Origin of the sequence: Duganella sp. LjRoot269 (assembly GCF_964254095.1) — a bacterium.
GTDB lineage: Bacteria > Pseudomonadota > Gammaproteobacteria > Burkholderiales > Burkholderiaceae_D > Rugamonas > Rugamonas hordei.
The window spans coordinates 5,008,205-5,065,875 of sequence record NZ_CAXUSL020000001.1 but is presented as its reverse complement, the minus strand read 5'-3'; the positions used below and the strand labels follow the sequence as shown (position 1 = coordinate 5,065,875).

Below are 57,671 nucleotides of genomic sequence, written 5' to 3'. Positions count from 1 at the left end.
TGTGCAGGTCGGCCTCGCGGTGGGCCTGGCCGATGGCGGGTGGGTAGACGTGGCTGAGCCAGTAGTTGGCGATCACCTTGCCCGAGACGTTGAGGATCAGCCCACCCAGCGAATAGCCCTGGTTGGCGTTGGCGTTGACGCGCCAGTCCTGGCGCTCCAGGTACTCGTTGATGGAGGCGGCGACGTCGACCAGTGCGTGGCGGTCCTGGCGCAGCTTGGCGTGCTGTTCGCGGTAGACCACGTAGCTGCGCAGGGTTTTGCGGTAGCCGGCGTCGTACAGCACGCGTTCGGCGGTGTCCTGTATCAGTTCGACCGTCAGCTGGTCTTGCGGGCGCAGCGACGACAAATGCAGCAGCGCGCACTCGGCCAGGTGGCGCGCTTCGGGCAGGTCGAACTCGCTGCTGGTGCGCCCGGCTTTCAACAGTGCGGCCTCGATCTTGGCCAGCGTGAAGGCTTGCTCGCTGCCGTCGCGCTTGATGATCCTGGTGTGAATTAATCCTTGCATGCTTGCTCCTTGATCCCATATCTAGTTGGTTTGTCCTAGGTTAGGCACTAGATATGGTGTCGTCAACGAAAGTCGGCGCGGTTTTGCAATTCCTTGATATGGATTGTCTTTGAGCTGTACTCAAAGGCCGGCGTCTGGCCGGCACGGAGGCTTTACGCGCAGTGTAAGAAAATTAAATAAAATAGCTGGATGACCTACACATTCTCTCCAGCGACACCAGACGCGACTGCGTTCAAAGCCCTCTATGACACCACAGGTTGGGGACCGCTTGACCGGCGCGACGACTTTTACGAAGCGACGTTGCGCGGCTCCTGGGCATCCTTTGCCGCATATGACGCAGACCAATTGGTAGGCTTCGCCCGCGTCATTTCGGATGGCAAGCTGCATGGCTTCATTACGGAGATGATTGTTCATCCTGACTATCAGCGCCGTGGTCTTGGCGAGGAATTGATTAATGCATTGGTTGCGCGGTGTCGGGCTGCGGGGATAAATGACATCCAGCTGTTCTGTGCCAAGGGCAAAGTCGATTTTTATGTACATTGTGGGTTTGCCAAACGCCCAGACGACGCGCCAGGCATGCAGCATCGGAACGATGATTTGAATGGAGGATCAAAATGACACGAGTTCGAGTTGAAAGCTTCACGATTTCTATCGATGGCTATGGGGCGGGGCCGAATCAGGATCTCAATGAACCGCTCGGCGTGGGTGGCAAGGAGCTGCACCAGTGGTTCATTCCAACCCGCACGTTCCAGCATGCCCACGGTGCAGGCGATGGTACGACCGGTGTCGACGACGAATTTGCCGCGCGGGGATTTAAAAACGTCGGCGCCTGGATTCTTGGGCGGAACATGTTCGGGCCGGTTCGTGGGCCTTGGCCCGACTTGAACTGGAACGGCTGGTGGGGTGATAACCCACCGTACCACGTTCCGGTTTTTGTCTTGACTCATCATGCACGGCCATCGATCCAGATGGAAGGCGGCACGATATTCCACTTCGTCACGGGCGGTATCCATGAAGCGCTGGACCGTGCCCGCGAAGCAGCAAACGGCAAAGAGGTGCGCATTGGCGGCGGCGCCGACGTGATCAGGCAGTATCTTCAAGAAGGGCTTATCGACGAGCTGCATATCGCGATCTCGCCGATTCTGCTGGGCAGCGGCGAGCGCCTGTTCGAAGGAGTCGACCTGCGGGCTTTGGGATATGAATGCGTCGAGTTCGTGGGAACGGATAAGGCGACCCATGTTGTAATCCGGCGCACCTGAAGCCCCGGTTGGGGCACGCCTGCGCAGTCGTTGTGGCGAACCTCCTATTTTCTCCTCTATTTTTTTGGCTTTCCCCAATTTCGGTCGGCAGATCCGGAAATAGCCTGATGCTTAAAAAATAGGGGAAACTCGAAGTTTTGCCACAAGGAGCGCGGCGGCGCACCCCATGTGCATACTCTTTTGGTTGGCTGAGGGGCACTAATCCTGAAGGCCTGCACTTCGCAGGCGAAAGCCAAACTGATCGGCGCTGAACACCGCTATCGTGGGTCAGTTCCTGAAGCTCTCTGCTGAAGCGCAATTTTCTCGGATACCACCAATGATTGATCATGAAAAATTGACCACGCGTCGCGCCAGAATCGGTGATTTGTCTCGATTATTGGAACTATTGGCCGATGACAACTTAGGGAAAAATCGAGAAGCTATCGGCAGTAGCGAAGCCTGTTATGTTCTGGCTTTCAACGCAATAGATAGCGATATCAATCAGTACTTGCTGGTCGGCGAGCTAGAGGGAAGTGTTATCGCGATGTTGCAATTGACATTCATCCCCGGACTTAGCCGGCGTGGCGCGCTGCGAGCCAATATCGAAGCCGTGCGCGTTGACAATGGCTTGCGCGGGCAGGGAATCGGTAGTTGGCTTATATGCAGCAAGCTATCCTGCTGGCTGGTGAACGCAATTGTGGTTTGGTTCAGCTGACTAGCGATAAAACCAGGACGGAGGCGCATCGTTTTTACACCCGCCTCGGCTTTGTTGGAAGTCACGAGGGGTTTAAGCTCAAGCCATAGTTTCATCCGGCCTACTTGATCAACGCGGCCACTCGCTTGACGAACACCGGATCCGGTTCGGCGTCGAGCCGGGTGCTCTCCACCTGCACCGTGCCTTTGTCGTCGAGCAGCGCGATGCGGGTGGTGTGGTTAATCTCGCCGTTCTCCAGCCTGCGGTACTTGATGTTCAACGTGGCCGCCAGCGCGCGCGTTTGGCTGTCGCCGTCCGCCGTCACCAGCCGGAACTGCGCCGGATCGAGCTGATGCATCTTCAATAAACCGGACAGCGAGGCCGGCGTGTCATGGCGCGGATCGAGGCTGACCATCAGCACCCGCAGGCGCTTGCCATCCGGCCCCAGCGCGGCCACCGTGCGCTTGAGCGTTTCGATGATCACCGGGCAGGCCGCATGGCAGTCGCCGTAGAACATGGTGATCAGCACCGGCGTGCCCGCCATGTCGTGCAGGGCGAAGTGCTGGCCGGTGGCGTCGGTCAGCGTGGCGTCGAGGCGGTAGATCGAGTTGCCGGGCAGCGCGGCGGCCAGCGCCGTCCAGGCGCACAGCGGGAGCAGCAGCGCGGCGGCCAGGACGGCGCGGCGCAGGGAGGCGAGATTGTTCATGGCTTGTTTCCTTGAGTGGGAGTGACGGGATCGCGCGCGCAGCGGAATCCCAGGTTGGCGCCGTCCTGCCGCGCTTCCATCGCGGACAGCAGGGCCAGGCGCATCAGCACGGCGTAGTTGCGGCGGTCGGCCAGCGACACCGCGGCGCCGCCGCAATAATCGAGCAGTTTTTGATCGCCGCTGGCGCGGCTGTCGGCATTGACGAACAGGCCGCTGTAATCCTCGACCCATTCCCACACCAGTCCATGCAGGTCATGGATGCCGTAGAAGTTGGCCGATCCGGTCGCCACGCTGCGCGGCGGCTGCTTGCCGGCGTCGGCGTACCAGCCGAGGATGTGGGCCAGCCAAGCCGGGTCGTCGCGGGCGTCGGGACGATGGTCGTCGGCGGCGGCCGCGAACTCCCATTCGTACCAGCGCGGCAGGCGGCCGCCCTCGGAGGCGCAATACGCCTGCGCGGCGAACCAGCCCACGCGCACCACCGGCGCGTCGGCGGCCAGCGGCGCGTAGTCGGTAGCGCCGCTCCAGCCGGACAGATAGGTCGGCGCCGCCAGCAGCGCCGGCGCCAGCCCGCGTTGCCAGGCCGGCGTGCGCCGCACGAAGTCCGCGTACTCGGCGTTGGTGACCAGCCGGCTGCGCAGCAAATAGGGCGCCACCACCGCCGGCGCATCCACGCCGTCGGCCGGCAGCACGCTGCGCAGCGTGCCGCCGGCGATGGCGATGTAGACCACGTCGGCGGCGCCGGCGCGGTCAGCCAGCGCCGCCAGCATCAGCAGCAGCGGCAGCAAGCCGCCGGACGCGGCGCGGGGCTTCATGGCTGGCGCGACTTGCGCATGTCGCGCACCTGGGCCGGCGTCACCGCTGGCGTCACTTTGTTCATCTCCACGCCGACATAGTTGATGACGGCGGCGATGTCGTCGTCGCTCAGGTCCTGCGGCGGCATGACGCCGTTGTAGTGCTCGCCATTGACGACGATCTCGCCGTTGCGCCCGTTGAGCACGATGTGCGCCATCTCATACGGCCGCTGCTGGAAGAAGTCGGAATTGGCCAGCGGCGGGAACACGCCGGCGACACCCTTGCCGTCCGCCTGATGGCAGGCCGAGCAGTTGCTGTCGTAGACCGCCTTGCCGCGCAGTTGCTGGGCGCGGTCGACGCCGGCCACGGCGGGCTTGGCGGCCGGCGGCGCGGCCTTGGCTGCGGCTGCGGTCGCGCCGCCCACCAGCGGCTTCTTGATGCCCTTGCCGTAGATCTCAGGCCGCTCCGGGCCGCTGACCGCCATCAGGCCGATGGCGCCCTTGTTGAAGGCGCGCGTCAGCGAATGGTCGACCAGCGTCAGGTTGCCCGGCACGCGCGGGACGAATTCGACGATGGTCGAGCCACCGGCCGGCACCATCGTGGTCTGCACGTTTTCCTGGTAGTGGCTGCCGCCCTCGGTGTACACGCGGTCGAAGATGGTGCCGATGATGTGGAAGCTGGACGTGATGTTGGGGCCGCCCACGCCGAAGTACATCCGCACCTTTTCGTTGGCCTTGGCGGTCAGCGCGTTGTTGCCGGTCAGCGCGCCGTCGGCGCCGTTGAACAGCACATAGGTCGGCTTCTCGTCGATGGCCTTCTGCATGTCGAAGCCCTGCACGCCGGGCGCGCGGTAGGCGCCGCTGGTGTAGAAGTCGCCCTGCATCACATAGTATTCGCGGTCGACCGGCGCCATGCCTTCCTTGGGCTCGACCAGGATCATGCCGTACATGCCGTTGGCCACGTGCATGCCGACCGGCGCGGTGGCGCAGTGGTACACGTACAGGCCGGGCGACAGCGCCTTGAAGGTGAAGCTCGCTTCGTTGCCGGGCGCGATCAGGGTCTGCGCGGCGCCGCCGCCGGGGCCGGTCACGGCGTGCAGGTCGATATTGTGGGGCAGCTTGTTGTCCGGCAGGTTCAGCAGATGCAGCTCGACGGTGTCGCCTTCGCGCACCCGTATCATCTTGCCCGGCACGGTGCCGCCGAAGGTCCAGAAGGTGTAGCGGCTGCCGGGCGCGATCTCGCGCTCGACTTCTTCCACCGTCAGGTTGACCACCACCTTGGCGGGGGTCTTGCGGGTGATCGGCGGCGGCAGCAGCGGCGGCGCCAGCAGTTCCTGGGTGATGGTGGGCAGGGCCGTCTCGGCCGGGGTGGCCGCCGCGGCGGGGAGCATGGCGAGTACGGCGCTGGTAATGCCGGCTGCGACCAGTTTCAATTGCGTTTTCATTTTTTTATTCGCCTTTGTAGTTTGGATGTGCACCCATGGATGAGTGCGAACCCATGCTATGGAAAGGAATCGGCAAAGTCCTTGATCCAGGTTGTAGATTTCAAAAAAGCTACAGCGGCTCAGTGGCGCGTGATCAGGAAGTCGATGACGATCTGGCCGGGCACGCGCGACACGTAGGCCGCCTCCACGCGCAGCCCGTAGCGGTGCTGGATCTGGGCCAGCAGCGGCAGCGGGTCGTGGTCGTTACAGAAGCGCATGATCTCGCCGGGGTTGAGCGCGTCGAGCGCGCCGAAGATGGCGGCGTGGCGCATGCGGCGGGCCACGCCGCGGGCGTCGAATGGATAGATGCCGTCCGGGATGGCCGGCTGGGAACAATCGTGGGACATGGTGAACTCCTTGAACAAGAAAGCAGGGCGGCGCACCGCCCCGCAGAGAGAACTATCAGGCGCGGTCGGCGGCGACGGCCGCCAGGCGGGCCTTGCCGCGCACCGTCAGCAGGCGCCAGGCGAACAGCGCCAGGAACAGCGTGCCGATGGCGAACACCACGTCACCGGGCACGCGCATCCAGACCAGGGTTTCCATCACCTTCGAATGGATCACCTCCGGCGAACGGGCGAACCACATGCCGGTGCTGACGCTAGCCCAGGCCTGGTAGATGCCGGCCGGCACCAGCGAGATGAAGACCATCATCGCCAGGCCGATGTTCAGGCACCAGAACATCGGTTTCAGCAGCGCGTCGGACCAGGCCAGGCGGTCGCTCAGGCCGCGCAGGCAGAACAGCAGCAAGCCGATGCCCAGCATGCCGTACACGCCGAACAGCGCGGCATGGCCGTGGGCCGCCGTCATGTTCAGGCCCTGCATGTAGTACAGCGCGATCGGGGTGTTGATCGAGAAGCCCAGCAGGCCGGCGCCGATGGTGTTCCAGAAGCCCACCGCGATGAAGCACAGGATCGACCACTTGTAGGTCTGCACCCAGGGCGCGGCCTTGGAGCGCTGGTAGTTGCGCCATGCTTCGACGCCGATCATCGACAGCGGCACCACCTCCAGCGCCGAGAACATGGCGCCGATGGCGATCACGAAGGTCGGCGTGCCGGTGAAGTACAGGTGGTGCAGCGTGCCGAGGATGCCGCCGAACAGGAACACGATGGTTTCCAGCACGATGGCGCTGTTGGCGGTGGACGCGCGGATCAGGCCCAGGCGGGTGAACAGCAGCGCGATCACGGCGGTGGCGAACACTTCAAAGAAGCCCTCGACCCACAGGTGCACCAGCCACCAGCGCCAGTACTCGATCATCGAATAGTGGGTGTGACGGCCCCAGGTCAGCGAGGTGGCGTAGAAGCCGCCGATGCACAGCGCGGCCAGGAACACCATCATGATCAGGCCGCGGCTTTCCGATTTCTTGACCAGCGCCGGCCACAGCGCGCGGCCCAGCAGCATGACCCAGAACAGCAGGCCGACGAACAGCAGGATCTGCCAGATGCGGCCCATGCTGGTGAATTCCAGGCCCTGGTTGCCGATCCAGAAGGCGAAGGCCGTGCCCTTGTGTTGCAGCGAACCGATCCAGCCCATCGCGGTCGAGCCGACCACGATGAACAGCAGCGCGTAGAACAGCAGGTTCACGCCCAGCTTCTGGAACTTGGGCTCGTGGCCGGAGATGGCCGGCGCGATGTACAGGCCGGTGGCCAGCCAGGCGGTGGCGATCCACAGCACGGCGAACTGGGTGTGGATGGTGCGGCTGACCACGAACGGCAGGATCTGCGCCAGCGGATAGCCGAAGAAGCTCTGGCCCTCGACCGCGTAGTGGGCGGTGATGACGCCCATGCCCACCTGCGCCAGGATCAGGCCGATGACGACGAAGAAGTATTTTTTGGTCGCCAGCATCGACGGCGTCGGCTTCAGGTTGAACAGCGGATCGGTCTTCGGCGGCACCGGATCGGCTTCCTCCTTGGCGGACGAATGCACCATCACCATGGCGGCGATGGCGCCTATCATCAGGATGATGCTGGCGATCGACCAGACGCCGGCGCCGGTGCTGGGACGGTTGTCGATCAGCGGCTCGTGCGGCCAGTTGCTGGTGTAGCTCAGGTCGACGGAACCGGGACGGTCGGTGGCGGCCGCCCAGGCCGACCAGAACACGAAGGCCGGCAGGGCCTTCAGGTCGTCCTGGTCGGTCAGCGAATTGGCGTTCATCGCATATTGTTCGCGCAGGTGGTCGAGCGCGCGGTCGTCGCCGAACAAGCCGGTGTAGTGGCGCGCCACTTCGCGCACGGCGGCGGCGCGGTCGGCCGACAGCGTGATGCTGCCCTTGGCCGCGTCATAGGTGTTGTGGCGCATTTCTTCCTTCAGGCGGGCGTTCAACGCCGCCTGGTTGGCCTTGCTCAGGTCGTCGAAGCGGGCGCCGAATTCGCGCTGGGCCCAGATCTGGCGCAGCGCCAGCGCTTCGCGGTGCAGCCAGTCGGCCGACCAGTCGGGCGCGACATAGCTGCCGTGTCCCCAGACGGTGCCGAGCTGCTGGCCGCCGGCCGACAGCCAGGCTTGCTGGCCGCGATCAACCTGGCCTTCGTCGAACAGCACGGCGCCGTCGACGCTGAGGATTTGTTTGGGGATGGGCGGCGCGGTCAGGTAGATCTCCGCACCCACCCAGCCGAGGACGGCGAAGGAGAGGGCGCAGATGACGGCGAGCCAGGTCCAGAGCTTGCGTGTGGCTTGCATGGCATGGTTCCTTAAGTTAGTGGATGGGTCAGTTTGAATACTGCGCGAGGCGGCCAAGACCGGATCGACGGAGCCGATTCTAGGCCTGGGGTTTAAACATGTATATTCGATTCCAGTTTTTCTTGATGCAGGTTATGAACAAATATTTACGATGCATGAATAATGGCGCTGCCGACTTCACTGGAGCCCTTCATGCGCCTGACCGCCTTCACCGACTACACGCTGCGCACCCTGATCTACCTGGCGGGCCAGCAGGGCCGCCTGGCGACGATCGCCGAAATCGCCGAGCTGCACGGCATGTCCAAACACCATCTGACCAAGGTGGTGTACCAGCTCGGCCTGACCGGCGTGATCCGCACCGTGCGCGGCCGCCACGGCGGCATCGCGCTGGCGCGGGCGCCGGCGGCGATCCGCATCGGCGCCGTGGTGCGCGCCAGCGAGCCGGACTTTTACATGGCCGATTGTTTCGACGCCCGCCAGGCCCCCTGCGTGCACGCAGGCCGCTGCTGCGTGCAGGGCATGCTGGGGCAGGCGGTGCACGCCTACCTGGCGGCATTGGATGCGGTCACTTTGGCCGATCTGGCCTGTCCTGTCTACGCGCCTGATGCCGTGGCGGCCTAGTTCTTTCGGCCTAGGCCGCTAGCCTGATTGCCTTGCCGATCTGGCCGTCCTGCCGATAGTCGGGCTGGGCCGCAGCGCTTAACCTGATGCCATCCCCATGTCCGTCAGGAGATTGAAAGTGTCTAACAATAACAAGGCCGTCCAGGTGCTCGTCAGCAGCACCCTGTCGTTCACGATCTGCTTCGCGATCTGGATGATGTTCGCCGTGCTGGGCATCCCCATCAAGAAGATGCTCGGCCTGAATGAAACCGAATTCGGCCTGCTGGCCGCCATGCCCGTGCTGAGCGGCTCGCTGGTGCGCGTGCCGCTCGGCATCTGGTGCGACAAATACGGCGGCCGCATCGTGTTCTTCCTGCTGATGCTGTCGACCGTGCCGGCCATCTACCTGGTCGGCCTGGCCACCGCCTACTGGCAGTTCCTGGTGCTGGGCCTGTTCATCGGCCTGGCCGGCGGCTCGTTCTCGGTCGGAACGCCCTACGTGGCGCGCTGGTTCTCGCGCGAGCGGCGCGGCCTGGCGATGGGCATCTTCGGCGCCGGCAATTCCGGCTCGGCGCTGACCAAGTTCGTCGCGCCGGCCATCATCGCGGGCTGGGGCTGGCAAATGCTGCCCACCGTGTACGCCGTCGCCATGCTGGTCACGGCGCTGCTGTTCTGGGTGTTCTCGGCCACCGACCCGTCGCACCAGAGCGGCGCCAGCGTGCCGTTCTCCGAGCAGCTCAAGGTGCTCAAGGACCGCCGCGTGTGGCGCTACTGCCAGTACTACTCGGTGGTGTTCGGCGGCTACGTCGGCCTGGCACTGTGGATGACCAAATACTACGTCGGCGAATACGGCTTCGACCTGCGCCTGGCGGCCCTGCTGGCGGCCTGCTTCTCGCTGCCGGGCGGCGTGCTGCGCGCGCTGGGCGGCTGGATCGCCGACCGCTACGGCGCCCACAAGGTCACCTGGTGGGTGATGTGGGTTTGCTGGGTCTGCTTCTTCCTGCTGTCCTATCCGCCCACCGCGATGATCGTCAAGACCACCCACGGCGACCTGCAGATCCAGCTGGCGCTGTCGCCGTGGATGTTCACCGGCCTGCTGTTCGTGGTCGGCACTGCGATGGCCATCGGTAAGGCATCGGTCTTCAAATTCATCGGCGACGACTTCAGCGACAACATCGGCGCCGTGTCCGGCGTGGTCGGCCTGGCCGGCGGCCTGGGCGGCTTCGTGCTGCCGATCATGTTCGGCGCGCTGCTGGACCTGACCGGCGTGCGCTCCAGCGCTTTCATGCTGTTATACGGCACGGTCTGCGTGTCGCTGGTCTGGATGCATTACTCGTTCCGCCCCACGGCGACGCCGCAGCCGGTCGCCGGTGCGGTCGCCGCCTGAGCCCAAACTTCAAGGAGAAAATGATGAGCAAGTACATGATTAACACGTGGGAGCCGGAGAGCTCCGCGTTCTGGGGCAGCGGCGGCAGCAACACCGCCAACCGCAACCTGTGGATCTCCATCCCCGCGCTGGCGCTGGCGTTTGCCGTGTGGATGGTGTGGAGCGTGGTGGTGGTCAACCTGCCGGCCATCGGCTTCCAGTACAGCACCAACCAGCTGTTCTGGCTGACAGCTTTGCCCGGCCTGTCCGGCGCGACACTGCGGATTTTTTACTCGTTCATGGTGCCGATCTTCGGCGGCCGCAAGTGGACCACCATCTCCACCGCCTCGTTGCTGATCCCGGCGATCGGCATCGGCTTCGCGGTGCAGGACGTCACCACCGGCTATCCGACCATGCTGGTGCTGGCGCTGCTGTGCGGCTTCGGCGGCGGCAACTTCGCCTCGTCGATGGCCAACATCAGCTTCTTCTTCCCGAAGGCGCAGAAGGGCTACGCGCTGGGCATGAACGCCGGCCTGGGCAACCTGGGCGTGTCGGCGGTGCAGTTCGTGGTGCCGCTGGTGATCACCGCCGGCGTGTTCGGCAGCCTGGGCGGCGATCCGCAAAGCGCCACCAAGGCCGGCCACACCACCACGCTGTGGCTGCAGAACGCCGGCTTCATCTGGGTGCCCTTCATCGCCGTCAGCAGCGTGCTGGCGTGGTTCGGCATGAACGACCTGGCCTCGGCCAAGGCTTCGTTCGCCGACCAGGCGGTGATTTTCAAGCGCAAGCATAACTGGCTGATGTGCTGGCTCTACACCGGCACCTTCGGTTCCTTCATCGGTTATTCGGCTGGCTTCCCGCTGCTGATCAAGACCCAGTTCCCGGACCTCAATCCGCTGCAATACGCCTTCCTCGGCCCCCTGGTCGGCGCGCTGGCGCGCGTCGTCGGCGGCATCATCTCCGACAAGCTGGGGGGCGCCCGCGTCACCGTCTGGACCTTCGCCGTCATGATCGCGGCCGTGTTCGGCGTCATCGCCTTCCTGCCGCATGGCGGCACGGGCGGCAACTTCAACGGCTTCTTCTGGATGTTCATGCTGCTGTTCGCCGGCACCGGCGTCGGCAACGCCTCGACCTTCCGCATGATCCCGGTGATCTTCCTGACCGAGCGCCAGCGCGCCACCGCCGGCAAGCCGGCCGCCGTGCAGCAGCAAGCCATCGTCGAAGCCAACAAGGAGGGCGCCGCCGTGCTGGGCTTCACCTCGGCGGTCGCGGCCTACGGCGCCTTCTTCATCCCCAAGAGCTACGGCACCTCGATCGCCATGACCGGCGGCCCGGACGCCGCGCTCTGGTGCTTCATCACGTTCTACGTCAGCTGCATCGCCATCACCTGGTGGTGCTACGCCCGCAAGAACGCGGCCATGCCTTGCTGAACGGAGCCACGACCATGCCATCCGCCCGCGTGATCACGCTGACCCCGTCGGTCGAATTCGACGCCGCGCTGGTGCGCAAGCTGAACCAGATGGGACCGCGCTACACCTCCTATCCGACCGCCGACCGCTTCGACGGCGGCTTCGGCGCCGCCCAGTACCGGGCCGCCGTCGCCGCCGTCGATCCGGCGGCGCCGCTGTCGCTGTATGTGCACATCCCGTTCTGCGCGTCGCTGTGCTACTACTGCGGCTGCAACAAGATCATCACCCAGGACCGCAGCAAGGCGGCCGAATACCTGGGCTACCTGTACCGCGAGATCGGCTTGCAGGGCGAGGTGCTGGGCAGCCGGCGCCGGGTCGACCAGCTGCACTTCGGCGGCGGCACGCCGACCTACCTGAGCGACAGGCAGATGGACGAGCTGCTTGCCACGCTGCGCGGCCAGTTCGCCTTCGCGCCGGACGATGAGGGCGAGTTCTCGATCGAGGTCGATCCGCGCACGGTCACGCCGGTGCGCATCGCCACCTTGCGCCAGCAGGGCTTCAACCGCATCAGCCTGGGCATCCAGGACTTCGATCCGGCGGTGCAGCAGGCGGTCAACCGCATCCAGTCCTACGAGGACACGATGGAGGTGCTGCAGGCCGCGCGCGACTGCGGCTTCCGCTCCATCAGCGTCGACCTGATCTACGGCCTGCCGCTGCAAAGCGTGGCCAGCTTCGGGCCGACGCTGGACAAGATCGTCGCCGCCCGGCCGGACCGCATCGCCATCTACAACTACGCCCACATGCCGCAGCTGTTCAAATCGCAGCGGCTGATCAACAGCGTCGACCTGCCGGACGCGGAGACCAAGCTGGCCATGCTGGGCCTGTGCATCGAGCGCCTGACGGCGGCCGGCTACGTCTACATCGGCATGGACCACTTCGCGCTGCCGGAGGACGACCTGGCACGCAGCCAGCGCGAGGGCAAGTTGCAGCGCAACTTCCAGGGCTACTCCACCCATGCCGACGCGCCGATGGTGGCGCTGGGCGTATCGGCCATCAGCGCGGTCGGTGCCAGCTACAGCCAGAACGAGAAGATTCTGTCGGCCTACTACCAGCGGCTGGACCGGGGCGAGCTGCCGATCGCACGCGGCATCGTGCTCAGCGCGGACGACCTGCTGCGGCGCGCCGTGATCGGCCAGCTGATGTGCGACTTCGAGCTGGACTACGCCAGCCTGCCGCTGCCGGACGGCGTCGCCGCCGCCGACTATTTCGCCGACGCGCTGGAACGCCTGCAGCCGCTGGAGGAACAGGGCTTGCTGTGCATCGGCAGCAAGGGCTTGCGGGTGAAGATGCGCGGACGCCTGCTGATACGCAATATCTGCATGGCCTTCGACAGCTACCTGCACGCGCCGCCGGTCGAGGGGCCGCAGCCGGCCCGCTATTCGCGCACCATCTGAGGACTGGCCATGGAAAAAAACAAAATCAAGGTGCAGACCTTTCTGTCCCGCGTGCCGCTGTTCAATTCCATGGGACCGGAAGAACTGTCGCGCATCGCGCTCGGCACCACCGAGGTGCGGGTCGAGCGGGGCGGCATGATCTTCCAGCGCGGCGACCCGTGCGTGGGCTTCCACCAGGTGCTGTACGGCCAGGTCAAGCTGGCGTTCACCTCGCTGGCGGGCGGCGAGAAGGTCATCGAGCTGATCGGGCCGGGCCAGAGTTTCGGCGAGGCGCTGATGTTCATGGGCAGCGCCTACATCGTCTCGGCCCAGGCCACCGAGGACACGCTGCTGCTGCACGTGGCCAAGCCGGCGATCTACCGCGAGATCCACAACGATCCCGAATTCGCCTGCAAGATGCTGGCCGGGCTGAGCCAGCGCATGCACGGCCTGATGTGCGACATGGAGTCGTACTCGCTACGCTCGGGCACTCAGCGCGTGGCCGGCTACCTGCTCAAGGAATTGCACGAGGACGAAGGAGGGTTGCTGACGCTGCCGGTCACCAAGGCGGTGCTGGCGTCGCGCCTGAACCTGACGCCCGAGCATTTCTCGCGCATCCTGGCCGAGTTGTGCACGCAGCAGCTGATCGCCTTCAAGGGCCGCAAGGTCACCGTACTCGACGTGCCGGCGCTGCGGCGCTGCGCCGCCTAAGAGGCATCCATGCACGACATCGAAAAATTCGTCAGCGGCTTCAGCCGCTTTCAACAACAGTACTTCACCAACGACGAGAGTCCCTACGGCAGCCTGCGCGCCGGCCAGCGCCCGCGCACCTTGCTGATCGGTTGTTGCGATTCGCGGGTCGATCCGGTTCTGCTGACCGGCAGCGATCCGGGCGACATCTTCGTGGTGCGCAATATCGCCAACCTGGTGCCGCCGTGCATGCCGACGGCCTCGGCCGGCGTCAGCTCGGCGATCGAGTTTGCCGTCTGCGAGCTGGAGGTCGAGCGCGTGATCGTGCTGGGCCACGCCGGCTGCGGCGGCATCCGCGCGCTGCTGGCGCCCCGTCCGGCGCAGCGCGAGACCGACTTCGTCGGCCAGTGGATGCGCATCGCCGAGCCGGTGGCGCAGCGCGTGCGGCGCGACCTGGCCCATCGCGGCAGCGCCGAGCAGCACCACGCCTGCGAGCTGGCCAGCATCCTGCTGTCGCTGGACAACCTGTTGACCTACCCGTGGCTCAAGCGCCGCGTCGACGAGGGCAAGCTGAAGCTGCACGGCTGGTACTTCGATTTACAGAGCGGGGCGCTGATGGCGTACTCGCCGCGCCGTCAGCAATTCCTGCCGCTGGTATGCCCGCTGACCGCGCGCGAAGCGATGACGGCCTAGGACGGCCTGGGGTCAAGTCTGACATTCGGACACAACTTCTACCGTATCGGACGCTACGGAAGAGGTTGTGTCCGAATGTCAGACTTGACCCCATCTTGAGCGTCGGTATCGTCCGCGGCGGGCGCGGGGGCCGCCGGCGGCTGGTCCTGCGCGTTGAGCCCGAAACTCTCCCAACCCTCGCCGAACAGTTCGTAGGGATGCTGGCTGCGGTCTGAACCGTTCCCGCAGATCATCGAATTGGCCGGGCAATAACGGTCGCAGCCCCAGCAGATCAGCTCGGGCTTGGCCGGGCGCAGCGGAAAGATCTTGGCCATGTCAGGCGTAGCTCATCAGTTCGCCCTGGCGGTCGAACGCCAGGAAGCGTTCCATCTGCCCCTGCTGGATCGCGCCCAGCATCTTGTTCAGCGCGGCGTCGGTCTGCTGCGGGTCGGGCAGGCGTCCCTCGCTGCCGGACAGGGTGGTGATCAGCAGCACATCCCAGGCCTGGCCCATGCCTTGCGCCTCTTCGGCCAGGTTCTTGAACGTGTCGAGTTCGCCCACCTGCTTGTCCACGCACATGACCGGCACCAGCGTGCTGCGCGCCGCTGCACCGGACTGCGCGTCCGGGTCCGCTTCGGCCACCGCGAAGGCCAGCAGCAGGCGTTGCGGCTGCGGCTGCAGGGCGGCGGCGATCAGTAATTCTTCAAATGTGGCGATATTCATATGATTCCTCGGTAGTCGGTGATCCAGGCTGTATGTATAACCCGTTGCGGCACGGCTGCCCATTGCCATGAATGACTAGTCCGGCTAGTCACTTTGCCGTAGACGGGCCCGGAATGCCATGACCCAGGTCATGGACCGGCGCGCCGGCCGCGAAGAATAATGGTCGCGCGACCCAAGCCGGTGCCGCGTTGAAAGGAAGTCTTATGCGTATCAATCTGAACTACCGTCCTGCCAGCCGCGTGGCGCTGGCGCTGATCACCGCCATCGCCACCAGCGTCCTGTGGCACAACTACGGCCCGGCGGATGCGAGCTCGTGGGCGCCGCCGCCCGGTGGGCGCTGCGATGCGCCGCCTCCGCTCGCCGGCTACCCTGGCCGCGAGATTTCCGGGCAAATCCGCTACGACAGCGGGCTGGTGCTGCGCTTCTGCCGCCTGGACGCCATGTTTGCCCAACTGGGCGCGATGGAGCAGCCGGGCCTGGTGCGCAATGTGTACGTGCGCGACGGCGATGGCCGCTGGCTGGCGGCCAGCGAAGCCCGCTACGTCCGCCACACGGGCGCGGACCGCCGCGCGGCAGCGACGCTGCAAGCCTACGCCGGCGGCAGGGCCTCGCCGGCGCCCGGCGCCCGGGTGCTCGACTACCAACAATTGCTGACCGTCTGCGCCAGCCGCGAATGCTACCGCGCGCAGTGAACTAGTCACTTCGGCATAGTCCCCCTAGTCCTTCTCGCGCCGCGCGGCCACCATCTTGCCGATTCCCACCAGGCTCTACGCTGCTTAGACTGCAATCATCGTCGAGTCCATGCATGTTGCATGCGACCGCATGCCCGGCAACCGCCGGGTGCAAGTTAGGAGGCAGCATGAGTCACTTTCTGGATCGCCTGAAGTTCTTCAATAAAACGGTATCGACCTTTTCCGACGGCCACGGCGCCGTCGTGCACGAGGACCGCACCTGGGAAAACGCCTACCGCCAGCGCTGGCAGCATGACAAGATCGTGCGCTCCACGCACGGCGTCAACTGCACCGGCTCCTGCAGCTGGAAGGTGTATGTGAAGAACGGGCTGATTACCTGGGAAACCCAACAGACCGATTATCCGCGCACCCGTCCCGACCTGCCCAACCACGAGCCGCGCGGCTGCCCGCGCGGCGCCAGCTATTCGTGGTACGTGTATTCGGCACAGCGCGTCAAGTACCCGATGGTGCGCGGCCGCCTGATGGAAATGTGGCGCGAGGCGCGCAAGACCATGGAGCCGGTCACGGCCTGGGACTACATCAGCCAGAACCCGGAACGCGCCGCGCTGTACAAGTCGGTGCGCGGCCTGGGCGGCTTCGTGCGCGCCACCTGGGACGAGAGCAACGAGATGATCGCCGCCGCCAACGCGCTGACGATCAAGAAATACGGCCCGGACCGCATCGTCGGCTTCTCGCCGATTCCCGCCATGTCGATGGTCAGCTACGCCGCCGGCACGCGCTACCTGTCGCTGATCGGCGGCGTGGCCTTGAGTTTCTACGACTGGTACTGCGACTTGCCGCCGGCCAGCCCGCAGGTGTGGGGCGAGCAGACCGACGTGCCGGAATCGGCCGACTGGTACAACTCGACCTACCTGATGGTGTGGGGCTCGAACGTGCCGATGACGCGCACGCCGGACGCCCACTTCTACACCGAAGTGCGCTACAAGGGCACCAAGACGGTGGCGGTGTCGTCCGACTTCGGCGAGATGGCCAAGTTCGGCGACATCTGGCTGGCGCCCAAGCAGGGCACCGACGCCGCGCTGGCGATGGCCATGGGCCACGTAATCCTGAAGGAGTACCACGCGCAGCACCAGTCCAAGTATTTCAAAGAGTACGCCAAGCAGTACACCGACTTCCCGATGCTGGTGCTGCTGAAAGAGCAGAACGGCATCCTGGCGCCGGAATACTTCCTGCGCGCCTCGCAGCTGGACAACAACCTCGACGAAACCAACAACCCGGACTGGAAAACCCTGGTCATCGACGAAACCAGCGGCCGCATCGTCGCGCCGGCCGGTTCGATCGGTTTCCGCTGGGGCGAGGCCGGCAAGTGGAACCTGGAAATGAAGGAGGGCGGCAACAACGCCCCGCTCGATCCGCAGTTGTCGCTGATCGGTTCCAGCGACGAGGTGGTCGCTGTCGGCTTCCCTTACTTCGGCGGCAAGGACGCCAGCGACCTGCTGATGCGCAACGTGCCGGTCAAGCGCCTGGCACTGGCCGACGGCAGCACTGTGCTGGTCGCCACCGTGTTCGACCTGAGCTTGGCCAACTACGGCATCGACCGCGGCCTGGGCGGCGGCAACGTCGCCACCAGCTATGAGGACGACGTGCCTTACACGCCGGCCTGGCAGGTCAAGCACACCGGCGTCAAGGCCGCCGACGTCATCACCGTGGCCCGCCAGTTCGCCGAGAACGCCGACCAGACCCGTGGCAAGAGCATGGTCATCGTTGGCGCCGCGCTGAACCATTGGTACCACATGGACATGACTTATCGCGGCATCATCAACATGCTGATGATGTGCGGCTGCGTCGGCCAATCGGGCGGAGGCTGGGCGCACTACGTGGGCCAGGAAAAGCTGCGTCCGCAAACCGGCTGGACGCCGCTGGCGTTCGCCCAGGACTGGAACCGTCCGATGCGCCAGATGAACGGCACCTCGTTCTTCTATGCCCATACCAGCCAGTGGCGCCACGAAAAACTGCACACCGAGGAAATCTCGTCGCCAACCGCCGGCCCCGACGTCGCGCCGATGACGCTGTTGGACTACAACGCCAAGGCCGAGCGCATGGGCTGGCTGCCGTCGGCGCCGCAGCTGCAGACCAATCCGCTGGAGGTGACGCGCGCCGCCGCCGCAGCCGGCATGAGCGCGGTCGACTACGCGGTCGACCAGATCAAGGACAAGAAACTCGAATTCTCGTGCGACGACCCGGACAATCCGGCCAACTTCCCGCGCAATATGTTCGTCTGGCGCTCCAACATCCTGGGCAGCTCGGGCAAGGGCCACGAGTACTTCCTGAAGTATTTGCTAGGCACGCAGAACGCGCTGATGAGCAACGAGGACGATTGCATCAAGCCGCGCGACGTCAAGGTGCGCCCGGCCGCAGAAGGCAAGCTGGACCTGCTGGTGGTGCTGGACTTCCGCATGTCGACCACCTGCCTGTACGGCGACATCGTGCTGCCGACCGCCACCTGGTACGAGAAGGACGACCTGAACACGTCCGACATGCACCCCTTCATCCACCCCTTGTCGGAAGCGGTGCAGCCGCTGTGGCAATCGCGTTCGGACTGGGAGATCTACAAGGGCATCGCCAAGAAATTCGAGGAAATCGGTGGCGCCTACCTGGGCACGCAGCAGGATTTGGTGCTGACGCCGCTGATGCACGACACCCCCGGCGAACTCGGCCAGCCGTTCGACCCGAAAGACTGGCGCGCCGGCGAATGCGAGCCGATCCCGGGCAAGACCATGCCGAACTTCACCGTGGTCGAGCGCGACTACACCCAGATCTATCAGAAGTTCACCTCGATCGGCCCGTTGCTGGAAAAACTGGGCAACGGCGGCAAGGGCATAGGCTGGAAGACCGGCCACGAGGTCGAGGTACTGCGCGGCATCAACCGCACGGTGACCGCGCCCGGCATCGCCCACGGCCAGCCACGGCTGGACACCGCCATCGACGCGGCCGAGATGATCCTGTCGCTGGCGCCGGAAACCAACGGACACGTGGCGGTCAAGGCCTGGGAGGCGCTGTCGGTGATCACCGGCCGCGACCACACCCACCTGGCGCTGCCGCGCGAGCACGACAGCATCCGCTTCCGCGACGTGCAGGCGCAGCCGCGCAAGATCATTTCCTCGCCGACCTGGTCGGGCCTGGAATCGGAAGAGGTCAGCTACAACGCCTGCTACACCAATGTGCACGAACTGATCCCTTGGCGCACGCTGACCGGCCGCCAGCAGTTCTACCAGGATCACCGCTGGATGCGCGATTTCGGTGAAGGCCTGTGCGTGTATAAGCCGGCAATCAACACCAAGACCACGGCGGCGATGCTGGGCGCCCAGCCGAACGGCAACAAGGAGCTGGCGCTGAACTTCATCACGCCGCACCAGAAATGGGGCATCCACTCGACCTACTCGGACAACTTGCGCATGTTGACCCTGTCGCGTGGCGGCCCGCACGTGTGGTTGTCGGAGACCGACGCCCAGGCGGCCGGCATCGTCGACAACGACTGGATCGAGGTGTTCAACGTCAACGGCACGCTGACCGCGCGCGCCGTCGTCAGCCAGCGGGTGCCGGAGGGCATGACCATGATGTACCACGCCCAGGAAAAGATCATCAACGTGCCCGGCGCCGAGATGTCCGGCAAGCGCGGCGGCATCCACAACTCGGTAACGCGCGCCGTCACCAAGCCGACCCACATGATAGGCGGCTACGCGCAGCTGTCGTGGGGCTTCAACTACTACGGCACGGTCGGCTCCAACCGCGATGAATTCGTGTTGGTGCGCAAGATGAACAAGGTCGACTGGCTGGAAGGTCCGTTGAAAGAAAAAACTGGGAGCATGGCATGAAAATTCGCGCACAAATCGGCATGGTGCTGAACCTGGACAAATGCATCGGCTGCCACACCTGCTCGGTCACCTGCAAGAACGTGTGGACCAGCCGCGACGGTGTCGAGTACGCCTGGTTCAACAATGTCGAAACCAAGCCCGGCATCGGCTATCCGAAACACTGGGAAAACCAGGACAAGTGGAACGGCGGCTGGCGCCGCACCGACGCCGGCAAGATCGAGCCGCGCCAGGGCAGCCGGCTGAAGATCCTGGCGCAGATTTTCGCCAATCCCAACCTGCCGCAGATCGACGAGTACTACGAGCCCTTCACCTACGACTACGAGCGCCTGCAGAACGCGCCGCTGTCGGAAACGCCGCCGACCGCGCGGCCGATCTCGGTCTTGACCGGCAAGAAGATGGAGAAGATCGAGTGGGGACCGAATTGGGAGGACGACCTGGGCGGCGAGTTCGCCCAGCGCAGCCAGGACACGCTGTTCAACAACATGCAGAAGGAAATGTACGGCACCTTCGAGAACACCTTCATGATGTACCTGCCGCGCCTGTGCGAGCATTGCCTGAATCCGACCTGCGTCGCCTCCTGCCCGTCGGGCTCGGTGTACAAGCGCGAGGACGACGGCATCGTACTGATCGACCAGGACAAGTGCCGCGGCTGGCGCATGTGCATCTCCGGCTGCCCGTACAAGAAGATCTACTACAACTGGTCGTCCGGCAAGGCCGAGAAATGCACCTTCTGCTACCCGCGCATCGAAGCGGGCCAGCCCACCGTGTGCTCGGAAACCTGCGTCGGCCGCATCCGCTACCTCGGCGTGCTGCTGTACGACGCCGACAAGATCGAATCGGCGGCCTCGGTGGCCGATCCGCGCGACCTGTATCCGTCGCAGCTGGACCTGTTCCTCGATCCGCACGACCCGGCCATCATCGAGGAAGCGCGGCGCCAGGGCATCCCGGATTCGTGGCTGGAATCGGCCAAGCGTTCGCCGGTGTACAAGATGGCGGTCGACTGGAAGGTGGCGTTCCCGCTGCATCCCGAGTACCGCACCTTGCCGATGGTGTGGTACATCCCGCCGTTGTCGCCGATCCAGGCCGCCGCCGAGTCGGGCCGCATGGGGAAGAACGGCATCTTGCCGGATACCGCCAGCCTGCGCATTCCGGTGCAATACCTGGCCAACCTGCTGACGGCGGGCGACCAGCAGCCGGTGATCCGCGCGCTGGACCGCATGCTGGCCATGCGCGCCTACATGCGCAGCAAGCACGTGGCCGGCACGCCGGACTACGACGTGCTGCAACAGGTCGGGCTGGAGCCGGAGATGGTGGAGGACATGTACCACATCATGGCCATCGCCAACTACGAGGACCGCTTCGTGATCCCGAGCAGCCACAAGGAAATGGCGGAGGACAGCTTCAACGAGAAGGGTAGCTGCGGCTTCAGCTTCGGCAACGGTTGCTCGGACGGTGTCAGCGATACCAGCCTGTTCGGCAAACGCAAGCACGGTTCGGAGATCTTCATGTCGATGCCCAAATCCCGCAAGAAAAAGGAGAACCTCGATGTCTGAGCTCGATACTGCAGGCCACGGCTATTGTTTGCTGTCGGCCCTGTTGCAATACCCCGAGCCCGAGCTGCTGGCCGAACTGCCGCAGTTGGAACGCTACTTGCAGAACACGCTGCCGCGCTGGCACGGCGCGCTGGCCGAGCTGCTGACGCATCTGCGCCGCAGCGCGCTGATCGACCTGCAGCTGCAGTATGTGATGACGTTCGACCGCAATCCGTCGCATTCGCTGCACCTGTTCGAGCATATCCACGGCGAGTCGCGCGACCGCGGCCAGGCCATGGTTGACCTGCTGGCCGAGTACAGCAAGCACGGCCTGCAAATGGTCGGCAACGACCTGCCGGACTACGTGCCGCTGTTCCTGGAGTTCCTGTCGCAGCTGGAAGCGGACGAGGCCGAGCGCATGCTGGGCGACGCCATCCACGTGCTGGCCTTCGTCGGTCGCAAGCTGCGCGCCAACGGCAGCCCGTATGCCTGCGTGTTCGACCTGTTGCAGACCCTGACGCCGGTGCAGGCCGAGGAGCTGAGCGAACCGCCGGTGCGCGACATGGACGAGGCGCTGGAAACCTTCGGCCCCGGCGCCGACGGCATCGAACCGCTGCTGGCGCCGGTCATGGGCGGCGTCCATCCGGTGAATTTCTATCCCAAGGCGGCGGCGCCGCAGCGTCATTGAGGAGTATCACATGAACTATTTACATCAATTTGTGTTCGGCATCTATCCGTACATCGCGCTGGCGATCTTCCTGGTGGGCAGCCTGATCCGCTTCGACCGCGAGCAATACAGCTGGAAGTCGGAATCGAGCCAGACGCTGCACAACGGCATGCTGCGCCTGGGCAGCCCGCTGTTCCACATCGGCGTGCTTGGCCTGTTCTTCGGCCACCTGGCTGGCCTGCTGACCCCGGTGTGGGTGTGGGACACGCTGGGCGTGTCCCACGGCGCCAAGCAGCTGGTGGCGATGGTGGCCGGCGGCGTGATGGGCTCGCTGTGCCTGGTCGGCCTGCTGATGCTGCTGGCGCGCCGCCTGGGCAACGAACGGGTGCGCGCCCGCAGCACCTTCCGCGACAAGCTGGTGTTGGTGTGGCTGCTGGCCACTCTGCTGCTGGGCCTGACCTCGATCTTCGCCTCGGCCTCGCACATGGACGGCCACATGATGGTCCAGCTGATGACCTGGGCGCAGCACGTGGTCACGCTGCGCGGCGACGCCGCCGGCTTCATCGTCGACGCGCCGCTGGTGTTCCAGCTGCACCTGTTCATGGGCATGTCGCTGTTCGCGATCTTCCCGTTCACCCGCCTGGTGCATGTATGGAGCGGCTTCGGCGCCGTCACCTACCTGAGCCGCGCTTATCAACTGGTGCGTTCGCGCTAAGGAGACCATCATGGGTATCGCAGTCAACGGCGTCGACATCGACGACAGCGCCATCGCGGCGGAACTGCCGCATCAGGCGCAGGCGGCCAACCCGCTGCGCCAGGCGGTGCACGAGGTGGTGCTGCGCACGGTATTGCTGCAGGAAGCGGAGCGGTTGGGCATTGCCGGCACCGACGACGACCAGCGCATCGAAGCCCTGTTCGCGCAGGAAGTCACGGTGCCGGACACTGACGAGGCCAGCTGCCTGCGCTACTATCAGAGCCAGCAGCAGCGCTTCCGCAGCGGCGACCTGGTCGAGGCGCGCCACATACTGTTCCAGGTGACGCCGGCGGCGCCGCTGGAGCTGCTGCGCCAGACGGCCGAGCTGATCCTGGCCGAGCTGCAGGCGCGGCCGCAGCGTTTCGAGGAGCTGGCGCGCCAGTATTCGAACTGCCCGTCGGGCGCGGTCGGGGGCAGCCTGGGGCAGGTGGCGCGCGGTCAATGCGTGCCGGAGTTCGACGAGCTGCTGTTCCGCCTGCAGGCGGGCGAACTGGCGGGGCGCTTGCTGGAAACCCGCTTCGGTCTGCACATCGTGCAAGCCCAGCGGCGCGTGAACGGCGCCGTGGTGCCGTTCGCCGCAGTGCAGGCGCAGATCGCCGACGAGCTGCGCCGCCAGTCCTGGCAGCGCGCCTTGCACCAATACCTGCACATCCTGGTTGGCCGCGCCGACATCGCCGGGGTGGAGCTGGACGGCGCGCAGTCGCCGCTGGTGCAGTAGCCGACTAGTCCTTTCGAACTAGGCCGGCTAAGCCGTCATGCGCAGTGGCAGGACGCTTCCCGGCCGCTACAATGGACCCACACCAACCATGACAGGAGAGCGACGATGTTAAGCGACCGGTTTGGTCGATCGATCGACTATCTGCGGGTGTCGGTCACGGATCGCTGCGATCTGCGCTGTACCTACTGCATGCCCAAGGATTTCAAGGGCTATGAAGACCCGCCCGACTGGCTCAGTTTTGACGAGATCGAACGGGTGGTGGCGGCCTTCGCCCGCCTGGGCACCACGCGTGTGCGCCTGACCGGCGGCGAGCCGTTGACCCGCCGCAACCTGCCGCAACTGGCGACCCGCCTGTCCAGCCTGGAAGGCGTGCGCGACCTGTCGCTGTCGACCAACGGCACCCGGCTGGCGCGCCACGCCGAGGCGCTGGCCGCCTCCGGCATCACCCGGGTCAACGTCAGCCTCGATACGCTGGACCGCGACTGCATGGCCGGCATCACCGGCCGCGACTGCCTGCCGGCGGTGCTGGACGGCCTGCAGGCGGCCAAGGCGGCCGGCCTGGTGCCGATCAAGATCAATATGGTGGCCATGCGCGGCGTCAACGACGCCGAGATCGACACCATGGCGGCCTTTTGTATCGAGCAACATTTCGTGCTGCGTCTGATTGAAGTCATGCCGATGGGCGAGACCGGCCGCAACACCGCCTACCTGAACCTGGGGCCGGTGCAGCAGCGGCTGGCCGAGAAGTTCCAGCTGGTGCCGCAGGCGCTGGAGCTGGGCGGCGGGCCGGCGCGCTATTGGTCCACGGCCGACGGCAGCGCCAGCATCGGCTACATCACGCCGCTGTCGCAGCATTTCTGCGCCACCTGCAACCGGGTGCGGTTGGCGGTGGACGGCACCCTGTACCTGTGCCTGGGCCAGGAGCAGCAATATCCGCTGGCGCCGCTGCTGCGCGGCGGCGCCAGCGATGCCGAACTGGAACAGGCGATCCGGCACGCCATCGAACTCAAGCCCCAACAGCATGATTTTGGGCGGGAACCGACCAAGATCGTGCGCTTCATGTCGCAAACGGGCGGCTAGGTGGACGCGCCGGGCGTGTATACTCAGACGCTTACTCATCCGTTCCAACAGATACCAGGAGTCGCCATGTTGAAGCCAGGACTATTCGCCGGCTGGCAGAAGCTGTCGACCCGTATTGTCGGCTTGCTGCTGAGCTTTCTCGCGATCGCGCTGATCGTGATCGGCTCGACCTTGCTGCTGTCCTGGCAGCTGGAGGGTAGCGCCGCCGCCATCAACGTGGCCGGCAGCCTGCGCATGGATAGCTACCGCCTCGCGCTGCTGGCCACGCAAGCCGATGGTGCACATCAGGTCGGCGAGCAGCTGCGCCGCATGGAGCGCACACTGGAGCTGTTGCGGCGCGGCGATCCGCAGCGGCCGCTGTTCCTGCCGCCCACCGCGGCCATCCACGGCGCCTACGCCGACGTGCTGCAGCAATGGCAGGCTGAACTGGCGCCGCCGGTGCGCGGCCTGCTGGCGGCCGGCGCGCGCGATGGCGCGCAAATCCAACTGATCCAGCAACGCAGCGAGCAGTTCGTGCTGCGCGTCGACCAGCTGGTGCACCGCATCGAACGCGACAGTGAAAGCCGCACTTTCTGGCTGCGCGCCTCGCAGCTATTGTTGCTGGCGCTCGCCCTGCTGGGCACGATCAGTATCATCTACCTGCTGTTCGACATGATCGTGGCGCCGGTGACGCGGCTGCAGGGCGGCATCGAACGTATGCGCGAGCAGGATTTCAGCGTGCGGCTGGAGGTCGACAGCAATGACGAATTTGGCCAGTTGGCGAACGGCTTCAACCAGATGGCCGACAAGCTGCAGGATTCCTACAGCAACCTGGAACAACGGGTGCAGCTCAAGACCGGCGAACTGGAACTGCAAAACCGCGAACTGGCGCTGCTGTACGACATCGCCTCCTTCCTGCAGCAGCCGCAGGCAGCCGAGCCCCTGTGTCAGGGCTTCCTGCAGCGGATCAGCGAATATTTCCGCGCCGACGGCGGCTCGGTGCGCATCCTGGATCCGCTGCGTGGCAACCTGCACATGCTGGTGCACCAGGGGATCTCGGAAGCGCTGGTCGAGACCGAGCGCTGCCTGAAGGTGGGCGAGTGCCTGTGCGGCGAGGCGGTGGTCAGTAAGCTGGCGGTGATTCACGACCTGCGGCGCCGCGACGGCGGCCATACGCTGCAATGCCACCGCGAAGGCTTCGCGACGATTTCGATCTTCCACATTTTCGCGCAGCGCCAGCACATGGGCTTTTTCAACCTGCACTTCCGCGCGGCCACCACGTTCACGGCGGCCCAGACGGCGCTGCTGGAAACGCTGGGCCAACTGCTGGGCACGGCGATCGAAAACCAGCGCCTGCAGGGGCGCGATCGCGAGCTGGCCATTTCGGAAGAGCGCAACCTGGTGGCGCAGGGCCTACACGACAGCATCGCCCAGGGCTTGAACTTCCTGAATTTGCAGGTGCAGATGCTGGAGCAGTCGCTGCAGCGGCAACGCATCGACGAGGTGGAGAGCATCGTGCCGGCCCTGCGCGCAGGCGTCGAGGAGAGCTACCAGGACGTGCGCGAACTGCTGCACAACTTCCGCACCCGGCTGCAGGAAGGCAACCTGGTGACGTCGCTGGAAACGGTGGTCGACAAGTTCCGCCGCCAAAGCGGCATAGCGGTCGATTTCAGCGCCGATTCCGACGGCGCGCCGTTCCCGCGCGAGCACCAGCTGCAATTGCTGTTCATCGTGCAGGAGGCCCTGTCCAACGTGCGCAAGCACGCGTCGGCCAGCCAGGTGTGGGTGCGGCTGATGGACGATCAGGACTTCACGCTCAGCGTCAAGGACAACGGCCACGGCTTCGATCAGGCCGCGCTGGAGACGCAGGGCGAGGCCCATGTCGGCGTCAACATCATGCGCGAGCGCGCTCAGCGCATCGCCGCGCAGCTGCAATTGCGGTCGGCGCCGGGCGCCGGCACGGAAGTGCTGCTGCGCCTGCCGCGCGCCCAGCGCCGCGCGGCTTAACCCTATCAAGAAAGGCTGGAGTCGATGGACAAGCAAGCAAATACGATCAGCGTGTTGCTGGTGGACGACCACACGCTGTTTCGCAGCGGCATACGCTCGCTGCTGCAACGCCACCCGGAGTTTGTGGTGGTGGGCGAGGCTGCCGACGGCTTCGAGGGCGTCAAACGAGCACAGCAGTTTAAGCCGCAGGTGGTCTTGCTGGACCTGAACATGCCAGGCATGTCGGGCTTGGAAACGCTGGAACTGCTGCGCCAGGATTGTCCCGACAGCGCGGTGGTGATGTTGACCGTGTCGGAAGACGCGGAAGACCTGAGCGTGGCGCTGAAGGCCGGCGCCAGCGGGTATCTGCTGAAGAATATCGACACCGAGTTCCTGGTGCGGGCGTTGCGCCGCGCGGCGGCCGGCGAGACCGTGCTGGCCGAGGCGATGACGGCCAAGCTGGTGGCGCAATTGCAGTTGGGTGCAGTGCCGCCGGTAGCATCGGAGCTCGACAAGCTGACCTCGCGCGAGCGGGAGATCCTCGACTGTCTTGCGCGCGGTGAAAGCAACAAGGGCATCGCGCGCACGCTGGACCTGGCCGAAAGCACGGTCAAGATTCATGTTCAGAATGTGCTGAAAAAGCTCAAGCTGAGCAGCCGGGTACAGGCAGCCGTGTACGCGGTCGAGCACCGCATGCACAACGGCGCCTGAGGCGCCATACAGTTCAGCCGCCGCAGCAACCACCGGGCGCCTCGACCGGACGCGCGCTGGCGGGGTAGCCGGCCAGCGCCAGGGTGCGCATCAGCAGGTGCGGCGAGGTCCGCGTTTCGTCGACGCGTGCCAAGGCCACGCGGTCGCGCAGCGAGACGCGCACGTCGCTGACGCCGTCAATCTCGACCAGAAGTTTGGCGATGGTGTCGGCGCATACTTCGCCTTCCATGCCGTCGATAAGAAGTTCTGTTTGCATAGCATTCCTTTTGATGTTGAGCCCGAATGAAACCCACAGCGACAGCCTAAGCCAAAGCACTTCTATTGGCTAAGGTGTTTTGGATTTCCTTGATCCAGCTTATGCAATGTGGGCGCAGGGCTTCACGCGGTGCCATGCCGCGCCGACAATGGTACGTACTCTTATAGGATGTAGATCATGAGCTTGCTTCACATTGAAGAACCCGCCAGTACGACGTCTGCGTGGGACAGCAGCCACCCCCTGTGGGCACTGGGCTTTCGGCCTTTCTATCTGGTGGCTGCGGTGTTTGCCGCGCTGGCGATACCGCTGTGGATCCTGCGTTACCTGGGTTGGTGGAGCGCAGGCGCCGTCCCCTGGCTGCACGTGGGATTCAACTGGCATATGCACGAGATGGTGTTCGGCATGGCGGCGGCGGTGGTGGTCGGTTTTCTCTACACCGCCGCGTTCAACTGGACTGGTTTGTGGACGCCGGTGCGCGGCCGGCTGGCGGCGCTGGTGGCCTTGTGGCTGGTGGGCCGGCTGGCAATGCTGGCGGCGCCGCCCCTGGTCGGAGCGGTGATCGACTGGCTGTTCCTGCCGGCCGCAGCCTGGCCGCTGTGGCAGGTACTGAAAAGATCCGGCAACAAACGCAACTACTTTCTGGTGGGCCTGCTCGCGCTGATGGCGACTGCCAACGGCGTATTCCATGCCATCATGCTGGGCTGGATGACGGCCTCGTCGATCGCGCCGGTGCAGGCGGCAATCCTGGTCATCGTGCTGATGGAGGCGGCTATTGGCACCCGCATCATTCCCATGTTCACGCGCAATGGTGCACCCGGTAGCAACCCGGTGGTCGAGCCCAAGCTCGACCGCTTGTCTTTAGGCTTGATCGTCAGCTTCGCGTTGGGCTGGATCACCTCCGTTCCCGTCTGGCTGATCACGCCCTTGGGTGTGGCCGCAGCGGCGCTGGTGTTGCTGCGCCTGTGGCACTGGCAGGCACTGCGCACCGCAGGCTATCCATTGCTGTGGATTATGCACCTGTCCTATGCGTGGATCGCCGCTGGCCTGCTGTTGTTGGTGCTGTCGCGCTGGCAAATGGTCAGCGCCAGCGCCGGCTTCCATGCGTTGACGGTGGGGTCGATGGCCGGCCTGATCCTGGGTATGATGACGCGTACCACCCTTGGCCATACCGGACGGCCGCTGCGCGCCGGTCCGATGGAAACGGCGATGTTCGGATTGATACAACTGAGCGCTCTGAGCCGCGTGCTTTCGGCGCTGGGTTGGGACAAGGGCCCAGACTTGTTGGCGTTTAGCGCGCTGTGCTGGGTCGGGGCTTTTTTCCTGTACGTCTGGGCGTATGCGCCTTACCTGGTCCGTTCGCGGGTAGATGGGAAATCGGGTTAGCCTGCGAATCCGCGTTTTTGCGCCAGGCCAATGCGTTGCAGCTCGCCTGTCGCGGCCATGGGCGCATCAAACAAGGTGAATTGACCGAAGTGTGGCATGAAGTGTGGTTTTCGACTAAGTCATTGATTTTAAAGGATATATACGGCCTGCAAAGCCGTCTAGGTCGGTTCGACTCCGATCCTCGCCTCCAGACAATTTGAACTCCACGCGGGAGTAGCTCAGTTGGTAGAGCGCAACCTTGCCAAGGTTGAGGTCGAGAGTTCGAGACTCTTCTCCCGCTCCAGTATGTAGAAGGGCAGCCGATGTGGCTGCCCTTTTTGCATTCGACGGCATGCGCGGCTACGTGGTTGCTACCGTTTCGAATCGGTCAGTCTGTTGGATAGGGCTGCTGACTCGTTACGCTGAAAGGCGCAAAAGCACGGAGCCATGTGGCTTGATGGTCTGACGGATGACGCCGCGCGCTGCCGGCAGATCGCGGCGTGCCCACAGGTCACGCAGCGCCACGGTTTTATCGCCGAGGTTCAGGCGCGACAGGTCGAACGCGATGTCCACCGGCTTGTCTTCCGTGTTGAACAGCGCAAGGTAGTAGGCCGATTTTGTGCCGTTCGCGCGTGCGCTCCAGATGCGCGTGCCCTGGTCGGCGTGCAGCGGCCGGTTCTGGTGACTCTTCTGATTCACCGCGAGCACTTCCGGATTGGTCAGCAGGGCGAGCGTGGCGTCGTCCATGCGCCGCAAGTCGCCGCCCATGATCAGCGGCGAACGCGCGATGCTCCATAGGGACATCAGTGTCTGCTGCTCATCCGGCGTGAATTTGGTGTCGCGTTCACCCAGTGCAAGGCGGCCAAGGGGCAGCATGTCGGCGTCCGGCCAGGCGTTCTCGCCCATGTAGGGATTCCAGTTTTCCAGACGGCGGAACTGATCCTTCAGCAATTTCCAATCGTCCCAGAAATCGTCCGAGATGCGCCACAGCTGCGCATAATGCGGCACGTGGTTGGCCCATTTGAGGTCGGTCTCGCCGGGCGACAGGCTCAGCGTGATGGCGCGGCCGCTCGCCTTGATGGCTTTGTGCGCGGCTTCGATCTCGCGCCAGTTCTTGTCATACGGGCGCGACATGTCATCCATCTTGACATAGTCGACGCCCCACGATGCATACATTTTGAAGATCGAGTTGTAGTACTCCTGCGCGCCCGGCTTGGTCATGTCGATGCCATACATGTCGCCGTTCCATATGCAGGTGGACGAGGTATCGGCAATATCCTTCGCGCGCAGCGTGGTGCCCAGGATCGGCGTATTCATCCGCACCGCCTGGCGCGGAATGCCGCGCATGACGTGGATGCCGAACTTCATGCCCATCCGATGAATTTGATCGGCAAGGCTCTTGAACCCCTTGTCCTGCGCAACCGATGGGAAGCGGTTGGGCGCAGGCAGCAAGCGGCCATATTCATCCATCGTCAACTCGGCGTCCTTGCGGTAGTCGTAGCCGGTGGCATTCGGCTCGTACCACTGTATGTCCACTGTCAATATGTCATAGCCCGATGGCAGCAGCTTCTGCGCCATGATGCGAGCGGTCTCGAGGGCCTGGGCTTCGTTGATCGTGGTGGCGAACGAATTCCAGCTGTTCCAACCCATCGGCGGCGTGGGCGCTAGCGCCGCGCGGCTGGCCGCCGTTTTTTTCTGCGCTGCGGCAGCAACCGCGGAGACAGGAAGCGCCGCGGCGGCGACGGTGGCCATGGATGCGGTGAAAATACGACGTCGGCGGGCGTTGATCATAATAGTGATGATAGATATGTTAAAAGTGAAGGTGAGCAATTTTGGGCGCCTCCGCCGCAAGCGGCCAAGGCCAGTGTCAGTGCCAGTAAGAGCGCGTCTGGGAGGGGGGATATTGCAAGACTGGTCTCCAGAGGGTGGGTTGCATTCTGCGCGCTCCTCGTGTGCGCCGCAATTTTCAAAATCACCAATGCGCGGAGTCATTTTTCTTTCGGCCGACGAGGCGGCCAATTCTTGTTTTGTCGGATTGCTTGTTTTCGAATTTGCGACGCGGCTGCGGCCGCGCGTGCGTCATCTACCCTCAGTCCTTGGGAGGGGCGATATCGATTCGCATATCGATCGCCGCCAAAATATGATTGGTCGTGGCAGGGGGCCGGCCATAATATTTGCCACCGCGTTCGCGCTGTAGACGCCGCGAACATCCAAATAAAAAAGCGCCCCGTAAGCGCAGCACCACGAGAAGACCCATCCCGCCCATGAACCTGAACATCCCGCCACGCGGTGCCGTCCTGCCGAGCCCCCAACGCCGCCTCCGTGTCTCCCGCCTGCTGTCGCTGGCTGCCCTGATCGCGCCACTGGCGATGGCTCAGACCGCCGTCACGATCGACCTCTCCAAGCCCGGCATCCCCGTCAGCCCGACCCTGTATGGCCTGATGACCGAGGAAATCAACTACTCCTACGATGGCGGCTTGTACGCGGAACTGGTGCGCAACCGCGTCTTCAAGGACGACGACAAGACGCCCGCGCACTGGTCGGTGGTGCAGGACGCCGGCGGCAGCGCCGCGATCGCGCTCGACCAGCGCTTTCCCGTCGCCGCCACCGCCCTGACCACCAGCCTGCGGCTCGATGCCGCGCGCGCCGCGCGGGGCCACCGGGTCGGCATCGCCAACGCCGGCTACTGGGGCATTCCGGTCAAGCCGAACACCCGCTACCGCGCCAGCTTCTACGCCAGGACCGCCGGCGCCGGCGGGGTGCCGCTGACCGTCAGCATCGAAGGCACGGACGGCAACACCGTGTACGCGCAGGCCGAGGGCGGCCGCATCAACGGCGATTGGAAGCGCTACAGCGTCACCCTGACGACTGCCGCCAACGTCAAGCCGACCGCCGCCGCGCGCCTGGTGATCGCCACCGAAAGCCCGGGCACCGTATGGTTCAACCAGGTTTCGCTGTTCCCGCCGACCTACAAGGACCGGCCGAACGGCAACCGGGTCGACCTGATGCAAAAACTGATCGACATGAAGCCGGCCTTCCTGCGCTTCCCGGGCGGGAACTACCTCGAAGGCGAGACCGTGGCGACCCGCTTCAAGTGGAAGGAAACGCTCGGTCCGATCGAACAGCGTCCCGGCCATCGCGGCACCTGGGGCTACCGCTCATCCGACGGCATGGGCCTGCTCGAATTCCTCGAGTGGTGCGAGGATATGGGGGCCGAGCCGGTGCTGGCGGTATTCGCCGGCTATGCGCTCCACGGCGAGACCATTCCGGGCGGCCGGGACCTGCAGCCCTTCGTCCAGGAAGCGCTCGACGAGATCGAATACGTCACCGGCGACGTCGGCACGAAATGGGGCGCGCAGCGCGCCAAGGATGGCCATCCGGCGCCGTTCAAACTGCGCTACGTCGAGATCGGCAACGAGGACGGCTTCGACAAGCAGAAGACCTACGACGGCCGTTACACCCAGTTTCACGACGCCATCAAGGCGAAGCACCCGCAGCTCAAGCTGATCTCCACCGTGAACGGCAAGGACTGGCTGAGCCAGCTCCAGGCGCTGACCAGCCGGGTGCCCGACCTGGTCGACGAGCACTACTACTACAGCCCGATGGAGATGATGAGCGACGCCGCGCGCTACGACAGTTATGAGCGCAGCGGGCCGAAGGTGTTTATCGGCGAGTGGGCCGCGCGCGAAGGCGAACCGACCACCAACCTGCACTCCGCGCTGGCCGACGCCGCCTTCATGGCCGGCATGGAGCGCAATGCCGACGTCGTCGAAATGTCCTGCTACGCGCCGCTGCTGGTGAACGTGAACCCGGGTGGGATGCAGTGGCAATCGAACCTGGTCGGTTACGACGTCCAAGCGAGCTACGGCTCGCCGTCCTACCATGCGCAGAAGATGTTCAGCAATTATCTGGGCAACGTGTCGCTGCCGGTGACAGCGCAGAAGGTCGGTACGCAGACCTGGCAGCAGCCGGCCAGCAAGGAGGCGCCGCAGGTGCTGCCGCCGGCCAGGCAAGTGCCGACCATGTTCTTCTCGGCGACCAAATCGGACCAGCTCGGCGAGATCTACCTGAAGGTCGTCAACGCGATCGGCACGCCGCAGACGGTGCGGGTCGAGCTTGCCGGCGCCGGCAAGGTGGCGTCGGAAGGCAAGGCGATCGTGCTCGCCTCGGCGAAAAAGGAAGACACCAACACCATCGTCGAGCCGACCAAGGTGGTGCCGGTGACCAGCAGGGCGAGCGGGCTGGGTAAGCAGTTCAGCTATAGCTTCGCGCCGTATTCGGTGACCGTGCTGGTGCTGTCGACCAAATAGGCCGCTACTACTGCGATTCCGCCATGGCCCTCATTGGGCGTCATGGCGGGAAGCCCGCGTCGGTGAGCACGCGGCCATCGGTGGAACCCTGGCGCGAGTCGGGTCCTCGCGATCGCCGAATTCGGCGCGGCGCGGCTTGCCTACATCGAGCGTGGCTCCTTGCCGGCTAGATTGGCGGGCGATGGTTCGCCTATGCCGAGCGCGCTATCCCGGTACGTGGCCGGCGTACAACCCAGTTCGCGCTTGAACACCTGGTGCATGTACTGGGAGGAGCTGAAGCCGCAGGCCTGCGCCACCTCGGCGATGTTGTGATTCCCGCTTTCCAGGCGGGTTTTGGCGGCATCGAGCCTGATGCGCAACAGCACGTCGTGCACCGTGCACCCCAGCTCCTGCCGGAAATACGATTCGAGCGAAGAGCGTGAGATGCCCACATAATCGGCTACCTGCCTGGTTTTGATGCCTAGACAGGCGTACTGGCGCATGAAGTGCCGAGCCCGCATCACGTACGGATGCTTGATCAGCTGGTACTGGCTGGACGCGTGCACATTGATGCCGGCAGGCGGCACCAGGATGCGCGTGTCGGCCAGGTTCGCACCGAGCAGCATCCGGTTCAGCATATGGGCGGCCGTGCGTCCCATCATCACTGAGCCATGGATCACCGAACTGAGCGGTATGCGGCCCAGCACGCGCACCAGCGGATCGTTGTCGATGCCGATCAGCGCCACCTGCTCCGGCACTGCGATGCCGGCGAGCGTACAGGCCTGCAACAATTGGCGCGCACGCGCATCCGTGACGGCGATGATGCCGACCGGTTTGGGCAAGCTTTGCAGCCAGGCGATCTGACTCTGGACCGCCTCATCCCACGAATGCGCCTTGGTGCTGAGGCCACGGAAGATCCCGGCCCCCATTCGGTCGCGCCGCATCAGGCTGATGAAGGCGTTTTCGCGCTCTTGCGCCCAGCGGTTTTCCATGGCTTCCGGTAGACTGAACATGGCAAAGTGGCGCAGGCCGGCTCCGGCGAGGTGCTCGTACGCTAGTTCGATGAGCTTGGAATTGTCGGTCGCCACGTAAGGAATGCCGGGCGGGTATTGGTCTTCGCAGGCATATGAGCCGCCCACTGCCACCACTGGAACGCGCGCGCGTCAGGGCTGCCGAAATGGGCCGCGATGCCCTCCCGGATGTCGCGGTCGAATGCCTTGTTCGCGTTGAACAGCAGGGCAATACGGCGTGCTTTTGTCATTTTCATCTCGGCTGAGTGCTGTCAACGCCGCAGTGTATTCGTGAGAACGACAGCAGTAACGCACTCGTTATACCGAAACGCATCGCAATGCACCTCGGAGTTTGATAAAGCGCCCCGAGCCCTGCCTGCCGCGCCGACACCGTCGAGTGCGGCCATTGAAGGTGATCAGGCTCCGGGCGCCGATGAAGGAGCCAGATTACCGACGGCGACGACGCGCTCCCGCGACAACGATCAAGCCGCTCAACAGCAGCGGCAGGATGCCGGGCTCCGGAACGGCGCTGATGTTTTCCACATTGATGTTGTCGAGTTCGTTGTAGGCGCCCGAGCCCAGGCGCAGTTCGCTGATGCCGTTCAGCTTGGTGTCCCAGGTGCCCCAGTCCTGCAGCACGCCGACCGGCTTGCCATCGGCCGACAGCGCGCTCTGGTCCGTGTAGTAGTTGAAGCTGACCAGGTTGAACCGGCCGCCGTCCACGCGGGTCAGCGTCACGAAGGAATTCGCCCCATTTTCGAAGCCGTCGTGCCAGTTGAAGGTCTGCGGCTCATACGTGCCGTCGCCGAAGTGGGCCGCGCCGGCCGGCGCGTTGGGTGTGGTCAGGGTCACCAGAAAGCCCGACTCCTGGTAGCTCAGGCTCTGGCCATTGGCGCTCATGCTGTCGAGCAGCGCTTCGCCGTCGCCATAGGCTCCGAACTTGGTCAAGCTGTCGAAGGTCAGGACTGCGGCGCCGACGTTGGCCGCCGCCGCGCCCAAACCGAGGATCAAAGAGACGAGGATGCTTTTGAATTTCATGGACTTCATTTTGTTCTCCGAATTGGGGGATTCATGCAGGTTTGCATGGGGCGGGCCTGGCGCTTTAGTAGCTGAACAAGATGCCACGGCCGCCGCCGGACATGAACAGGCGGCCAGGCACCGTCTGATCGGCCGCCAGGTTGCCGATACCGCCGTACTGGTGCTTGTCGTCGTTGAAGCGCCGCCAGGTGGCGCCGCCATCGTCGGAACGGTGCACGCCCCACACGCCGTTGATCACGCCGACCACATACACCGAGGCTGAGTAACTCGCGCCGGCCGGGGCTTTGCCCAGGGCGATGGAGGTGGCGCCATACACAACGGGCCATGACCAGGTCGGGTGATCACCCCAGATCGACCCCGTCACGCTCAGCTTGGTCCAGGTGGCACCGCCATCGAGCGAGTGGAAGATGCTGTGCGAGTCGGCCAACCATACGTCGCCTTCGGCGTTGGCATTGACGGCCAGCGAGGTGTTCGAGATAAACTCGGGGCGCGGGCCCAAGGTGGAGAACTGGCTGCTGACGGTGAACGTATGGCCGCCGTCGGTCGAATAGTAGAACAACGGCGCCGAGCGCCACCAGCCGCCGCCGCCTTGGTACGCATACACGCGGTTCGGATTCTTGCGGTCGGCCGCCAGGCGGTAGCTTGTGCCCGGTTCCACGGCCGGCAGATTGGTGTAGGTCCAGCTCGCTCCACTGTTGGTGGTGTAGGCCGGCACGGAATCGGACGGCGCCCAGACGATGTGGCCCGGTTTGGTGACCGCCAGCGTCGAGTCACCGCCCTGGTGGGCCATGCCGTCGGGGTGGTTGGCGGAGAAGGCAGTCCAGGTCAGGCCTGAATCGGTGGAGTAGGCGCCAGCCACGTTGGGGTGGTCCCAGGTGGTGGTGCCGATCGTCGCGATATAAGCCGGATTGGCCCACGCCATGTCGGAGCTGTTGCTGTTGCTGAACCAGTTCTTCGGGCCGCGCGTCGGGGCTTTGTAGAGTTCCGTATGGACGACCATGCCCATGTCTCCCGAGCTGTTGAGCAGTTGGTAGTTCGCGCCCGGCGGTGACGCCATCAGGGCCAGTGTCGCGGTTTCCTCCAGGCCTTTAACGATGAAGTTCCAGGTCGGCTCGGCCGCCGACGCATTCCTGGTTTCCCACACGCCGCCGCCATTCACATGCAGGATGCGTTCAGGATTGTTCGGGTCGATCTCGACGTCGTCGGGCCATCCCCCCCACATGGTCTGTTCGCCGAAGTGCGGGGCCAGGGCGGAAATCTCGCGCCAGGTGGTGCCGGCATTATCCGACAATTGCACAATAGGCTGGCCTTCATAGTTGCCCCAGGAATTGGTGACACCGAGCGCGATGCGAGTGGTGGCGCCGGTGCCGGACACCGACAAGCCGCCCATGCCGTAGCCGGTACCCGGGCTCGACGAATCATAGCTCTTGAGCAGGGTCCAAGTGCTGCCGTCGAATTTGTACAGCCTTGCCGAACCGCTGGCGCCGGGGCCGGTGCCCTGCGTGAAGGCGACGTACATCATGCCGTCCTTGGCGCGCACCATGTGCGGGATATAGTAGCCCGTCACGGGTGTGGTGATGCCGGTCCAGGTGGCGCCGCCGTCGGTGGTCTTGTACATGCTGTATGCCAGACCCGCCACCGCGGCATAGTCCGGCCCAACGGCCGTGTAGATGGTCTGCGTGGCGTTGCCGGTACCTTTGGTATTGGTGTCGAAGATCACCTGCTCCATGCCGACCACGCCACGCCATTGGGCGGTGTCGATTTCTGCATTGGTCATCTTGTGCGACGACAGTGAGGTCAGCTGCTGCCAGGTCTGGCCGCGGTCGGCGCTCTTCCACAGGCCGGTCGTTCGCGTTGCGTAGAACAGGATGGCAGGATTGTTGGGGTCGACCATCAGGCGCTCGCCGACGGCACGGCCTTGGGCGTTGCTGGCCGCCGAGAACGGCAGGTTGACGTAGGTCCAGTTGTCGCCGCGGTCGGTGGAAATGTAGAGGCGCGCGTCGGCTTTGTCCGACAGGTACATGCCGGTGCTCATGTAGACGCGATTGTCGTCGTTTGGATCGAGCGCCATGGTCTCGGAGCCGTGGTAGAAGGATTCGGCGGCGCCGAAGCCGTCGGTGATCGGTACCCAGGCCGCGTTGGCGGCGTCCCAGCGGTAGGCACCGCCCATGTCGGTGCGAGCATACAGCACGTCCGGACTGGTCGGATGGAAGATCAGCCCGGGCACGTAGCCGCCGCCGCCGATCTTCACGTTGGCCCATCGGGCCGGCGCCGCTGGCCTGGCCGCGGCCCCCATGCTCATCATCGAGGCAAACCTGGATCCCGCTGCGGATCCGGTGCTCTCACTGCCGCCACCGCAGCCGGCCACCAGGGCAGCCAGCACGCCGGCGAGGGCGATGATTTGCTTTTTGTTCATACTCAGTCTCCAGGGAAAATAAATCGGTGAATGTGCGGCACATTGGATGTCCGTCATATATAAAACAGCGCAAACCGCGAAGACATTAAAAGCGCGCAAATAATCGCATTCAACCTGTGTTTCCTTGCGGACCGCCGGCGCCATCAAGCATCCTGCGAACACCTGCGCGCAAATCGGTTCGAATACCTCAATCGCCCGATAAATTTCTTAATGACTCGCCAGGGGCGGTAACGAGACCTGGCCCAGGTCCGAAGCATAGGCAGCCCATCTTGTGGAACGATATCGCTGGCGAAAAAATTTCTTACAATCCGCAGAAATTGCAAGCAAAGTTAGCCAAAGTGGAAGTCTGCCGCGGCCGCCTGCCTGGCGCGCGCGCTCGACAGCCCCCGACGATGCCACCCTTGAGCACATCGTGTCCGTGACGAAGCCGATATGCGCCACAATGTTGCAAAAATACCTAGGGCCGCCCATATTTCGCCTGTTATGATGCCGAACCATAGCCGCCAAAAAGTGCGGCGCAGAGACACTTCAACACCTATCCATATGCAAGAGTTATATAAAAAAACGCTGCTGGCGCTGATTTTCCTGCTCGTCGTGGACGCGCTGCTGGCGGTTTTTCTTGTTTACCGGACCTTTCCGACAGAGTCGCTGATGCCTGAGCATAAAGGTGGCTCCCACTGGCATTACGGAACGGTTTCCGATATGGCGACTAGCGAAGCGTCGGCGGTGCGCTTGCTCGACAAGTCACGCGACCGGCTGCGCTTCGACTTCAAGCTGAAGGAGGCGGCCACGTATCCTTTTGTCGGCATCGTGCTGGCCCTCGATGACGACAAAGGACGACCGATTCACGAAGATTGGTCGAAGTTCGATACCATTACCTTTGTTGCCAAATGTGCGCCGGCCACTTCCATGATGCTCGAGGTGTCCACCTTTGATGAAAAACTCTCCACGGCAGGCAAATTCGGGACTTACATTCCACCTAGAACGTATTTTTCGTGCAATGAACAGGGCATGCCGGTGACGCTCGAGCTAGCCCGGCTGCTTATTCCCGAATGGTGGTTTCCTGTGAGGAAGCAGGAATTGGCGCTCCAGGGTTATAAACTGGAAAAGGTCGGGCAAATCTTGTTTGGCACCAGCAGTACCACTCCACACAATGTCGATGGGCATGTTGAAATCAGCGAACTGACATTGCATGGCCGCGATTACCGCTATTTGGCCGCGCTGGTGGTTATTATCCTGGGTGGCTGGGTGGCATTTGGCGTGTGGTTTTTTCTGGCCTATTCCCGCGCGCTGTTGGCTAGCGTGGATTCAAAAATGAAAACAAATTTGCCCTTGGTGGCCTACCGCCAGCTCACCGTGGAACCGTACAAGGACAAGGAGAAGGGGGCGGTCTTGCGGTATATTGCGAACTCTTATACCGATCCCGAACTGGACTTGGAAACCGTGGTGGAAGGGACAGGCGCAACCCGCTATAAAATCAATGAAGTGCTGAAATCCGAACTGGGCATGACATTCACCGGTTACGTGAATAAACTGCGGCTGACTGAAGCATCCAGGCTGCTGACTGAGAACAGCAGCGCCGCCGTGTCGGAAATCGCGTATTCGGTTGGTTACGCGAATGTTCCCTATTTTAATAAGCTGTTCAAGGAAGAATTCGGTTGCTCGCCGAAGTCATTTCGGATTCTTGCCTCCCAGCAGAGGCAGCACGAGCAGTAGCAGCAACCCGCCGACTGCTCCCTTCATAATCACTCGCCTGAACCGCCGCGTCCCAACTGCTCATTCTGAGCCGGCTCGTTCCAACCACGCAGCCTGATCCGGCTCGTCAGCACCACTCAACCTGCCCCCCGCCTGAACTTCTGTCATCCCGCCCTCGCGCCAGTCGCAGGGGCGTGCCCTCCATTCCACCCCTTGCCAGTGCCCTTTTCTCCGGCCGAGCCACGGCTGCTCCACGGTTGGACCGTGGCATCGCCCCATTTCTTCCGCCAGCTGCAACAGCGGATTTACGCTGTGGTCAAGATTGCTTGCAATTTCTGCCGATTGTAAGAAATTTTCTTGCCAGCGATAGCGTTGCGCAAGAGGGGCTGCCTATGCTTCAGACGTGGGCCAGGTTCCGTTACCGGCCCGGTCGCAGACGCAAAATAATCGATTCCAGGCTGGTGCGTCGGCGATGGTGGCAGCTTGTATGTTGGAAAATAAAATAATTAGGGAGACGGTAATGCAATTGATAAAAATTGTGGCCTGCTTGACGGCGGGTTTGCTGCTGGCGGCTGGCGCCCAAGCCGGCGCGACCAACTTTGACGACCTGGCCACCGGCGGTGACTCCACCAGCCTGAACAACCGCAGCCCGTATGCGGGTCTGAGCGGGAACCGGATGGCGGCACCGGCCCGGCCGGCTGGATCAACATCAGCGCTCACGACGCCGCCGGTCAGCTGATCGGCACCACCGGCAACATCGCCCTCAGCGCCAGCTACCGATGCCAAGCATCACGCGCGACACCGGCTCCCGGCACCCCGCCGATGCTGGGGGCCGGCCTGCTGGCGCAGGTCGGCGCGCTGTCGATAGCGTCACCACTGGTCTTCACGCGCCTTCGCTCTCCTCCCATGGCGGGTTCCGCCGTGGTCTTTACGGGGCAGCTTTGGCTGCCCCTTTTTTGAGGCGCCAGCATGGCTGCAGGCGTGCGTGCGAGCTGATGCACAAATCGGATACCAGGCGCTGACAGTCAGGACGTGCGGGCAAAAATAAATGTTTTCCAAGCATTCAAGAAAAATGAAGACGATGAAAGTACACCGGATCGCGCTGTTATTCAACGCGAACAAGATATTCGATCACGAAGTCATTACCGGCATTGCCGGATATTTGGGACGTACGCGCGCGGCCTGGGATCTATTCCTGGAAGACGATTTCCGATTGCGCCTGTCCGGCATCGAGCACTGGCAGGGCGATGGCATCATCGCCAATTTTGACGATCCGGCCGTGGCGGAGGCGTTGTCGCGCTGTCGCATACCGGTAGTGGCAGTGGGCGGTTCCTATTCCGACCCGGCCAATTATCCGGCCGGGGTGCCCTACGTGGCGACCGACAATTTCAAGCTGATCGAACTGGCACGCCAGCATCTGATCGACGTCGGCCTGCAGCGTTTCGCCATGTTCAGCGTTCCCGCCAGCGGGGAAAACCGCTGGGCGCAGGAGCGCGAGCATGCCTTCCGCAGCCTGATGCAGGACGACCAGCTGGAGGCGGAGATCTTCCGGGGCTGCGAAACCAGCGTCGATTCGTGGGACGAGGCGGTCCAGGGGCAGATCGACTGGCTGCGCAGCTTGCCCAAACCGCTAGGCGTCATCGCCGTCTCGGACGCGCGCGCGCGCCTGCTATTGCAGGCCTGTGCCATCGCCGGCATCGAAGTGCCGGAACAGGTGGCGATCATCGGCATCGACAACGACCCGCTGGTGCGCAGGCTCACCCGCATACCGCTCAGCTCCGTGATCCAGGGCGCGCAGGAGATGGGGCGTTCGGCGGCCCATCTGATCGAGCAGATGCTGCACGGGGTGCGCTTGCCGAACACGCGGATCGTGGTGCCGCCGGCCGGCATCAACGTACACGCGTCCAGCCAGTTCCAGCTGATCAAGCATCCGAACGTCATGCGGGCGCGCCACTTCATCCGCCTGTATGCCTGCCAGGGCATCAAGACCGAACAGGTGGCCGAACACGTCGGCGTGTCGCGCTCTTCGCTCGAAGCCGGCTTTCGCCAGGAGCTGGGATGCAGCGTGCACGACGTAATCCTGAGCTTCAAGCTCAATGCCGCCAAGGCCGGCCTCGAAAGCGGCGAATGCAGCATCGCGGACGTGGCGGTGGGCAGCGGCCTGACGTCCATCCAGCACATGCATCGGGTGTTCAAGCGCGAACTCGGCTGCACGCCGCGCGCCTACCGCGACCGCGTGCTCGGCGAGCGTGGACAGATGTCGCCAGCTTAGTGAACCTGGCCAGGGTACACCCCAGTGCATTCCGTCAAATTGAATCAGGAGTTTTTCTTGAAGCGATCTTTTCCGATGGCGTCCGCAGGGGGCGCGGCGGTGAGACTCACGCCCCTTGCCGGGCAATTTTAGCAAAACCAAAAAGAAAGGAACATTCCAATGAGGAGACATACCATGAGGAGAGATACCATGAGGTTGCAGCTGACAGCAGTCGGACTGGCCTGCGCCACGTTGCTGGCCGGCTGCGGTGGCGGTGGCAGCGGCGCCGGCGCCGGCGCCGGCTTGGCGCAGGCCATTTCCTTCCCATTCCCGGGCGGTCCGATGGTGGCCGCACCGCCCAACGTCGCGACCGTCAAGTTGACAGCGACGGCCAGTTCCGGCGGGCCGATCACTTACGTGTCGAACACGCCGACCGTGTGCACGATCAGCGGCGACACGGTGTCGCTGGTGAAGGCGGGCGAATGCTCGCTCAGCGCCAACCAGGCCGGCGGGAATGGCTACGCACCGGCAACGCAGCGCCAACTGTTCGTCGTTCCCAAGAATGATCAGGCTATTTTGGGCTTCCTCAACCCGGGATCGCAGCCCGTGGGGGCGTCGGTGCAGCTGGCGGCAACTTCCAGCCAGGGCTCGTTAGCCGACTTTCCCATCACCTTTACCACCAGCACGCCCGCGGTGTGCTCGGTTACCGGAACCACGGTGCAAGCGCTCGCCGATGGGCTGTGCCTCGTCACCGCCGCCCAGGCCGGCAGCGATTACTTTAATGCGGCTTCGCTGACCAAGACCATTCCGGTCGGCGCCGCGCAAGCCCCCGCGCTGACGTTCGCAAGCGGCTACAAGCCAAGCGATATTGGGCGTACCGCCGAGAATGGCAAAATCGACTGGTATTCCTCTGATTCGAACAAAAACACCGTGGCCGCCGACGGCAGCACCCGCACGTTCTCCATGGACAAACAGTCGAGCGCTCCTGATTTCGGCGGCTACTTCGGTCTCGTCGTGTACGCCGCCGCCATGGATGGTCTCGTCGCGGGCGCCAACACGACTACCGGCGTGCGGATCGATTCCCAGAAGGCGATCAAGTTCAATCTCATGATGAACCCGGAAATGGTCGCCGCGCAAAAGACCCAGCTCAGAGTCTGGCTGTACCTTGGCCACTACGCCAACAATTGCAACGTGATTCTGGAGAAGTTTATGACACCAGTGTTGACGGCACCCCTGCAGGGCGTACAGGAGCAAAGTATCGATCTCAAGACGTTCACGGTGGCGAATAGTTGCGGCCTGCCCACGCTCGACGTTTGGAACGAGCTGCAGAACTACCCGGTCGCCAAGCTCGAGTTCAACGTGCCTGATATCAACAACAAGGTGCCAACAGGAGGGACCGACATCTACACGACCAGCGTGACGATGGGGCAAATCACCTTCAAGTGATGGCGCACGATCCTTCAGTCCCGCCGCCAGTCGCGGTGGGCAGGCAGAGCAACTACGAGACTTCAAGAGGACAGAGACAATGAGGAACATGGAAACAATCATCAAGCGCAAACCCTTGCGGATGACCGCACTGGCGTTCGCGGCGGCGCAGCTCGCAGCACTGACCAGCGGCGCGGCCCAGGCGCAAACGGCGCCTGCGGCGCCGGCCGCCAAGGACGAGGAGGCCGTGACCGTCGTCATCACCGGCCAGCGCGCGGCGATGCAGTCGGCCGCCAAGCTCAAGCAGAATGCCGAGGAGGTCATCGACGGCGTCGTCGCCGAGGAGGCCGGCAAGCTGCCCGACAAATCGATCACCGAGGTGCTGCAGCGCGTCGTCGGCGTGACGATGGACCGCAACCGCTCGCGCGGCGACCCGGAACATTTCTCGGTCGAAGGTTCAGGCATTTCGGTGCGTGGCCTGACCTGGGGTTCGTCGACCTTGAATGGCCGCGAATCGTTCTCGGCCGGCTGGCCGGGACGCGAATTGAGCTGGAGTGACGTGCCGCCGGAGCTGATGTCCGCGGTGATCGTGCACAAGAATCCCCCGGCTGAACTGATCGAAGGCGGCGTCAGCGGCCAGGTCGACTTGCGCACCGCGCTGCCGTTCGACTACAAGGGCGATAAATTCTCGGCCGCGACCTCCGTCAACTACAACCAGCTCGGTTCGAAAACCTCGCCCAACATTTCCGGCCTGGTGTCGAAACGCTGGGAAAACGACTTCGGACTATGGGGCGCGCTGCTCGACTTGTCCGCCAACGAGACCAATACCCACAACGACACGATCCAGGTGGACGCCTACTTCCCGCGCACCGACGTGGTCGCGGGAAAAACCGTGTGGGTACCCAAATCGGCATCGTGGCGCACCAATACCAGCAAGAACGACCGCGTCGGCATCTATGGCGCGCTGCAGTGGAAGAAGGCGGGCATGGAGTCGTCGCTCACCTATTTCCACTCGGGCTATAAGCAGGCCGGCGTCGAGAACGCCCTGTACACGGGGGTGGAGAACTCCTACAAGTCCAAGCTCGTCAACCCCGTGTTCGACAGCAGGGGCGTGCTGCAGTCGGCCACGTACACCTATCCGAGCGGCGGCTTGGGCGCGAATAATTTCGCGGCGGGCGGCCTGGAGTTCAATTCCAACCAAGCCGTTAACGAGAACCGCTCGCAGACCCGGGATATCTCCTGGAACGCCAAGTGGACCATCAACGAGCGCTGGTCGGTCCAGAATGACCTGCAGTGGGTCCATGCGACCGACAGTGGCCATGGCGAGAACATGACCCTGGGCACTTTCGTGCCGAGCATGAACGTCAACCTGGCCACCAATCCCGGGCAGATCACCTTCGACGACGCGACGAAAGCGTTCCTGGCCAATCCGGCGAACTACTTCTTGTCAGTCGTCATGCCCGGCAAGAGCAAGGCGGACGCCGACCTGTATGCATGGAAGACCGATGCGCGCTTCAAGTTCGACGATCCGGTGTTGCGTGACCTGCGCTTCGGCGTCCGCCTGACCAGTCGCAAGGCAAGCCACACCGAAGCGAACGGCTCGACGTGGTACAGCGCCGCGCAACCATGGGCTATCAGGCAGACGTCCATTCCAGGGACGCTGCCCACCGTGAAAGACGAGGCGACCTGGGCGCCTTGGGCCAATTTCGCTTACCTGAAAGATCCAAAGTACGCGGCCCTGACACCGACCACGACCTACAATTTCGCCAACTTCTTCAACGGCAAGGTCCCCACGCCGGGCGCCCTGGTGGTGCCGACCCTGGCCGCGGTCAGGGACTATCCGAACGCTTACAATGTGATTCCACAGATCCTCAAAGGCCTATGCCAGGACGGCAACGCGCATTTCGGCACCAATAATGACTGCTCGACGCAGGGCAATGACTTTAAGCCGGTGGTCTACGACGATGATCCGTCCAAGACCAGCCGCCAGTCGGAGAAGACGCAGGCAGCCTACCTGATGCTGCGCTTCGGGTTCGACGACCTGCGCTTCCCGGTCGAGGGCAGCGCCGGTGTGCGCGTGGTCCATACCGACACGGTGGCCCACGGCTACACCGTGTTCCTGCCGACCTACGGCAGCAACCCGACGCCGTCTTTGCCGCAGTTTGCACAGATCAAAGCGCCGATCGATGCCGACCACAGCTATATCGATGTGCTGCCGAGTCTTAACCTGAAGATGGAAATTACCCCCCAGCTGCAAGCACGCTTCGCGTTCGCGAAGTCGATGTACCGGCCAAGCTTTGGCGACTTGAACGAGTACATCGAGCTGCATCAGGATGTCGTCAGTGGTTCCACCCCCGGCTCCATACTGAACGTCAACTACAAGGGTGACAACAAGGGTAACTCCCATCTTAATCCAACCAAGGCCAACAGCTTTGACGCGACGCTCGAGTGGTACCCGGGCAACGGCACGTCGCTGACGGGCGCCTTTTTCTACAAGAAAGTGCGCGACATCATCATGCGCTCGGCCTACGTCGCCGACTACAATGACATTGCCGGCAACCCGCAAAGCTTCTTGATCACGGCGCCGACCAATGCATCGGACGGTCGGGTGGCCGGGCTGGAGCTCGCTGGCCAGACTTACCTCAACAACCTGCCTGGCTTGGAGGGCAAGCTGCCGGAATGGGCCAAGGGCTTCGGCATCTCTGCGAACTACACCTACATCAAGAGCAAGCAGGAGCTGCACCAACCGTTCGCTCTGAAGTACTGCCCGGCCGCCGGATCGTTCAACAACACTTCCTTGAGCATGTACGGCTGCGATACCGACGGCCTGCCGTTCACCGACATGCCCTTGCAGTATTTGTCGCCCAACGCCTATAACCTGATGTTCTATTACGACAAGGGGCCGCTGTCGATGCGTCTGGCCTACAGCTGGCGCAGTCGTTTCCTGCAGGGAGTGAGCACCAATGGCACGGCCGGCAACGACGGCACCAGCGCCGATCCAACCCGCGCAACGGTTGTAGACGGCAAGACAGTCTATCCGCAGGACGTGGGCTGGGGCTTGCCAACCTGGCAGGAAGCGGCCGGACAGCTGGACTTCGGGTTCGACTATAGATTCAGTGACCATATCCAGGCCAGCTTCTCGGCGAGCAACCTTCTGGATAACGTCGTTAGGCAGACCCAGCAGCAGCATATCGGCAACATGACCCGTGCCTGGTTCGAGCCTGGCCGCAGCTATCGCCTGGCGCTGCGCTTCAACTACTAAACGGCAAAAGGCGGTCCCGCGCGCGGGGCCGCCCCAGTCAAAAAGCCAGCCCGGTTCGGACTGGCTTTTTGACTGGGCGTCCAGCACGGGGACACTCGTGTGACGCCGTCCAGGTTCTTGCCGGCGGCGCACACCATTGGAAAGGGACACCTATGTCTGACAAAGCAATCCGAAAAATCGTCATCGTCGGCGGCGGCACCGCCGGCTGGATGACCGCCGCGCCGCTGGCGCTCAAGCTGGCCAAGACGTGCGAGGTAGTGCTGGTCGAGTCGGCCGAGATCGGCACCGTCGGCGTGGGCGAAGCGACGCTGCCGACCATCCGCTATTTCAATCTCGCCCTGGGCGTGGACGAAGCCGATTTCGTCAGGAAGACGCAGGCGACGTTCAAGCTCGGCATCGAGTTCAAGGATTGGGGCCATGTCGGCAACCGCTTCTTCCACGGTTTCGGCGATTTTGGCCCCCCGATCGAGCATCGTCCGGCCCACATGTACTGGCTGCGCATGTCGCGCACCTTCAAGGATATGCCGTCGTACGAGCAATGGTCGATGGCGGCCATGATGGCGCGCAGCAACCGCTTCATGCCGCAGCATGACGAGCTGCCATCGATCACCGACGCGTACAACTACGCCTACCATTTCGACGCCGGACTGTATGCCGCCTATTTGCGCGACTACGCCATTGCCCGCGGCGTCAAGCGTATCGAAGGCATGATAGCCGGCGTCGAACAGCACCCAGAGAGCGGCTTCATCACCGCCCTCAAACTGCGCGACGGCCGCCGCGTCGAAGGCGACCTGTTCGTCGATTGTTCCGGTTTTCGCGGCCTGTTGATCGAAGGCGTGTACCAGGCCGGCTACGACGACTGGAGCGCCATGCTGCCGTGTAACAGCGCGCAGGCCGTGCCATGCGCCAAGGCAGCGCAGCTTACGCCCTACACGACGTCGACCGCCAGGAGCGCCGGCTGGACTTGGCGCATCCCGCTGCAGCACCGCACCGGCAACGGCCATGTGTACTGCGACGCCTTCACCACGGACGAGGAAGCGGGTCGCGTGCTGCAGGATGGCCTGGACGGCGCAGCGCTCGGCGAGCCGCGCCAGCTGCGCTTCACCACCGGCCGTCACCGCAAGTCCTGGATCAAGAACTGCGTCGCCATCGGTTTGTCCAGCGGCTTTCTCGAGCCGCTCGAGTCGACCAGCATCAACATCATCGAAACTGCGGTCGGCTGGCTGGTCCAGCATTTCCCCAATCGCGATTGCCGTCCCGAGCTGGCCGACGAGTTCAACCGTCTGGTCGCGGCACGCTACCAGTTCGTGCGCGACTTCATCATCTTGCACTACAAGGTCACCGAACGGTCCGATTCGGAATTCTGGCGCTACTGCGCCAACATGCCGATTCCCGACACCCTGAAGCACCAGATCGAGCTGTTCCGCGAAACGGGGCATGTGACCATCTACGATCCGCAGGGGTTTTCCGCGTCCTCGTATTTCTCGATCCTGATGGGGTTAGGCGTGGTGCCCAAGCAGGACGATCCGCTGATCGACGCCATGCAGTTCGAGCAGCTGCTGGCGCATTTCGCCAGCCGGCGCGAGATCATCACGCAGGCGGTCAAGGCGATGCCCGAGCACGCCCAATACCTTGCCCGGCATTGCGGGGCGCCATGAAGCCACCATTCAACCGCATCGTGGTGGTCGGCGGCGGCACGGCCGGATGGATGACGGCCTCCGCGCTCGCCACCGCCCTGAAGGGGACCACCGTCGAACTGGTCGAATCGGAGGAAATCGGCATTGTCGGGGTAGGGGAGGCGACCTTTCCCTCGATCCGCAACTTCCACCGCCTGCTCGGCATCGACGAGGCCGAGTTCCTGCGCGCCACCAACGGCAGTTACAAGCTGGGCATCGAGTTTCGCGACTGGCGCGCGCGCGGTGAAAGGTATTTCCACACCTTCGGCGATTTCGGCGACCTGAGCGGCTCGGCCGCGGTATGGGGCCAGCACCGCCGGTTGGGCGAGGCAGGCCTCGGCAGCCTGGACGAACAATGCCTGTCGAGTGTGATGGCCCGTCAGGGCCGCTTCGAGGTCCCGCGCGAAGAAGACCGCTACAACTACGCGTATCACTTCGATGCCGCGCTGTACGCCGCCTTTCTGCGCACGCTGGCGCTGCGACGGGGCGTGCGCCGCACCGAAGGGCGGATCGTCGAGGTCGCGCGGCGTGCCGACGGCGGCGTGGACCGGCTCGCACTGGCTGATGGGCGCGTGGTGGCCGGCGACCTGTACCTCGACTGCTCGGGCTTCGCCTCGCTGCTGCTGGGCCGCGCCCTGGAAGAGCCCTTCATCGACTTCAGCCACTGGCTGCCGGTGGACCGGGCCTGGGCCTGCCCGAGCGAACGCATGGGGGCCGAGGTGGCGCCCTACACGCGCGCCACCGCGCTCGAAGCGGGGTGGGCTTGGCGGATTCCGCTGCAAAACCGCATCGGCAACGGCTACGTCTTCGCCAGCCGCTACATCGACGAGGAGCGCGCGCGCGAACAATTGCTGCGGCAGCTGGACAACCCGGCGCTGGCCGAACCGCGCCTGTTGCGCTTTCAGACGGGCCATCGCGCGCGCGCATGGGTGCACAACGTGGTCGCGCTGGGCTTGTCGTCCGGATTCATCGAGCCGCTCGAGTCGACCAGCATCTTCCTGGTCCAGCGCGGCATGGGCCGCCTGATCGACTTGCTGCTGGCTGGCGCGCCGCTCACCGAGGCGGTGCTGGCCAACTTCAACGGTGCCATGGCGCGCCAGTTCACGCGCGTGCGCGATTTCATCATCCTGCACTACTGCCTGAGCGCGCGCCGCGACAGCGCGCTGTGGCGCGCCATGGCGTCCATGGAGCTGCCGGAGACCCTGGCCTTCAAGATCCATGCATGGCGCCAGTCGGGCACGCTGCACCAGTACGACGAGGAGGGCTTCGACCAGACCAGCTGGCTGGCGATTTACGCGGGCATGGGGCACTGGCCCGAGCGCGCCGACCCCACGCTGGGCGACGTCGAGCGCGCCGTGGCGCTGCGGGGATTGCGCTGGCGCCGCGAACGCATCGCCGAGGCGGTGGCGGCCATGCCCGCGCATGGCGCTTACTTGCGCGGCAGGCTGGGACGCTGAGTTGCCTGCGGCGCGGGCGCCGGCCGTTGAATAAATAATTTTTTAAAACGACGACAGGATTGATTTTGAAACGACGACAGTTACTGAAGCATTTGGGGGTGGCGATACCAGCCGTCGCCCTATCGCCTTATGCGCGCGCCGCCGACGCGCAGGCGCCTGCGCAGCCGGTTCGCCCTTTCGCGCTGCCCGACGTGCGCCTTCTGTCCGGCGACTTCAAGGCGGCGCAGGAACTGAACGGCCGCTACCTGCTGTCGCTGAACCCGGAGCGGTTGCTGCACAATTTCCGCATCAACGCGGGCCTCGAGCCGAAGGCGGCCGCCTACCGTGGCTGGGAATCCGAACAGCTCTGCCCCGGGCACACGCTGGGCCACTACTTAAGCGCCTGTTCGATGATGGCCGGCGCCACCGGCAACACGGCGTTTACCGCGCGCGTGGATCACGTGGTGCGCGGCCTGCAGGCTTGCCAGCAGGCCGCCGGTCATGGTCTCGTATGCGCCTTTCCCGACGGTGACGCCCAGCTGCGCAACGCGCTCGCCGGGCGACCGGTGGTTGGCGTTCCGTGGTACACGGTGCACAAGATCATGGCCGGACTGCGCGATGCCCATCTCCACGCGCGGCAGACGGAGGCTCTGCAGGTGCTGATGCGGCTTGCCGACTGGATCGATGAAGTTGCCCGCGATTGCGATGACGCCCGGTTCCAGCGCATGCTCGACCTGGAGCACGGCGGCATGAGCGAGGTCCTTGCCGACCTGTGCCTGATGACGAAGAACAGGCGTTACCTTGACCTCGCCGAGCGGTTCAGCCACCGCGCGCTGCTGGCCCCACTGGCCGAAGGCCGCGACGCGCTGGACGGGCAGCATGCCAACACGGCGATCCCCAAGGTGATCGGCTACATGCGCCTGCACGATGCGACAGGCGAACCGCCCTACCGCAGGGCCGCGCAGTACTTCTGGGCGACCGTCGTCAACCGCCGCTCGTTCGTCACGGGCGGCCATGGCGACGACGAGCACTTCTTCGTGCCAGAGCAATCACGCCAGCATCTCGCATCGGCGAAGACCATGGAAACCTGCGGCACCTACAACATGCTGCGGCTGACCCGTGCACTGTTCAGCTCGGAGCCCTCCGTCGCGCACGCCGACTACCACGAGCGGGCGCTGTTCAATGGCATCCTCGGCTCGCAGGATCCCGACACGGGCATGCTCACGTACTTCCAGGCCACCAGGCCGGGCTACCCCAAGCTGTATTGCACGCCCGAGCATTCGTTCTGGTGCTGCACGGGTACCGGGATGGAGAGCCATGCCAAGCATGCTGATTCGATCTACTTTCACGATGGCGACGTGCTTCTCGTGAACATGTTCATCGCGTCTGAACTGCACTGGCGCGCCAAGCGCGTGCGCCTGCGCCAGACCACGTCGTTCCCGGATCAGGCCGCGACGAGACTGACGGTGCACGTGGAGCATGCGACGTGTTTCACGCTGCGCCTGCGCCACCCTGGCTGGTGTCGCCACGCGACCGTACGGGTGAACGGACGGCGCGTACTCGACAGCGCCGAGCCCGGGCGCTACCTGGAACTGGCGCGCGTCTGGCAACAGGGGGACGTGGTTGACGTCGACCTGCCAATGCACCTTTACCTGCAGCCTCTGCCCGGTGCGGACGACGTCGCCGCCGTGATGTTCGGTCCGGTGGTGCTGGCGGCGCGCATGGGCACCCTCGGCATGGGGCCGGGCGATGACATTGTCGCTAGCAACCTGGCCTACGGTAAGGTGCTCGATCGCAGCGTCGACCTGCCCGTGCTGGCGCAGGGCGCCGACGGCCTGGAGGCCCGGATCCGGCGCCAGCCGGGGCCGGCGCTATCGTTCCGGCAGGCCGCTGCGCCGTCGTCCGCCGGACTTGAACTGGTGCCGTTCCACCGGATCGCGCACGAACGCTACAGTCTGTATTGGCGGCTTGCCTAGCCTTCCTGTGGGTTGGCATCGCCTGCCGAAGAAAAAAGATTCCATGCATTGGTGATTTGGAGAGTTGCGACGCCCACGAGGGGTGCGCAGAATACAGAACCAATCTTCCCAGCCAGCGCCGCCGGTCGTCACCCTGGATCCGGGCGCTCGCCGGCGACTTGGCAAGCACAGAACAATGCAGTCATTTTTTTCTCGACTGGCACCTAGGCAGACTTGGGCAGCTGCGGCTGCTTTTTTTCAGAACCATGGCGCGGCCAGCACGGGCCGGTCACGCTTCTATCATCATATAGCGAGATGCAATGCGTACACTGACACAATCTCCGGCGATCAAGACCCGGCTACTTCGTTCGGCCGGACTTCTAGCCATGGTCCTGCTGGCCGGTTGCGGTGGGGGCGGCGGCTCGCAGGCGGTACCCGGCGGGCTGACGGCAACACCCGCCCCAACTCCGACGCCGACACCGACACCGACGCCGACACCGACACCGACACCGACACCGACACCCGCGCCCACGGCGGGCGCCACCTGGAACAGCGTGAAATTCGGCGGCGGCGGCTACGTCTCCGGCCTGATCTTCCATCCGACTTCCGCCAACGTCTTGTACGCCAGAACCGATGTCGGCGGCGCCTACCGCTGGAGCCAGGCCAGCTCGTCCTGGACCGCGATCACCGACGGCCCGGGCTTCGGCGCGGCCGAAAGCAAGTATCACGGCGTCGAGAGCATCGCCCTCGATCCGAACAACGACCGGCTCGTCTACATGTCCGCCGGCATGTACACGTCCGAAGGCAACGGCCGCCTGTACATATCCGGCGACCGCGGCAGCACCTGGAGCCACGTCGATCTGCCTTTCCCCATGGGGGGCAACAACCCCGGCCGGGCCATCGGCGAACGCCTGATGGTCGACCCCAACAAGCCTTCGACGCTGTTCTACGGCTCGCGCGCGGCCGGCCTGTGGAAGAGTATCGACTCGGGCCTGACCTGGGCTCAGGTCACTTCGCTGTCGAGCGCCAAGTTGACCCAGGATCAGGTCAATGCCTTGGGCATGGGCAGCGCGATGGGTGTCGAGACGGTCATCTACGACACCGGCACCAAGGGCAGCGGAACGGCCACCCAGACGATCTACGCGGCCATCGCCCCGGACTACGCCCAAACAGCGGGACTGGGTTCGAGCCTGTACAAGTCGACCAACGGCGGCACGTCGTGGACCGCGGTGTCGACCCCGATTTCCGGCTATCACATTCCGCACATGGTGCGCGCCGCAGACGGCATGTTCTATGTTGCCTTCACCAAGGAGTCCGGCCCCGGCGCCGCCGGTCCCGCCCGTTTCTACAAGTTCGACGGCACGACCTGGACCTTACTTAATAGCAACGACTCCGCCGGCTACGGCGGCGTGTCCGTCTCCGGCACCGGCTCGACCACGCGGATTGCGCTGGGTGTGACCAACACCTGGGGCAACTACAGCGGCCAGCAAATCATCCGGCTGTCGGACGACGCCGGCCGGAACTGGCGCGAGATCGCGGCCACCATGCCGCATACGCCGGCCGACGCGCCCTTCTGGGGATGGCCCGACGACGTCGAGATCGATCCTGCCAACCGGGATCACATCCTGTACGGCCACGGCGGCGGGGTCTGGGAAACGCGCACCGCTTCCTCGCCCACGCCGAGCTGGAGCGAATTGAACGACGGCATCGAGGAGACTGCCGTCCTGAGCCTCGCCACGCCGCCGGCCGGCGCCGCGTACGCCGTGATCAACAGTTCGGGCGACGTTGGCACCTGGGTGCACACCAACCTCGCGACGAAGCCGACCTTGACGCCGGGCACCAGTTGGAGCAACGGCTTTGCCGCCGACATGGCGTGGTCCGACCCGCAATACATGGCCACCATCGGCGTCGTCCTCGGCAACAATACCGCCTACGGCGTCTGGTCCGGCGACGGCGGCAAGACCTGGGCGAAGTTTGCCAGCTACCCGCCAGGCGTCGCGACCAACACGGGCCAGGAAGCGAGCATCGCGGTCACCGCGCGCGACAAGGTGGTCTGGGCGCCCGGCTACTCGGTGCCGTCCTACACCACGGACAACGGCGCGACCTGGGTCCCGACCAATCTGCCGGCGATCAACAGTATCTTCCCCCGTGCCTACCACCTGGCTGCAGATCGCAAGAACCCGAACAAGGTCTATGCCTACGATTCCGGCGCCCATTGGTGGGGAACGCCGGGCAAGGTCTACGTCTCGACGGATGGCGGCCACACGTTCACGTTAAGCCAGGGCTCGGCGAGCGCGGGGCTGACCCCCAACTATTTCACGAACACCTCGCTGGCGGTCAACCCCAACGTCGAAGGCGAGCTCTGGCTGGCAGACGGCAACACCGTGTACCGCTCGAGCGATTCGGGCGCGACCTGGGCCAAGCTCAGCAACTTCGCGTCTATCTTCATCGGCAACCCATGGGCCCAAGTGCAGGGAGCCAGCGTCATCGCGCTGGGCAAAGCGAACGCCGGCGCCTCGTACCCGGCCGCGGTCTACGTCGTGGGCGTGATCAACGGCGTGTGGGGCGTGTACTGTTCCGACGATGGCGGCGCCACCTGGAACCGCGTCAACGACGACGCGCACCAGTTCGGCGGCATCGGCGCGATTGCGGCCGACTGGAACACCTATGGACGGATCTACGTCTCCGGCACCGGCCGCGGTCTGCTCTACAGGAACTGATTAATTTTTGATGCGCCCAAAAGAGGAAGCTATTAATGAAACTAAAAAAATGCAGCATGGGGGGAGTCCTGTGGGCTGCCTTGGCAGTATGTGGTTGTGGTGGGAACAACGCAATTGCCGACAGCGCTACCGCGCCTGCGGCGCCGCCTGCCAAGCTGGCGTTTAACTGGACTTCGAGCCCGCCGCTTATTGCGCCTCAACCAATTCCGAATCAGACAATCTACGGCGTGAAGGATCCTTCGATTGTTTACACGAACGGCAAATATCACGTATTTATGACATTGGCTGGATCTGCTGGCTGGGGGCTTGGGTACACCAGCTTTGACAAGTGGTCGGCCGCGTCGGCCGCGAAAATAGTCCCGCTTGACAAGTCCCCCATGGGGCCAGGTTATCGCGCAGCGCCGCAAGTATTTTATTTCGCTGCGCAGAAAACCTGGTATCTCGTATATCAAGGTGGCGATCCGCTGTACTCAACCTCGAAAGATATCAGCGATCCGGCGTCCTGGAGCGCGCCGAAGCCGTTCTTTCCAGTCGTGCCCGACATCGTCAAGGCTCCGCAAGGCACTGGCTGGCTGGATTTTTGCGTGATCTGCGATGATAAAAAATGCTATCTGTTCAATACCGACGATAACGGACGTATGCTTCGGTCCGAAACCGATTTGGGCCAGTTCCCGAACGGCTTCCATAATACGGTCGCTGTCATGACCGAAAAAAAGGAAGACGTGTTCGAGGCGAGCAGTACCTACAAGATCGCCAACACGAATACTTACATTACGCTGGTGGAGGCAATTTCGCCTAAAGGACGCTACTTCCGGATTTGGAAGAGCGATGGCCTGGACGGAAAATGGGAGCCATTCTCTTCCGCGCCAATGAACGGGTTCGCGACTCGCGATAATGTCGAACAGATTTGGTCGGAAGGGATTTCCCACGGTGAAATGGTGCGGTACAACCCCGATCAAACGATGACCATCGATCCTTGTCGGCCGCTTGAATACCTGTTCCAGGGGAATGACCCTGCAGTGCATGTGGACGACTACATCAAGATTCCGTACCGCCTGGGTGTGATCACGGCCAAGGGGGGGAATCCAGTAAGCGCACTCTGCCGCTGATCCAGCCGGCACCCGCGTGGTCACCGCGCGCAAGACCGCCCGGCAACGCGAGCCGCAAGGGCGGCAAACTTTGATTAATTGATATTGTATTTGGAAACGTATGCGTTCGACACCGGAATCCAGTTTGCCCCCGCTCGCAACTGAAGGGCAGCCGTCGCGGCGGCGCCCGAACCGGCGCTATGCGCTGGGCGGCGTGTTGCTGATCCATCTGGCCTTGCTGACCGTCGTTCTGCTGTCGCGGGCGCATCGTCCCGTGCCACCACCGCGCAACGTCGATGTGGCTCTGTTCCAGGAGAAAGTACCGGAAAAAAAGATTTCCGAACCTCCGTCCGCCGATCTCGCCCCTCCCGTCATCGCTCCGCCGCCCCCGCTTGCGCTGCCCCCGATGCCAGCACTCGACGTGGTGCCCGACGCCGCCCGGACGCCAGCGTCGGCGCCAGCCCCGGCTGCGCCTCCGCCCCCGGTTCCGGTTCCGATCCCGGTCCCGGTCTCACCCCCGAAGGAGGTCGTGGCCAGCGCGCCCCCCAAGCTGTTCGAAGAATGTGCCGAATCGTCGGATCGGAATATGGTCGCCGACGTATATCGCCTCAGCAGGGACACCCAATCGGTGACCGACATGCGCCGGCGCAAGCCGATCAAGCGCGTTTGCCTGACCCAACTCGATATCACGCCGCGCTCCTTCCGCGAAGGCTTTCCCGGCTTGGGCTCGATGGTCGAATGGTTCGGGCTGGATATTCGCTTCACCGTCAATATTCCGGAAACCGCCACGTGGGAACTGATGCTGTTGGCCGACGATGGTGCCATTCTCAGCATCGACGATGAAAACGTGATCGACAACGATCGCATCCACGCCCCAACACCCGTGGCGACCAGGCAAAAGCTGGAAAAGGGCTTGCACAATTTCCGCGTGCGCTACTTCCAGGGTCCAGGCCCGGATCTCGCATTGATGCTTGCGTGGAAAAAAACCGGCGCGGCCGATTACAGCTACGTGCCGCGCAGCCTGATCGGGCGGCCGCCGGCCGGCACGCTGGCGCCGATCCAGCCCAAGGAATGAGCGCCAACTCCTGCGCTTAAGTCGCCTATCCGCAACTTCATGCTGAGTTCGGATTTCAACTCGGTTAGCGCTCAGATTCTTGAACGGTCGCCAACTCGATCTTCAAGGCGGACGAGTGCGCCGTGGGAAGGCTTGCCGGCAGCACAACCACCAGTGCGTCGTCGCGCTGCGTCCATTTCAACTCCTCGTTGTTGCCCAGCAAATGCACGCTGCGGATGGCACCACCGGCGTAGCTTGCCTGTTTGCCCAGCGACGCGATTTTCACCTGTGTGGCCGGCACGCCGAGCGTGATGGCGTAGACCACGTTGCCCTTGGCGGTGAAGCGGATATCCTGCGGCGTGTAGGCCGCGCCTTCCGAAAAGTGGCCGCCGGCCGGCTGCGTCGGGCCCTCTCCAAATACTTTCCATGGCCGGGTGCCATAGATCGCTTCGCCGTTCACGTCCATCCAGACCGCCATCTCCTGCAGAAACCTGCGAGGCTCGGGCGGCAGGCTGCCGTCGGCGTACTGCACCACATTGAGCAGCAGGTTACCGTTCTTGCTGACGACGTCAGCCAGCGTATGGATGATCTCCGTGGTCGACTTGTAGCCGGAGTTTTCGTTGTAGAACCAGTCGCCGATGGACGTGTCGGTTTGCCAGGGCAGGGGACTGATGCCTTTTAAGGCGCCGCGTTCGACATCCTGCACACCCGCCTCGGCGATGAATTCGCCGGATTTGTCCAAGTTCTTGTGGGTATAGACCGCCGTCAACTTGCCCCCGTGCGCGGCCATGTTGCCGTTGTAGAAGTTGGCCACCAGCGTGCGCCCCACCACGCCGAACGGTATGCCGCCATCGGAATACAGCAAGTCAGGATGATAATTGTCGATCAAGTCGCTGATGCGCTTGAACCATTGCTCATGCCAGCCGGGATTGGTCGCGTACAAGTTCGGCGTCGTATACATGGCCTCGTTGTGTTTGGGATGGTAGAGTTCCTCATACGCGGAATCGTTGCCGTCATACGGCACGCCAGCCATCGGCCCGGTCTTGTCGGCGCCGTGGCTCGTAGCAAACCAGCCGTAGCTATAGCCAAGATGTTCGGAAACGCCGAACGGCAAGCCGGCCTTTTTCGCTGCCTGCTGCCAAGCCCCGACGATGTCGCGCCGAGGCCCCATGTTGACCGCGTTCCAGCTTTGGTAGCGGGAATTCCATAAATCGAAATTATCGTGGTGTACACCCATGCTGACGAAATACTTCGCGCCGGCTTTTACGTAGAGCGCCATCAGCGCATCGGGATCGAAACGTTCGGCCTTCCACAACGGAATAATGTCCTTATAACCAGATTTGGACGGATGGCCGTATTTACTCAGGTGATGCCGATATTGCGATGTCGTTTCGTCATACATGTTGCGCGCATACCAGTCGCCTTGGCGCGGCACTGCTTGCGGCCCCCAGTGGGACCAGATGCCGAATTTGGCGTCACGGAACCAGTCCGGTGTACGAAAACGTTGCAGCGACGCGGCATCGGCGTTGAACGGGCCTGGCTGCAGCGGCGGCACATATGCCTCGCTGCCGATTGCCGGCAGGTAGCATGCCAGGAGGCAGGAGAATACTCCACCTCGAATGATTTTGACTGTCATCGTATTGTCTCCAGGTTGTTGTCGGGGGGCGCGTACCAGCGAGTTTCGATACGTCATTGCTCGAAGCTCCAATAGTCGACATTGAACTGGACGTTGCGCCCGCCGGAATTGAAGACGAAATACA

Annotated in this window: 45 protein-coding genes, 1 tRNA gene and 1 pseudogene (2 of these 47 running past the window's edge); 32 read left to right on the top strand and 15 right to left on the bottom strand. The window is 63.7% G+C overall.

Translation table 11 applies throughout. The annotated features are described in order from the left end of the window. On the bottom strand, positions 1-505 hold the start of the coding sequence (locus tag ACSQ3S_RS22555; protein WP_436143860.1) for a ribonucleoside triphosphate reductase. It extends 1,505 nt beyond the left edge of the window; the window shows 505 of its 2,010 coding nt (coding positions 1-505); its start codon is at positions 503-505; its stop codon lies off the left edge, out of view. Positions 506-694: 189 nt separating this feature from the next. Here ACSQ3S_RS22555 and ACSQ3S_RS22550 point away from each other — a divergent pair, with 189 nt between their 5' ends. The 3 genes from ACSQ3S_RS22550 to ACSQ3S_RS22540 all read left to right on the top strand — a co-directional run bounded on the left by ACSQ3S_RS22550 (position 695) and on the right by ACSQ3S_RS22540 (position 2,458). Next, a complete protein-coding gene (locus ACSQ3S_RS22550) occupies positions 695-1,123 on the top strand; it encodes a GNAT family N-acetyltransferase (protein WP_436143859.1) in 429 nt (142 codons plus the stop codon). Beyond that, positions 1,120-1,764 (top strand): dihydrofolate reductase family protein, encoded by a 645-nt coding sequence (locus ACSQ3S_RS22545; RefSeq protein ID WP_436143858.1) that lies wholly within the window; start codon positions 1,120-1,122, stop codon positions 1,762-1,764. The genes ACSQ3S_RS22550 and ACSQ3S_RS22545 overlap by 4 nt, the downstream gene beginning before the upstream one ends. Before the next feature lie 316 nt (positions 1,765-2,080). After that, a complete protein-coding gene (locus tag ACSQ3S_RS22540; protein ID WP_436143857.1) occupies positions 2,081-2,458 on the top strand; it encodes a GNAT family N-acetyltransferase in 378 nt (125 codons plus the stop codon). A gap of 100 nt (positions 2,459-2,558) precedes the next feature. Here the strand turns inward: ACSQ3S_RS22540 and ACSQ3S_RS22535 are convergent, their stop codons facing one another. The 5 genes from ACSQ3S_RS22535 to ACSQ3S_RS22515 all read right to left on the bottom strand — a co-directional run bounded on the left by ACSQ3S_RS22535 (position 2,559) and on the right by ACSQ3S_RS22515 (position 8,091). Next, the gene (locus tag ACSQ3S_RS22535) at positions 2,559-3,143 is read right to left on the bottom strand and encodes an SCO family protein (RefSeq protein WP_436143856.1); all 585 of its coding nucleotides are present in this window, start codon (positions 3,141-3,143) and stop codon (positions 2,559-2,561) included. Beyond that, a complete protein-coding gene (locus ACSQ3S_RS22530; RefSeq protein WP_436143855.1) occupies positions 3,140-3,955 on the bottom strand; it encodes a formylglycine-generating enzyme family protein in 816 nt (271 codons plus the stop codon). The genes ACSQ3S_RS22535 and ACSQ3S_RS22530 overlap by 4 nt, the downstream gene beginning before the upstream one ends. Further along, positions 3,952-5,379 (bottom strand): copper-containing nitrite reductase, encoded by a 1,428-nt coding sequence (nirK, locus tag ACSQ3S_RS22525; protein WP_436143854.1) that lies wholly within the window; start codon positions 5,377-5,379, stop codon positions 3,952-3,954. The genes ACSQ3S_RS22530 and nirK overlap by 4 nt, the downstream gene beginning before the upstream one ends. 119 nt (positions 5,380-5,498) lie before the next feature. After that, positions 5,499-5,765, bottom strand: a complete 267-nt coding sequence (locus ACSQ3S_RS22520) for a DUF2249 domain-containing protein (protein WP_436143853.1) — start codon at positions 5,763-5,765, stop codon at positions 5,499-5,501. 55 nt (positions 5,766-5,820) lie between these two features. Continuing rightward, on the bottom strand, positions 5,821-8,091 hold the full coding sequence (locus ACSQ3S_RS22515; RefSeq protein WP_436143852.1) for a nitric-oxide reductase large subunit: 2,271 nt from the start codon (positions 8,089-8,091) through the stop codon (positions 5,821-5,823). A 192-nt stretch (positions 8,092-8,283) separates the two neighbouring features. Here ACSQ3S_RS22515 and ACSQ3S_RS22510 point away from each other — a divergent pair, with 192 nt between their 5' ends. The 6 genes from ACSQ3S_RS22510 to ACSQ3S_RS22485 all read left to right on the top strand — a co-directional run bounded on the left by ACSQ3S_RS22510 (position 8,284) and on the right by ACSQ3S_RS22485 (position 14,282). Then, positions 8,284-8,712, top strand: coding sequence for an Rrf2 family transcriptional regulator (locus ACSQ3S_RS22510; protein WP_436143851.1), 429 nt, complete (start codon positions 8,284-8,286; stop codon positions 8,710-8,712). A gap of 97 nt (positions 8,713-8,809) precedes the next feature. Then, positions 8,810-10,078 carry an MFS transporter gene (locus ACSQ3S_RS22505; protein WP_436143850.1) on the top strand — a complete coding sequence of 423 codons (1,269 nt, stop codon included), beginning with the start codon at positions 8,810-8,812 and terminating at the stop codon, positions 10,076-10,078. A 23-nt stretch (positions 10,079-10,101) separates the two neighbouring features. Further along, the gene (locus tag ACSQ3S_RS22500) at positions 10,102-11,487 is read left to right on the top strand and encodes a NarK family nitrate/nitrite MFS transporter (RefSeq protein ID WP_436145068.1); all 1,386 of its coding nucleotides are present in this window, start codon (positions 10,102-10,104) and stop codon (positions 11,485-11,487) included. A gap of 14 nt (positions 11,488-11,501) precedes the next feature. Further along, positions 11,502-12,920: an oxygen-independent coproporphyrinogen III oxidase gene (hemN, locus tag ACSQ3S_RS22495; RefSeq protein ID WP_436143849.1), complete on the top strand. Its 1,419-nt coding sequence runs from the start codon at positions 11,502-11,504 to the stop codon at positions 12,918-12,920. A gap of 9 nt (positions 12,921-12,929) precedes the next feature. Beyond that, a complete protein-coding gene (locus ACSQ3S_RS22490; protein ID WP_436143848.1) occupies positions 12,930-13,610 on the top strand; it encodes a Crp/Fnr family transcriptional regulator in 681 nt (226 codons plus the stop codon). 9 nt (positions 13,611-13,619) lie between these two features. Further along, positions 13,620-14,282, top strand: a complete 663-nt coding sequence (locus ACSQ3S_RS22485; protein ID WP_436143847.1) for a carbonic anhydrase — start codon at positions 13,620-13,622, stop codon at positions 14,280-14,282. Positions 14,283-14,335: 53 nt separating this feature from the next. Here the strand turns inward: ACSQ3S_RS22485 and ACSQ3S_RS22480 are convergent, their stop codons facing one another. Both ACSQ3S_RS22480 and ACSQ3S_RS22475 read right to left on the bottom strand, forming a co-directional pair. Continuing rightward, positions 14,336-14,596, bottom strand: a complete 261-nt coding sequence (locus tag ACSQ3S_RS22480; protein ID WP_436143846.1) for a DUF3079 domain-containing protein — start codon at positions 14,594-14,596, stop codon at positions 14,336-14,338. A gap of 1 nt (position 14,597) precedes the next feature. Next, positions 14,598-14,984, bottom strand: a complete 387-nt coding sequence (locus ACSQ3S_RS22475) for a hypothetical protein (protein WP_436143845.1) — start codon at positions 14,982-14,984, stop codon at positions 14,598-14,600. A gap of 203 nt (positions 14,985-15,187) precedes the next feature. Here ACSQ3S_RS22475 and ACSQ3S_RS22470 point away from each other — a divergent pair, with 203 nt between their 5' ends. The 9 genes from ACSQ3S_RS22470 to ACSQ3S_RS22430 all read left to right on the top strand — a co-directional run bounded on the left by ACSQ3S_RS22470 (position 15,188) and on the right by ACSQ3S_RS22430 (position 26,978). Continuing rightward, positions 15,188-15,676 (top strand): hypothetical protein, encoded by a 489-nt coding sequence (locus tag ACSQ3S_RS22470; protein WP_436143844.1) that lies wholly within the window; start codon positions 15,188-15,190, stop codon positions 15,674-15,676. Between the two features lie 167 nt (positions 15,677-15,843). Next, positions 15,844-19,551, top strand: coding sequence for a nitrate reductase subunit alpha (locus ACSQ3S_RS22465; RefSeq protein ID WP_436143843.1), 3,708 nt, complete (start codon positions 15,844-15,846; stop codon positions 19,549-19,551). Then, a complete protein-coding gene (gene narH / locus ACSQ3S_RS22460) occupies positions 19,548-21,104 on the top strand; it encodes a nitrate reductase subunit beta (protein ID WP_436143842.1) in 1,557 nt (518 codons plus the stop codon). The genes ACSQ3S_RS22465 and narH overlap by 4 nt, the downstream gene beginning before the upstream one ends. Next, entirely contained in the window at positions 21,097-21,771 is a 675-nt protein-coding gene (gene narJ / locus ACSQ3S_RS22455) for a nitrate reductase molybdenum cofactor assembly chaperone (protein ID WP_436143841.1), read from the top strand. The genes narH and narJ overlap by 8 nt, the downstream gene beginning before the upstream one ends. A 10-nt stretch (positions 21,772-21,781) precedes the next feature. Continuing rightward, positions 21,782-22,465 (top strand): respiratory nitrate reductase subunit gamma, encoded by a 684-nt coding sequence (narI, locus tag ACSQ3S_RS22450; RefSeq protein WP_020706386.1) that lies wholly within the window; start codon positions 21,782-21,784, stop codon positions 22,463-22,465. 10 nt (positions 22,466-22,475) lie between these two features. Next, on the top strand, positions 22,476-23,222 hold the full coding sequence (locus ACSQ3S_RS22445; RefSeq protein WP_436143840.1) for a peptidylprolyl isomerase: 747 nt from the start codon (positions 22,476-22,478) through the stop codon (positions 23,220-23,222). Between the two features lie 105 nt (positions 23,223-23,327). Then, positions 23,328-24,302 (top strand): GTP 3',8-cyclase MoaA, encoded by a 975-nt coding sequence (gene moaA / locus ACSQ3S_RS22440; protein WP_436143839.1) that lies wholly within the window; start codon positions 23,328-23,330, stop codon positions 24,300-24,302. A 66-nt stretch (positions 24,303-24,368) separates the two neighbouring features. Further along, positions 24,369-26,288: a type IV pili methyl-accepting chemotaxis transducer N-terminal domain-containing protein gene (locus ACSQ3S_RS22435; RefSeq protein ID WP_436143838.1), complete on the top strand. Its 1,920-nt coding sequence runs from the start codon at positions 24,369-24,371 to the stop codon at positions 26,286-26,288. Positions 26,289-26,312: 24 nt separating this feature from the next. Next, on the top strand, positions 26,313-26,978 hold the full coding sequence (locus tag ACSQ3S_RS22430) for a response regulator (RefSeq protein ID WP_436143837.1): 666 nt from the start codon (positions 26,313-26,315) through the stop codon (positions 26,976-26,978). Positions 26,979-26,991: 13 nt separating this feature from the next. Here ACSQ3S_RS22430 and ACSQ3S_RS22425 read toward each other — a convergent pair whose 3' ends face one another. After that, entirely contained in the window at positions 26,992-27,234 is a 243-nt protein-coding gene (locus ACSQ3S_RS22425) for a heavy-metal-associated domain-containing protein (RefSeq protein ID WP_436143836.1), read from the bottom strand. 177 nt (positions 27,235-27,411) lie between these two features. Between ACSQ3S_RS22425 and ACSQ3S_RS22420 the strand changes: the two genes are divergently transcribed. After that, a complete protein-coding gene (locus ACSQ3S_RS22420; protein WP_436143835.1) occupies positions 27,412-28,617 on the top strand; it encodes an NnrS family protein in 1,206 nt (401 codons plus the stop codon). 207 nt (positions 28,618-28,824) lie between these two features. Further along, a tRNA-Gly gene (locus tag ACSQ3S_RS22415) sits at positions 28,825-28,900 on the top strand. Positions 28,901-29,013: 113 nt separating this feature from the next. On the opposite strand, the gene ACSQ3S_RS22410 is transcribed toward ACSQ3S_RS22415, so the two are convergent. Continuing rightward, positions 29,014-30,387, bottom strand: coding sequence for a glycoside hydrolase family 27 protein (locus tag ACSQ3S_RS22410; RefSeq protein ID WP_436143834.1), 1,374 nt, complete (start codon positions 30,385-30,387; stop codon positions 29,014-29,016). 473 nt (positions 30,388-30,860) lie between these two features. Here ACSQ3S_RS22410 and ACSQ3S_RS22405 point away from each other — a divergent pair, with 473 nt between their 5' ends. Continuing rightward, on the top strand, positions 30,861-32,906 hold the full coding sequence (locus ACSQ3S_RS22405; RefSeq protein WP_436143833.1) for an alpha-L-arabinofuranosidase C-terminal domain-containing protein: 2,046 nt from the start codon (positions 30,861-30,863) through the stop codon (positions 32,904-32,906). Between the two features lie 140 nt (positions 32,907-33,046). Here ACSQ3S_RS22405 and ACSQ3S_RS22400 read toward each other — a convergent pair. The 3 genes and pseudogenes from ACSQ3S_RS22400 to ACSQ3S_RS22390 form a co-directional block, all read right to left on the bottom strand. Beyond that, a pseudogene (locus ACSQ3S_RS22400) lies at positions 33,047-34,152 on the bottom strand (AraC family transcriptional regulator). Positions 34,153-34,342: 190 nt separating this feature from the next. Beyond that, positions 34,343-34,942 carry a PEP-CTERM sorting domain-containing protein gene (locus ACSQ3S_RS22395; protein WP_436143832.1) on the bottom strand — a complete coding sequence of 200 codons (600 nt, stop codon included), beginning with the start codon at positions 34,940-34,942 and terminating at the stop codon, positions 34,343-34,345. Between the two features lie 55 nt (positions 34,943-34,997). Further along, on the bottom strand, positions 34,998-37,349 hold the full coding sequence (locus tag ACSQ3S_RS22390) for a WD40/YVTN/BNR-like repeat-containing protein (protein WP_436143831.1): 2,352 nt from the start codon (positions 37,347-37,349) through the stop codon (positions 34,998-35,000). A gap of 432 nt (positions 37,350-37,781) precedes the next feature. Here ACSQ3S_RS22390 and ACSQ3S_RS22385 point away from each other — a divergent pair, with 432 nt between their 5' ends. From ACSQ3S_RS22385 to ACSQ3S_RS22335, 11 genes are all read left to right on the top strand, one after another. Next, complete coding sequence (locus tag ACSQ3S_RS22385) at positions 37,782-39,065, top strand: helix-turn-helix domain-containing protein (protein WP_436143830.1); 1,284 nt, start codon at positions 37,782-37,784, stop codon at positions 39,063-39,065. A 499-nt stretch (positions 39,066-39,564) separates the two neighbouring features. Beyond that, positions 39,565-39,783, top strand: a complete 219-nt coding sequence (locus ACSQ3S_RS22380; RefSeq protein ID WP_436143829.1) for a hypothetical protein — start codon at positions 39,565-39,567, stop codon at positions 39,781-39,783. Positions 39,784-40,125: 342 nt separating this feature from the next. Next, positions 40,126-41,316 (top strand): XylR family transcriptional regulator, encoded by a 1,191-nt coding sequence (locus tag ACSQ3S_RS22375; RefSeq protein WP_436145067.1) that lies wholly within the window; start codon positions 40,126-40,128, stop codon positions 41,314-41,316. A 189-nt stretch (positions 41,317-41,505) separates the two neighbouring features. Then, positions 41,506-42,741: a hypothetical protein gene (locus tag ACSQ3S_RS22370; protein ID WP_436143828.1), complete on the top strand. Its 1,236-nt coding sequence runs from the start codon at positions 41,506-41,508 to the stop codon at positions 42,739-42,741. Positions 42,742-42,829: 88 nt separating this feature from the next. Beyond that, a complete protein-coding gene (locus tag ACSQ3S_RS22365) occupies positions 42,830-45,982 on the top strand; it encodes a TonB-dependent receptor (protein ID WP_436143827.1) in 3,153 nt (1,050 codons plus the stop codon). A gap of 152 nt (positions 45,983-46,134) precedes the next feature. Further along, positions 46,135-47,640 (top strand): tryptophan halogenase family protein, encoded by a 1,506-nt coding sequence (locus ACSQ3S_RS22360; protein WP_436143826.1) that lies wholly within the window; start codon positions 46,135-46,137, stop codon positions 47,638-47,640. After that, positions 47,637-49,115 (top strand): tryptophan halogenase family protein, encoded by a 1,479-nt coding sequence (locus ACSQ3S_RS22355; RefSeq protein ID WP_436143825.1) that lies wholly within the window; start codon positions 47,637-47,639, stop codon positions 49,113-49,115. The genes ACSQ3S_RS22360 and ACSQ3S_RS22355 overlap by 4 nt, the downstream gene beginning before the upstream one ends. Positions 49,116-49,180: 65 nt before the next feature. Next, entirely contained in the window at positions 49,181-51,070 is a 1,890-nt protein-coding gene (locus tag ACSQ3S_RS22350) for a beta-L-arabinofuranosidase domain-containing protein (protein WP_436143824.1), read from the top strand. A 299-nt stretch (positions 51,071-51,369) separates the two neighbouring features. Next, on the top strand, positions 51,370-53,769 hold the full coding sequence (locus tag ACSQ3S_RS22345) for a dockerin (protein ID WP_436143823.1): 2,400 nt from the start codon (positions 51,370-51,372) through the stop codon (positions 53,767-53,769). Positions 53,770-53,804: 35 nt separating this feature from the next. Beyond that, positions 53,805-54,878: a non-reducing end alpha-L-arabinofuranosidase family hydrolase gene (locus tag ACSQ3S_RS22340; protein ID WP_436143822.1), complete on the top strand. Its 1,074-nt coding sequence runs from the start codon at positions 53,805-53,807 to the stop codon at positions 54,876-54,878. A 100-nt stretch (positions 54,879-54,978) separates the two neighbouring features. Beyond that, entirely contained in the window at positions 54,979-55,932 is a 954-nt protein-coding gene (locus tag ACSQ3S_RS22335) for a PA14 domain-containing protein (protein WP_436143821.1), read from the top strand. Positions 55,933-55,996: 64 nt separating this feature from the next. Here ACSQ3S_RS22335 and ACSQ3S_RS22330 read toward each other — a convergent pair whose 3' ends face one another. Together ACSQ3S_RS22330 and ACSQ3S_RS22325 are read right to left on the bottom strand one after the other, a co-directional pair. Next, a complete protein-coding gene (locus tag ACSQ3S_RS22330) occupies positions 55,997-57,547 on the bottom strand; it encodes an alpha-L-fucosidase (protein WP_436143820.1) in 1,551 nt (516 codons plus the stop codon). Between the two features lie 53 nt (positions 57,548-57,600). Then, a protein-coding gene (locus ACSQ3S_RS22325) for a glycoside hydrolase family 43 protein (protein ID WP_436143819.1) crosses the window boundary here: on the bottom strand, positions 57,601-57,671 show its 3' end. Its footprint extends 1,315 nt past the window's final position; 71 of the gene's 1,386 nt are visible here — the last part of the coding sequence; its start codon lies off the right edge, out of view; it ends in the stop codon at positions 57,601-57,603.

What these genes read in the sequence shown, in the direction of transcription:
- ACSQ3S_RS22490 (WP_436143848.1), top strand. Translation starts at nt 12,930, where the DNA reads ATGGAAAAAAACAAAATCAAGGTGCAGACCTTTCTGTCCCGCGTGCCG.
- ACSQ3S_RS22365 (WP_436143827.1), top strand. Translation starts at nt 42,830, where the DNA reads ATGGAAACAATCATCAAGCGCAAACCCTTGCGGATGACCGCACTGGCG.
- ACSQ3S_RS22380 (WP_436143829.1), top strand. Translation starts at nt 39,565, where the DNA reads ATGCAATTGATAAAAATTGTGGCCTGCTTGACGGCGGGTTTGCTGCTG.
- ACSQ3S_RS22470 (WP_436143844.1), top strand. Translation starts at nt 15,188, where the DNA reads ATGCGTATCAATCTGAACTACCGTCCTGCCAGCCGCGTGGCGCTGGCG.
- ACSQ3S_RS22370 (WP_436143828.1), top strand. Translation starts at nt 41,506, where the DNA reads ATGAGGTTGCAGCTGACAGCAGTCGGACTGGCCTGCGCCACGTTGCTG.
- ACSQ3S_RS22435 (WP_436143838.1), top strand. Translation starts at nt 24,369, where the DNA reads ATGTTGAAGCCAGGACTATTCGCCGGCTGGCAGAAGCTGTCGACCCGT.
- ACSQ3S_RS22335 (WP_436143821.1), top strand. Translation starts at nt 54,979, where the DNA reads ATGCGTTCGACACCGGAATCCAGTTTGCCCCCGCTCGCAACTGAAGGG.
- ACSQ3S_RS22345 (WP_436143823.1), top strand. Translation starts at nt 51,370, where the DNA reads ATGCGTACACTGACACAATCTCCGGCGATCAAGACCCGGCTACTTCGT.
- ACSQ3S_RS22425 (WP_436143836.1), bottom strand. Translation starts at nt 27,234, where the DNA reads ATGCAAACAGAACTTCTTATCGACGGCATGGAAGGCGAAGTATGCGCC.
- ACSQ3S_RS22405 (WP_436143833.1), top strand. Translation starts at nt 30,861, where the DNA reads ATGAACCTGAACATCCCGCCACGCGGTGCCGTCCTGCCGAGCCCCCAA.
- ACSQ3S_RS22530 (WP_436143855.1), bottom strand. Translation starts at nt 3,955, where the DNA reads ATGAAGCCCCGCGCCGCGTCCGGCGGCTTGCTGCCGCTGCTGCTGATG.
- nirK (WP_436143854.1), bottom strand. Translation starts at nt 5,379, where the DNA reads ATGAAAACGCAATTGAAACTGGTCGCAGCCGGCATTACCAGCGCCGTA.
- ACSQ3S_RS22445 (WP_436143840.1), top strand. Translation starts at nt 22,476, where the DNA reads ATGGGTATCGCAGTCAACGGCGTCGACATCGACGACAGCGCCATCGCG.
- ACSQ3S_RS22515 (WP_436143852.1), bottom strand. Translation starts at nt 8,091, where the DNA reads ATGCAAGCCACACGCAAGCTCTGGACCTGGCTCGCCGTCATCTGCGCC.
- ACSQ3S_RS22510 (WP_436143851.1), top strand. Translation starts at nt 8,284, where the DNA reads ATGCGCCTGACCGCCTTCACCGACTACACGCTGCGCACCCTGATCTAC.
- ACSQ3S_RS22410 (WP_436143834.1), bottom strand. Translation starts at nt 30,387, where the DNA reads ATGATCAACGCCCGCCGACGTCGTATTTTCACCGCATCCATGGCCACC.
- narI (WP_020706386.1), top strand. Translation starts at nt 21,782, where the DNA reads ATGAACTATTTACATCAATTTGTGTTCGGCATCTATCCGTACATCGCG.
- ACSQ3S_RS22395 (WP_436143832.1), bottom strand. Translation starts at nt 34,942, where the DNA reads ATGAAGTCCATGAAATTCAAAAGCATCCTCGTCTCTTTGATCCTCGGT.
- ACSQ3S_RS22465 (WP_436143843.1), top strand. Translation starts at nt 15,844, where the DNA reads ATGAGTCACTTTCTGGATCGCCTGAAGTTCTTCAATAAAACGGTATCG.
- narH (WP_436143842.1), top strand. Translation starts at nt 19,548, where the DNA reads ATGAAAATTCGCGCACAAATCGGCATGGTGCTGAACCTGGACAAATGC.
- moaA (WP_436143839.1), top strand. Translation starts at nt 23,328, where the DNA reads ATGTTAAGCGACCGGTTTGGTCGATCGATCGACTATCTGCGGGTGTCG.
- ACSQ3S_RS22390 (WP_436143831.1), bottom strand. Translation starts at nt 37,349, where the DNA reads ATGAACAAAAAGCAAATCATCGCCCTCGCCGGCGTGCTGGCTGCCCTG.
- ACSQ3S_RS22420 (WP_436143835.1), top strand. Translation starts at nt 27,412, where the DNA reads ATGAGCTTGCTTCACATTGAAGAACCCGCCAGTACGACGTCTGCGTGG.
- ACSQ3S_RS22340 (WP_436143822.1), top strand. Translation starts at nt 53,805, where the DNA reads ATGAAACTAAAAAAATGCAGCATGGGGGGAGTCCTGTGGGCTGCCTTG.
- ACSQ3S_RS22480 (WP_436143846.1), bottom strand. Translation starts at nt 14,596, where the DNA reads ATGGCCAAGATCTTTCCGCTGCGCCCGGCCAAGCCCGAGCTGATCTGC.
- ACSQ3S_RS22485 (WP_436143847.1), top strand. Translation starts at nt 13,620, where the DNA reads ATGCACGACATCGAAAAATTCGTCAGCGGCTTCAGCCGCTTTCAACAA.
- ACSQ3S_RS22360 (WP_436143826.1), top strand. Translation starts at nt 46,135, where the DNA reads ATGTCTGACAAAGCAATCCGAAAAATCGTCATCGTCGGCGGCGGCACC.
- ACSQ3S_RS22505 (WP_436143850.1), top strand. Translation starts at nt 8,810, where the DNA reads ATGTCCGTCAGGAGATTGAAAGTGTCTAACAATAACAAGGCCGTCCAG.
- hemN (WP_436143849.1), top strand. Translation starts at nt 11,502, where the DNA reads ATGCCATCCGCCCGCGTGATCACGCTGACCCCGTCGGTCGAATTCGAC.
- ACSQ3S_RS22375 (WP_436145067.1), top strand. Translation starts at nt 40,126, where the DNA reads ATGAAAGTACACCGGATCGCGCTGTTATTCAACGCGAACAAGATATTC.
- narJ (WP_436143841.1), top strand. Translation starts at nt 21,097, where the DNA reads ATGTCTGAGCTCGATACTGCAGGCCACGGCTATTGTTTGCTGTCGGCC.
- ACSQ3S_RS22540 (WP_436143857.1), top strand. Translation starts at nt 2,081, where the DNA reads ATGATTGATCATGAAAAATTGACCACGCGTCGCGCCAGAATCGGTGAT.
- ACSQ3S_RS22545 (WP_436143858.1), top strand. Translation starts at nt 1,120, where the DNA reads ATGACACGAGTTCGAGTTGAAAGCTTCACGATTTCTATCGATGGCTAT.
- ACSQ3S_RS22550 (WP_436143859.1), top strand. Translation starts at nt 695, where the DNA reads ATGACCTACACATTCTCTCCAGCGACACCAGACGCGACTGCGTTCAAA.
- ACSQ3S_RS22385 (WP_436143830.1), top strand. Translation starts at nt 37,782, where the DNA reads ATGCGCCACAATGTTGCAAAAATACCTAGGGCCGCCCATATTTCGCCT.
- ACSQ3S_RS22520 (WP_436143853.1), bottom strand. Translation starts at nt 5,765, where the DNA reads ATGTCCCACGATTGTTCCCAGCCGGCCATCCCGGACGGCATCTATCCA.
- ACSQ3S_RS22355 (WP_436143825.1), top strand. Translation starts at nt 47,637, where the DNA reads ATGAAGCCACCATTCAACCGCATCGTGGTGGTCGGCGGCGGCACGGCC.
- ACSQ3S_RS22330 (WP_436143820.1), bottom strand. Translation starts at nt 57,547, where the DNA reads ATGACAGTCAAAATCATTCGAGGTGGAGTATTCTCCTGCCTCCTGGCA.
- ACSQ3S_RS22430 (WP_436143837.1), top strand. Translation starts at nt 26,313, where the DNA reads ATGGACAAGCAAGCAAATACGATCAGCGTGTTGCTGGTGGACGACCAC.
- ACSQ3S_RS22500 (WP_436145068.1), top strand. Translation starts at nt 10,102, where the DNA reads ATGAGCAAGTACATGATTAACACGTGGGAGCCGGAGAGCTCCGCGTTC.
- ACSQ3S_RS22535 (WP_436143856.1), bottom strand. Translation starts at nt 3,143, where the DNA reads ATGAACAATCTCGCCTCCCTGCGCCGCGCCGTCCTGGCCGCCGCGCTG.
- ACSQ3S_RS22475 (WP_436143845.1), bottom strand. Translation starts at nt 14,984, where the DNA reads ATGAATATCGCCACATTTGAAGAATTACTGATCGCCGCCGCCCTGCAG.